The sequence below is a fragment of the Salibacterium halotolerans genome (assembly GCF_900115625.1).
GTDB classification, from domain to species: Bacteria; Bacillota; Bacilli; order Bacillales; family Marinococcaceae; genus Salibacterium; species Salibacterium halotolerans.
Genome location: NZ_FOXD01000028.1, coordinates 1 through 42,020, shown reverse-complemented (window position 1 = coordinate 42,020; position 42,020 = coordinate 1). Strand labels below are relative to the sequence as shown.

General features: G+C 44.4%; 42 protein-coding genes and 1 pseudogene. 17 read left to right on the top strand and 26 right to left on the bottom strand.

Annotated features, from left to right (window positions below):
* Positions 1-377: 377 nt before the first annotated feature.
* From BM124_RS16660 to BM124_RS16635, 6 genes are all read right to left on the bottom strand, one after another.
* A complete protein-coding gene (locus BM124_RS16660; RefSeq protein ID WP_093339208.1) occupies positions 378-740 on the bottom strand; it encodes a YxeA family protein in 363 nt (120 codons plus the stop codon).
* 98 nt (positions 741-838) lie between these two features.
* Positions 839-2,776: an FtsX-like permease family protein gene (locus BM124_RS16655; protein WP_093339207.1), complete on the bottom strand. Its 1,938-nt coding sequence runs from the start codon at positions 2,774-2,776 to the stop codon at positions 839-841.
* Positions 2,766-3,524, bottom strand: coding sequence for an ABC transporter ATP-binding protein (locus BM124_RS16650; RefSeq protein WP_093339205.1), 759 nt, complete (start codon positions 3,522-3,524; stop codon positions 2,766-2,768). Before BM124_RS16650 ends, BM124_RS16655 begins: the two co-directional genes overlap by 11 nt.
* Before the next feature lie 95 nt (positions 3,525-3,619).
* On the bottom strand, positions 3,620-4,618 hold the full coding sequence (locus BM124_RS16645) for a sensor histidine kinase (protein WP_093339204.1): 999 nt from the start codon (positions 4,616-4,618) through the stop codon (positions 3,620-3,622).
* Positions 4,611-5,306, bottom strand: coding sequence for a response regulator transcription factor (locus BM124_RS16640; RefSeq protein WP_010532237.1), 696 nt, complete (start codon positions 5,304-5,306; stop codon positions 4,611-4,613). The genes BM124_RS16645 and BM124_RS16640 overlap by 8 nt, the downstream gene beginning before the upstream one ends.
* Positions 5,307-5,646: 340 nt before the next feature.
* Positions 5,647-6,585, bottom strand: coding sequence for a helix-turn-helix transcriptional regulator (locus BM124_RS16635; protein ID WP_093339202.1), 939 nt, complete (start codon positions 6,583-6,585; stop codon positions 5,647-5,649).
* Positions 6,586-6,672: 87 nt separating this feature from the next.
* Between BM124_RS16635 and BM124_RS16630 the strand changes: the two genes are divergently transcribed.
* The 5 genes from BM124_RS16630 to BM124_RS16605 all read left to right on the top strand — a co-directional run bounded on the left by BM124_RS16630 (position 6,673) and on the right by BM124_RS16605 (position 11,936).
* The gene (locus BM124_RS16630) at positions 6,673-7,116 is read left to right on the top strand and encodes a VOC family protein (protein WP_093339201.1); all 444 of its coding nucleotides are present in this window, start codon (positions 6,673-6,675) and stop codon (positions 7,114-7,116) included.
* Between the two features lie 49 nt (positions 7,117-7,165).
* Positions 7,166-7,504: an MmcQ/YjbR family DNA-binding protein gene (locus tag BM124_RS16625; protein WP_093339199.1), complete on the top strand. Its 339-nt coding sequence runs from the start codon at positions 7,166-7,168 to the stop codon at positions 7,502-7,504.
* A gap of 316 nt (positions 7,505-7,820) precedes the next feature.
* On the top strand, positions 7,821-9,017 hold the full coding sequence (locus BM124_RS16620; RefSeq protein ID WP_093339198.1) for an epoxide hydrolase family protein: 1,197 nt from the start codon (positions 7,821-7,823) through the stop codon (positions 9,015-9,017).
* Between the two features lie 286 nt (positions 9,018-9,303).
* Entirely contained in the window at positions 9,304-10,164 is an 861-nt protein-coding gene (locus tag BM124_RS16615; RefSeq protein ID WP_342028646.1) for a helix-turn-helix transcriptional regulator, read from the top strand.
* A gap of 818 nt (positions 10,165-10,982) precedes the next feature.
* Positions 10,983-11,936, top strand: coding sequence for a Gfo/Idh/MocA family protein (locus tag BM124_RS16605; RefSeq protein ID WP_170841196.1), 954 nt, complete (start codon positions 10,983-10,985; stop codon positions 11,934-11,936).
* A gap of 521 nt (positions 11,937-12,457) precedes the next feature.
* Here the strand turns inward: BM124_RS16605 and BM124_RS16600 are convergent.
* The gene (locus tag BM124_RS16600; protein WP_093339192.1) at positions 12,458-12,670 is read right to left on the bottom strand and encodes a hypothetical protein; all 213 of its coding nucleotides are present in this window, start codon (positions 12,668-12,670) and stop codon (positions 12,458-12,460) included.
* A gap of 14 nt (positions 12,671-12,684) precedes the next feature.
* Positions 12,685-12,996: a DUF2642 domain-containing protein gene (locus BM124_RS16595; protein WP_093339190.1), complete on the bottom strand. Its 312-nt coding sequence runs from the start codon at positions 12,994-12,996 to the stop codon at positions 12,685-12,687.
* 290 nt (positions 12,997-13,286) lie between these two features.
* Between BM124_RS16595 and BM124_RS16590 the strand changes: the two genes are divergently transcribed.
* Positions 13,287-14,567: a glycosyltransferase family 2 protein gene (locus BM124_RS16590; RefSeq protein WP_093339188.1), complete on the top strand. Its 1,281-nt coding sequence runs from the start codon at positions 13,287-13,289 to the stop codon at positions 14,565-14,567.
* On the opposite strand, the gene BM124_RS16585 is transcribed toward BM124_RS16590, so the two are convergent.
* Together BM124_RS16585 and BM124_RS16580 are read right to left on the bottom strand one after the other, a co-directional pair.
* Complete coding sequence (locus tag BM124_RS16585; protein ID WP_244504384.1) at positions 14,564-15,685, bottom strand: DegT/DnrJ/EryC1/StrS family aminotransferase; 1,122 nt, start codon at positions 15,683-15,685, stop codon at positions 14,564-14,566. The two genes, BM124_RS16590 and BM124_RS16585, sit on opposite strands and share 4 nt — an antisense overlap.
* A gap of 25 nt (positions 15,686-15,710) precedes the next feature.
* Entirely contained in the window at positions 15,711-17,006 is a 1,296-nt protein-coding gene (locus tag BM124_RS16580; RefSeq protein ID WP_093339187.1) for a nucleotide sugar dehydrogenase, read from the bottom strand.
* 269 nt (positions 17,007-17,275) lie between these two features.
* On the opposite strand from BM124_RS16580, the gene BM124_RS16575 reads away from it, so the two are divergent.
* Complete coding sequence (locus BM124_RS16575) at positions 17,276-18,601, top strand: S8 family peptidase (protein ID WP_093339185.1); 1,326 nt, start codon at positions 17,276-17,278, stop codon at positions 18,599-18,601.
* A 156-nt stretch (positions 18,602-18,757) separates the two neighbouring features.
* Here BM124_RS16575 and BM124_RS16570 read toward each other — a convergent pair whose 3' ends face one another.
* Positions 18,758-20,098: an N-acetylmuramoyl-L-alanine amidase gene (locus BM124_RS16570; RefSeq protein ID WP_093339184.1), complete on the bottom strand. Its 1,341-nt coding sequence runs from the start codon at positions 20,096-20,098 to the stop codon at positions 18,758-18,760.
* A 107-nt stretch (positions 20,099-20,205) separates the two neighbouring features.
* Complete coding sequence (locus BM124_RS16565; protein ID WP_170841194.1) at positions 20,206-21,417, bottom strand: glycosyltransferase family 4 protein; 1,212 nt, start codon at positions 21,415-21,417, stop codon at positions 20,206-20,208.
* Between the two features lie 177 nt (positions 21,418-21,594).
* On the opposite strand from BM124_RS16565, the gene wecB reads away from it, so the two are divergent.
* Positions 21,595-22,674, top strand: coding sequence for a non-hydrolyzing UDP-N-acetylglucosamine 2-epimerase (gene wecB / locus BM124_RS16560; RefSeq protein ID WP_093339180.1), 1,080 nt, complete (start codon positions 21,595-21,597; stop codon positions 22,672-22,674).
* Between the two features lie 16 nt (positions 22,675-22,690).
* Here the strand turns inward: wecB and BM124_RS16555 are convergent, their stop codons facing one another.
* Positions 22,691-23,908 carry a glycosyltransferase gene (locus BM124_RS16555; RefSeq protein ID WP_280139761.1) on the bottom strand — a complete coding sequence of 406 codons (1,218 nt, stop codon included), beginning with the start codon at positions 23,906-23,908 and terminating at the stop codon, positions 22,691-22,693.
* Positions 23,909-23,948: 40 nt separating this feature from the next.
* Positions 23,949-25,235 carry a D-glucuronyl C5-epimerase family protein gene (locus tag BM124_RS16550; protein WP_093339177.1) on the bottom strand — a complete coding sequence of 429 codons (1,287 nt, stop codon included), beginning with the start codon at positions 25,233-25,235 and terminating at the stop codon, positions 23,949-23,951.
* A gap of 299 nt (positions 25,236-25,534) precedes the next feature.
* Between BM124_RS16550 and BM124_RS16545 the strand changes: the two genes are divergently transcribed.
* The 3 genes from BM124_RS16545 (at position 25,535) to BM124_RS16530 (ending at position 27,300) form a co-directional block, all read left to right on the top strand.
* A complete protein-coding gene (locus BM124_RS16545; RefSeq protein WP_093339176.1) occupies positions 25,535-25,738 on the top strand; it encodes a hypothetical protein in 204 nt (67 codons plus the stop codon).
* Positions 25,739-25,827: 89 nt separating this feature from the next.
* Positions 25,828-26,514 carry a spore coat protein gene (locus tag BM124_RS19200; protein WP_212634977.1) on the top strand — a complete coding sequence of 229 codons (687 nt, stop codon included), beginning with the start codon at positions 25,828-25,830 and terminating at the stop codon, positions 26,512-26,514.
* Positions 26,515-26,622: 108 nt separating this feature from the next.
* Positions 26,623-27,300, top strand: coding sequence for an acyltransferase (locus tag BM124_RS16530; RefSeq protein ID WP_093339175.1), 678 nt, complete (start codon positions 26,623-26,625; stop codon positions 27,298-27,300).
* A 33-nt stretch (positions 27,301-27,333) separates the two neighbouring features.
* On the opposite strand, the gene BM124_RS16525 is transcribed toward BM124_RS16530, so the two are convergent.
* The 3 genes from BM124_RS16525 to BM124_RS16515 form a co-directional block, all read right to left on the bottom strand.
* Positions 27,334-28,200 (bottom strand): glycosyltransferase, encoded by an 867-nt coding sequence (locus tag BM124_RS16525; protein ID WP_244504382.1) that lies wholly within the window; start codon positions 28,198-28,200, stop codon positions 27,334-27,336.
* Positions 28,201-28,465: 265 nt separating this feature from the next.
* A complete protein-coding gene (locus BM124_RS16520) occupies positions 28,466-28,699 on the bottom strand; it encodes a hypothetical protein (RefSeq protein WP_093339171.1) in 234 nt (77 codons plus the stop codon).
* A 93-nt stretch (positions 28,700-28,792) separates the two neighbouring features.
* Complete coding sequence (locus BM124_RS16515; RefSeq protein WP_093339169.1) at positions 28,793-29,350, bottom strand: nuclease-related domain-containing protein; 558 nt, start codon at positions 29,348-29,350, stop codon at positions 28,793-28,795.
* Between the two features lie 187 nt (positions 29,351-29,537).
* On the opposite strand from BM124_RS16515, the gene BM124_RS16510 reads away from it, so the two are divergent.
* The gene (locus tag BM124_RS16510) at positions 29,538-29,717 is read left to right on the top strand and encodes an H-type small acid-soluble spore protein (RefSeq protein WP_093339168.1); all 180 of its coding nucleotides are present in this window, start codon (positions 29,538-29,540) and stop codon (positions 29,715-29,717) included.
* Between the two features lie 76 nt (positions 29,718-29,793).
* Here BM124_RS16510 and BM124_RS16505 read toward each other — a convergent pair whose 3' ends face one another.
* The 3 genes from BM124_RS16505 to BM124_RS19060 all read right to left on the bottom strand — a co-directional run bounded on the left by BM124_RS16505 (position 29,794) and on the right by BM124_RS19060 (position 30,909).
* Positions 29,794-30,015 carry a YdbC family protein gene (locus tag BM124_RS16505; protein WP_093339166.1) on the bottom strand — a complete coding sequence of 74 codons (222 nt, stop codon included), beginning with the start codon at positions 30,013-30,015 and terminating at the stop codon, positions 29,794-29,796.
* Positions 30,016-30,140: 125 nt separating this feature from the next.
* Positions 30,141-30,650 carry a ferritin gene (locus BM124_RS16500; protein WP_093339165.1) on the bottom strand — a complete coding sequence of 170 codons (510 nt, stop codon included), beginning with the start codon at positions 30,648-30,650 and terminating at the stop codon, positions 30,141-30,143.
* 100 nt (positions 30,651-30,750) lie between these two features.
* The gene (locus tag BM124_RS19060) at positions 30,751-30,909 is read right to left on the bottom strand and encodes a hypothetical protein (protein ID WP_170841193.1); all 159 of its coding nucleotides are present in this window, start codon (positions 30,907-30,909) and stop codon (positions 30,751-30,753) included.
* A gap of 217 nt (positions 30,910-31,126) precedes the next feature.
* Here BM124_RS19060 and BM124_RS16495 point away from each other — a divergent pair, with 217 nt between their 5' ends.
* Entirely contained in the window at positions 31,127-32,053 is a 927-nt protein-coding gene (locus tag BM124_RS16495) for an L-lactate dehydrogenase (RefSeq protein WP_244504381.1), read from the top strand.
* 359 nt (positions 32,054-32,412) lie between these two features.
* Here the strand turns inward: BM124_RS16495 and BM124_RS16490 are convergent, their stop codons facing one another.
* The 5 genes from BM124_RS16490 to BM124_RS18620 all read right to left on the bottom strand — a co-directional run bounded on the left by BM124_RS16490 (position 32,413) and on the right by BM124_RS18620 (position 36,981).
* A complete protein-coding gene (locus BM124_RS16490) occupies positions 32,413-32,823 on the bottom strand; it encodes a DUF4164 family protein (RefSeq protein ID WP_170841192.1) in 411 nt (136 codons plus the stop codon).
* Positions 32,824-32,889: 66 nt separating this feature from the next.
* On the bottom strand, positions 32,890-34,611 hold the full coding sequence (locus BM124_RS16485; RefSeq protein ID WP_093339160.1) for a putative ABC transporter permease subunit: 1,722 nt from the start codon (positions 34,609-34,611) through the stop codon (positions 32,890-32,892).
* Positions 34,608-35,387, bottom strand: a complete 780-nt coding sequence (locus tag BM124_RS16480; RefSeq protein ID WP_093339158.1) for an ABC transporter ATP-binding protein — start codon at positions 35,385-35,387, stop codon at positions 34,608-34,610. The genes BM124_RS16485 and BM124_RS16480 overlap by 4 nt, the downstream gene beginning before the upstream one ends.
* Before the next feature lie 73 nt (positions 35,388-35,460).
* Positions 35,461-36,666 carry a CHAD domain-containing protein gene (locus BM124_RS16475; RefSeq protein WP_093339157.1) on the bottom strand — a complete coding sequence of 402 codons (1,206 nt, stop codon included), beginning with the start codon at positions 36,664-36,666 and terminating at the stop codon, positions 35,461-35,463.
* A gap of 102 nt (positions 36,667-36,768) precedes the next feature.
* On the bottom strand, positions 36,769-36,981 hold the full coding sequence (locus BM124_RS18620) for a hypothetical protein (RefSeq protein WP_212634976.1): 213 nt from the start codon (positions 36,979-36,981) through the stop codon (positions 36,769-36,771).
* 21 nt (positions 36,982-37,002) lie between these two features.
* Between BM124_RS18620 and BM124_RS16470 the strand changes: the two genes are divergently transcribed.
* The 4 genes from BM124_RS16470 (at position 37,003) to BM124_RS16450 (ending at position 41,435) form a co-directional block, all read left to right on the top strand.
* Entirely contained in the window at positions 37,003-38,019 is a 1,017-nt protein-coding gene (locus BM124_RS16470) for an LLM class flavin-dependent oxidoreductase (protein WP_093339155.1), read from the top strand.
* 166 nt (positions 38,020-38,185) lie between these two features.
* On the top strand, positions 38,186-38,527 hold the full coding sequence (locus BM124_RS16465; protein WP_244504380.1) for a transposase: 342 nt from the start codon (positions 38,186-38,188) through the stop codon (positions 38,525-38,527).
* Positions 38,528-38,568: 41 nt separating this feature from the next.
* Positions 38,569-39,504 carry an IS3 family transposase gene (locus tag BM124_RS16460; RefSeq protein WP_093339150.1) on the top strand — a complete coding sequence of 312 codons (936 nt, stop codon included), beginning with the start codon at positions 38,569-38,571 and terminating at the stop codon, positions 39,502-39,504.
* Between the two features lie 1,403 nt (positions 39,505-40,907).
* Positions 40,908-41,435, top strand: coding sequence for a hypothetical protein (locus BM124_RS16450; RefSeq protein ID WP_093339147.1), 528 nt, complete (start codon positions 40,908-40,910; stop codon positions 41,433-41,435).
* Between the two features lie 80 nt (positions 41,436-41,515).
* On the opposite strand, the pseudogene BM124_RS16445 reads toward BM124_RS16450, so the two are convergent.
* Positions 41,516-41,926 (bottom strand): annotated as a pseudogene (locus BM124_RS16445) (transposase); the annotation flags it as partial.
* Positions 41,927-42,020: the final 94 nt, after the last annotated feature.

Genomic DNA, 42,020 nt, shown 5'->3' with positions numbered 1-42,020 from the left:
AATCTGCGCTTTGAATGCTGGGGTATATCGTTTACGTTTCATACCCACACCTTAACACATCCTTTTTTCGTGTCTGAAATCTTGGGTCCAGTATATCAGGAATTAAACAAACGGGCCATTTAATTGAATAAAGGTATAGTATCAGTGAAACCGTCACTACGGTTAAAGTAGATGATTGTTATTCAAATGCCTTTTATATGATTGTTTTCCCAGATAAATGATAAATAAAAATAAAAGAATTTCTATAAATAGCGAACAACCGCAATTTCTCAGTGAGAAATTGCGGTTGTTTAAAATAGTAGTTTGTTATTATGACATTAAATAGATGTGATATTTAAGTGTGGTAAACTTTCCCCGCATCAAGAATATATATTGCATTACTCTTCAAATTCCTCTTTGGCTTTTGAGGGAAGTTTATGGGATTTTACCACTTCCCATGTTTTTACGTAGGATCCTTTTGCATCAACCTTTAGATATGAACCTTCCGGTAATATTGTCGAAGAAGTAAAGGTAACCTTTTTTTCATTACCATCTGATGTATAACCTATTAGGGAATACTCATAGCGATGCTGACCCTTTTTTGGTTGATGTTCATCGATTTGAACATATACATCTTCTTGGGAAATAAAAGGATTTCCCCGGTCTAACACTTCTGTCACTGTTTGTGGTAGAAATGTATACCCCACAATTAAAATTAATATTACTACAATTCCAATGCCAATGCCCTTGAGCTTTTTCATTATTCAACATCCTTTCAATACAAAAAAGTAGCTATCTTACAATGATAGAATCAGGCTCTCCGCCGCTATATGCATTTAGACGGCGGAGGACTGCCCGTTTACAATGCTTCTCGAATCACTCGCTTATAGTAACGAACCGATAAAACACCGAAGATCGAGTACAGAACGGTATAAATGGCCATGACGATTACCGTTGGCGTTAACATTTCCGTACCAAATATGAACCAGCCTGATTTGACGGCGAAATAACTGTGCAACAGTCCGAGTATTAATGGAATACCGAAGTTGAAAAGTTGTTTATACCAAATACCACGAACTAAATCGTCCTGGGTAAAGCCAAGTTTCCGTAAAATTGTGTATGTGGGCTTTTCCTCTTCACTCTCATCCATCTGTTTAAAGTACAGAATGCACCCGGATGTAATCAAGAAAGTTAACCCGAGAAATCCGACAATAAACATAGTCAGACCGAGTTGCTGTTTTTGCTGGTTGACGCTTTCCAAGTAACTGTAAGCCGGATTTTTCTCCTCGTTGTCCCAATCCTGAAAGATAGCATTTGCCTGACTCAGCTGATCATCATCGGCAATATCAATCCCGATGTATTCGTAACCGAAAGCTCCTTGGATGTCCGGGTCCAGACTTTTTTCCAGCTGCTGATAATCGCGATCATCCACAACGACAACTGGAAAATTGAGTGACTGAATCCTTGGCAAAAGTGATCTTTCCTTTGATTCTATATAATGTGCATCAATGGTACTGGTTTGACTGGACAGGGTTATGTTGCCCTCCTCTTGAAAGGAAAGGAATTGCGAACTGGAACCACCGACCCCGGTAAGGGCCGCTTCATCCGGCGAAACATTGATGTCCGCTGTTGCTTGGTCACTGACGACCACTATCCTGGTATTCTCCAGTTCACCATTAAAATTGCTCGGAGCCGATTCCAGAGCGTCTGTTATATCGGCACGGACAGTTATAAAATCAATCCGCGTTTCTTCATATTCGATTTGTTCCGCATTCAACTCTTCCTTAAAACTATTGGCATCATCTGCATCTGTAAGGGAAAAGTCATTAGGCGCTATCTGCTGGGCCGATTTTTCCATTGAATAATAGGAAATATACGTGAGCGATAATAAGCCGATTGCCAAAGCAGAAACGGTTGTTATGACCGTCAGCAGTACAGCATTCGACTTCATGCGGAACATGATCGACGACAAGGATAGCACATTGTTAATCGATAAGTAACCGGCTTTCGATTTGCGAATTAGCTGCAGGATAAAGCTGACCGATCCCTTGAAAAACAAGTAGGTGCCAATGATAACCGAACCTAAAATACTCAACATCGCAAAAAAGAGCTGGTTATCAATATCTCCACTGAATAGTTTCGTGGATAAATAATATCCGGTCATAATAAGTCCAATACCAATAATTCCGATCAGTATCTGCATAATCGACATTTTTTTCACGTTCTCTGATTTGGACCTTATCTGAAACAGGGACAGAACGCTCTGCCGGTTTATAAACAAATAGTTCATGACCATAATGAACAGGTAAATGATGAGAAAGACAAGCAGCGTCTGTCCCGTGGCTTTAGCTGAAAAATTTAATGCCGCAACCTGATCAATCCCCGTTATTTGGAAGAAAATAAGTTTGATCAGTTTCGAACCAGCAAAACCGAGAAAAATGCCAATGACTATCGATCCGGCATAAAGGACACTATTTTCGATACTCAAAATGCGAAAAATCTTACCTTTTGTCATGCCAATCAACTGAAATAAACCGATCTCTTTACTTCTACGTTTAATAAACAGGTTGTTGGCATATAACAGAAATACGGTAACAATGGCGATAAGTAATACTGATCCGGTGTAAATTCCCGCTGATCCTTTTGCGGTACCCGACATGGTGTCCAATGCCGGATCAAACTGCAGCGTGACAAATGCAAAATATAGCGCCGCACTAAAGATCAAGGCGAATACGTACAGGTAGTAGCTCCGGATATTCTTCTTCAGACTTTGCCAAATCAGACGGTTAATGCTCATTATAAACACCGCCCAGGACACCTTGTGTTGTCATGATATCTTTTAAAAAGGTCTTCCGTGTTTGATCACCTTTATTGAGCTGGGTATACATTTGGCCGTCTTTGATAAAAACAACCCGTCCTGAATAGCTGGCAGCGACCGGGTCGTGGGTTACCATAACAATCGTTGCGTCCCGTGTGTGATTTAAGTTGTTCAGTTTATCTAATAAATCGGATGCTGATTTCGAGTCAAGGGCCCCAGTCGGTTCATCTGCAAAAATAATGCTTGGTTCGTGGATGAACGCACGCGCTGCCGATGTGCGCTGCTTTTGTCCGCCGGAAAGCTCATTCGGATACTTATTCCGGATGTCATAGATACCGAGCTCGTCTGTTACCTCCTTAAACGTTTGGTTCGCCCCTTTTTTCGATACGTTATTAACGGACAGTGGCAGTAAAATATTTTCCTTGACGGTCAGCGTATCAAGCAAATTATACTCCTGAAAAATAAATCCTAAATGGTGTTTACGGAATGTTGCGAGCTGTTTATCTTTCATCGATGTTAATTCCTGCCCTTGAATGATGATCGTTCCTCGGTTTACCCGGTCAATGGAAGAAAGCACATTAAGCAGTGTTGTCTTTCCAGAACCAGATGCCCCCATAATACTGACGAATTCGCCTTTATCGACGTTAATATCAATCCCTTTTAAGACTTCTTGTTTATTAAATTTGTTTCCAAAGCTTTTATGAATTTTCATTGCTTGTAACATCATGTCCTCACTCCTTTAAACTATTTCCATCATAAACGTATGCCATCCATTTTTCCTACGATTCACCGAACAAATGATACTGGCATGTGACAATCTTGTCACATGCCAGTAATCGCAACAAATTCACTTTTGTTGGGGAATGTTAATGTAAATGTCGACCCTTCTCCGACATTGGATTGAACACTGATCTTGATGTGTAATGGTTTTAGCGCATTTTTTACCAAATAGAGTCCCATACCAGATGAAGCGGTGTCCTGATGGGCAGTAGTAGAGGTGAAACCGCGGTCAAAAATGCGCGGCAAGTCTTTGGCATCAATACCTCTGCCGTGGTCCTTGATGGCAAGCGTTGTGTGCTGTTGTTCACGGTAGCTGGTGATCGAAATATCGGCACTTTCCGTATATTTGATGGCGTTGGTTAACAGCTGCCGAATAATGAAGGCAAGCCATTTGGCATCCGTTAAAACCTCCTCTATTTCTAAAGAAACGTCAAAACCGATCCCCTTGCGCATACACCAGGATTGTAATGCTTTTATTTCCTGAAAAATCAGTGGTTCCAGGTTGGTTTGTTCGATATATAAGTCGTTTTCCATAAAAGGAATGCGCTTTTGATGCAGCTGCTGATCAAGAAGTAGGTACATTCGCAGCCATTCGTACTTTAATTGCTCTTTAACCTTTTTGTCTTCTACGCGTTCAATCATAAGCTGCATTGCGGTTAGTGGTGTTTTCACTTCATGGATCCACGATAAAAGCTCATCTTTTTCCTGTTCTAGTTTTATATTGTGCTGTGAAAGCTCATTTTTGTACTGTTTCGTTTGCCCATCAAGTCGTTCTTCAACAATTTTTTCGAACGGGCTCGTTCCCTTATTTATATCGGTTAAGTCGTAATCACTATCCCGTAGTTGTTTATAAAATGCTGTTTCCTTTTGATAGCGGACGATGACAAATACAACCAGGATAACAGTCGATAAAAAAACAATATATAACACGGGACGGACGGTGATACTCGGGTCGATCAGGGCAATAAAAATCGTAAGCAGTTGTAGCCCGATAAATAGGATTAGCCAGCTGCATCGCTCGATTAAGTACTTTTTAATCATTTGGTTGGGCCACCTCTTTTGCCTGATAGCCTTGCCCGACTTTTGTCTCGATAAAACGGCCTAATGCGAGTTCATCCAACCGCTTTCGCAGCCGGTTCACATTGACGGTCAAGGTATTGTCACTAATAAAACGTTCGTCATCCCAAAGCCTCTGGATGATTTCTTCGCGGCTGACAATTTCGTTTTTACGCTCGATTAAAACTTTCAGGATGTACATTTCATTTTTCGTTAACTCAATAGTACCTTTCTGATTGGTTACTGTATTTTTGGCATAATCAAGCGTCGCGCTATTCCACGTGCGCAGTTCTATTTGCTCCGTGTTGTAATCATAAACGCGTCGGAGGATCGCTTGTATTTTTGCAATCAATACATCAAAGTGGAACGGCTTCTGAACATAATCATCCGCGCCAAGCTGCATCGACATGACCATATCGGTAGGATGATCGCGGGAAGATAAAAAGATAATGGGAACATTGGAGTGCGTCCGAATCATCCGGCACCAATGGAAACCATCGTATTTCGGCAATTGAATATCAATAATAACCAAGTCTGGTTTTAGGCTTGTAAAATCTTGCATGATTTCATTAAAGCTACTTACACCGTATACTTCATAATCCCAACTGGAAAGGCGTTCCTCTATTTCTTGAAACAAGCTTGTATCATCTTCAATTAGCAAAATGTTGGACAATGGAATCACTCACTTTTTGAAACATTCTCTAGTTCTATTGTAGCGAAACTGTTTTATCGTGTATAATGCAGTGGTTATGAAAATATTCAGTTAAATGTTATAAGTGTAATTAGGTTTTGTGATAAGATTGAAGTAAAAGAACATGTTGGAACATGCGGAAACGTAGCAATATCAAAAGTAATGGTTACCTTTTGTTCTTCAATACCAGCTAAATATCGGAAAAGACTATTCAGCAATCGGGCGCGATTCCTTAAGAAGAATCGCGCTCATTTCGCATGTAAGAGCCATATTCTGAAGTAACACATTTACAGGACAGGTTTAAAAATAGGCACTACAAGCTCTAAATACCATTAAGTAAATCCTTATAGTATTTTCTTAATTTTTCTTTTAAAATAACAGGCTCAATTATTTTCATGGATTTTCCAAATCCGGCAAGGTATTTAATGATAAAATCAAGCTCCTTTGGCTCATATGTACCGACAATGTACATATTTTCTTTCTCATGAACTAACTTCATCGATGGGTAATGTTCCTGTAGAAAAAGCTCCGCTCCCTTCCGGTCAACTAAACATTTAAATTGAACGGCATTTTCAGATGGTTTCCAAAGAGAATGAGCACTTTTCATCGTCATTTCATTTAAACCCGCTAGTGGTTGGATCTCTGTTATTTCAGCCGATGTTATGCGGTCACAACGGAAAACACGGTAAGCTTTTTTACATATGTCATAAGCCTGACAATACCAATAGCCTTTCATCGAGTAAATCGAGATTGGTTGTATCGTCCGAGTACTTGTTTGTGATGTTTTTTGATAGTCTACTTTTAATACTTTATTTTTTACAGATGCCGTTAACAAAGGTTCTAAATGTGCACTATCGGCAATTTGTTCTGTATGTCGAAAGGCAACCCGGTTTTGCATTCTTTCTATTTCTTGTCTTTGATTATCCGATAATTCGTTGAGGAATTTTTCATGGATGGAACGAAAAGATACTTGAAAAGGTAAATTTGAGAAGCTTTGCAGTGCTTGCATGGCGAAATAAAGTGCAAAGACTTCTTGACTGTTGAAGGAAATCGGCGGAACCTGGATTTGATTAAGCAATCGATAGCCTCCGTAACGACCATATTCAGCATAAATTGGTGCACCGACTTCCTCTAACGCTGCGATGTCTCTTAACGCCGTTCTTTTTGATATTTGAAATTCATGCATTAAATCTTGAAGTGTAAAATGTTGTTTTTGATTGATGAAGCGCAGCATTTGATTGATACGTTCTGGTTTTTTCATAAAAACACCTCTTAATGGTGCCTTAATTCGTCACCTTTATTGACTATACTTGAAAGTGTAATCAATTATGATGAAGGAGGCAACAAAATGAACTTTGAAGTAATCCCGTTTTTATCTTTAAATGGAGAAGCTGCGGCGGCAATTGCATTTTATGAACAATATTTAGGTGCTACAGTTCTTTTTAAGAAAAATTATAAGGAAATGAGGGAAATGAATCCTCATTTTAGTTATGAAGAAGGCCAGGATGAATATATTACACATTCTGTCTTAGAAATAGGAGCTAATAAACTAATGGTTGCGGAGGAAGCAATGGATACTTCGCGCCCCTGGCAATTAGGTAACAGTTCGTCATTGTGTATTCAGTCGAAAGATAAGGATGTCATTACGAACCTTTATGATTCTCTCGTTCAACATGAAAAGGTAACCGTATTAGTACCACTGAAGAAAAATACGTTCAGCCCCGGGTATGCGATTGTACGAGATCCGTTTGGAATCGTTATACAGCTTTGTGTAACGGTACATGATTTTTAATATTAGAGAGGTGAATAAAAGAGTGAATTCACAAGGAAAGTGACATGGAATGCTCATAAAGGCGCGCAAAATCAGCCTTGCACTTCCCGAAGCCATTGACCATATCGATGGTTTCGGGCACACTTCCTTTCAAATCAATGGAAAATCTTTCGTGAAATTAACTGAAAGGGCCGGTTTGTCATTTAAATCAGATCGGGAAATGCAAGAGTTTTTGCTGCAGAACGAGAAGTTTTTCAAAACCACTCATACAGGGAATCACGGCTGGGTATCTATTAAAAATCCGCGTGAAGGAGACTGGGATGAACTTAACGAATTGATCCAAGAAGCTTATTTACGCGCCGCACTAAAGCATTTGGTTAAGGAATGGATTGAGCTGCATAAGAAGTGAATTTATAATAGCAGCTAGGAAGAAAGATGTGATTGGTTAACGAGGTTGCATTGATAAATTTATTCCATTATTGGGCGCCATTCTGTAATAAGAATTTGAGCTCAGCATTGACTTCTGAAGAAATGCTCTTTTCTTGTCAGACGTTTACTAACAAGTTTTCTTAAAGGTTTTTATTATTTTTCTAATAAGAGGAAAAAATGATCGTTTTATATACTTGATTAATTTATTATCTGAAATTTTTTAATCCTGACATACAAGATGTCAGGATTAATGTTTTATTATATGATTATTCAAATATAGAAAGGTGTTTTTTTATATGAGTAATTTTAATAACAAACAAGCAAAGTACACTTCAAAGCAAGCATCTGATTCCATTCAACCATTCCGAATCGAGGTTTCAAAAGTCGATCTTGATGATTTAAAAGAACGGTTAGGCCGCATCCGTTGGCCGGAAGAACTTGCGGGAACCGGATGGGAGCGTGGTATTCCAAAAAGTTATTTGAAGGAACTGGCCGATTATTGGAAAAACAGCTATAATTGGCGTAGGCATGAAGCAATACTTAACGAATTCCCTCAGTTTATAACGAAAATTAACGGGCAAAACATTCACTTTCTTCATATTAAGTCGCCCGAACCTGATGCAACTCCGTTGATGCTCATTCACGGTTGGCCAGGATCATTTGTTGAATTCCTAGATGTTATTGATCCCTTAACCAATCCCCGGTCCCATGGCGGACAAGCTGCGGATGCATTCCACCTTGTTATTCCATCAATACCGGGCTTTGGTTATTCCATACCATTGGGTGAGCCAGGTTGGACTCCTAGCCGTATGGCGAAAGCTTTTATTCGTTTAATGGATGGGCTTGGTTATCAAAAGTTCGGGGTGCAGGGCGGTGATACAGGTGCTTTTATTGCTCCTGAAATGGGGCATCTTATCCCGGAGCGAATCGTGGGGCTACACCTAAATGCTTTACTTACCTTTCCATCAGGTGAAGAAGGTGAGCTGGATAATTTGACGGAAGATGAACAAACACGAATGACAAGGTTGGAAACGTTTAATGATGGTTATTTGCAAATTCAGTCCAAAAGCCCACAAACCTTAGCTTATGGACTAAATGATTCTCCAATCGGTCAACTCGGCTGGATTGTCGAGATATTCAAAAAATGGACGGATCCGATGGATGGTTTGCCCGAGGAATCAATTGACCGCGACCGTATGCTGACGAATGTTAGCCTATTCTGGTTTACCGGAACTGCCGGTTCATCAGCCCAGGTTTATTATGAGTCCATGCATGACGAATCAGCTTGGATACCAAAAGGACGAGGTACAATTCCGACTGGTGTGTTGTTATCCCTCTCCCACGATACAGCCATAAAGCGCTTGGCAGAAAAAGATCATAACATTGTGCATTGGAATGAATATGAACATGGAGGACATTTTTTTGCATTAGAACAACCCGAACTTTTTGCTGAAGACGTACGAATGTTTTTCCGTCAGGTCCAATCACAATAGCCTGCCTTTGCTGGAAGCAATTTCTTTATAGCCAATGTTTTTACTGTATGTTTAATCTAAAAACTCCACTTTGATACTAAATAAAAGGTGCGTCCCTCCCTGCGGGAACCACACTTAAGAAACTGGGAGGGGCCATTATTCAATATTAAAGAATATAGTTGTTGATAGTGTCTCCAAGCAGAAAAAAATCTTTTATTAATGGTTTTATCTACGAACCAAGGTAGTTAGAAAAGTTTATTGCCGTGAGGTGTGAAAAATGAGGCTCGATCGTCTGCTAGGTATTACGATGACCTTGTTAACGAAAAAAAGAGTGACAGCGACTGAGCTAGCTTCCAGATACGAAGTCTCTGTTCGGACCATTTACCGTGATATTGACTTGATTAGCCAATCCGGTATCCCTGTTGCATCATTCTCCGGAACGGATGGCGGTTTTGAGCTTTTGAGTGGGTACTTTTTAACAAAACAGCACTTTACAATTGAGGATTTTTCGATGATCTATCATTTACTCAAAGGTGTTGAGGGAGCTGTCGGTGGGGCTAAATATACGGCGTTACTCAATAAGCTAAGCACATTACAGCCCGCTTTGTTAAATTCAGAGCGCCAGGATAAAATTACTTTTGATATCAGCGCTTCAGATGAACAGAAAGCTATTATTCTTCCTTTGCTGGAGGCAATTGATCAATTAAACAAAGTAGTGTTTACCTATACGGATGCTTCCGGTCAGGTGTCAGAAAGGAAAGTAGAACCTCTAAATCTTTTATGGGAACAAGGCAGTTGGTATATGAATGGTTATTGCTTATCAAGAAAAGATAAGCGCCTTTTTCGAGTTTCAAGGATCGATAATCTCAACGTGTTGGAAGAGCATTTTCATCGAAGATCTGAATATAAGCGGCCGAAACAGGAAAGAGGCATAGATGTACACCTCCGTTTTGATTTGACTGCATGTCCACGTGTGTTTGAACAGTTTCCGGGGAAGTTTACAAACCACGGAGCTTTTATTGATGTACAAACTATTTTTTATTCAAGGGAGTATGCGGTATCAGTCATTTTAAGCTATGGAGAAAAAGTTGAAATCATTTCTCCAGATTACCTGCAAGATGAATTGCTTCAACAGATCAATCATGTCCAAAACATCTACTTGGATTGAAGCGTTGAATTTATGGCGGCAGCATTTTTGTGCAGCGTATGTACGTTAGGAAGGGAAAGAAAAATTTCTCTTGCTATGGAATAAAGTTCTTTACTGAATTCAGCTGTTGAATCTTACACAAACGGGCGCGATTGTATAAAAATCACAAGCCTAATTCCTTGTTCAAAAGAAAGGGAATTAGGCTTTATAATTTATTATATAGTGCAAAATATGGCCCAAAAAATGTGCAAAATAGCGATAAAAGTGACAACTTAAGAGAATAAAAAACAAAGAAGAAACTATCACTATCATTCCAGACAACTTACCTAGTCAAGTGTAGATTTGCAAAAGTATTGGTCATCCAGTTCACCAATTGAGTTCCCCTTTACTTCGCAGTATTCCAAAATAGCACGGGGCAGCTTTTTGTATTTAACAGTTGACCTATTTTAATAATGCTGTCATGTCATATTTTTCTCCACCCATGCTTGTGTGTGTTCCAGCCTCTAAAGAAATGGATACTCCTCAGCCCAGTTCCCTAAAAAACAATCTGGTATCCGTCCCTTGCCGACTCACGACGTTCACCGACCCCTCCGGCACATAGCTGTTTCCGCTTTTTCTGCTTGACATTACCTTTTTTACAAAGGCTGTGTTGATCGTGATCTCCTGTCCTGTGCTTACGTTACCTCCATCCTTTTTCAATACTTTCATAGTCTGTAATCTATTATGACCTGGTAGGCCTGCGTTTGTTTCCTGATCCCGCCGTTTCTCCGGCTGAGCGTGGTCATACTATAACGTAGTTCGATTACATGTACTACTTGAAAAAGGAGGCCGGGTTCATCATGAAGGTCGGAGTTGTAGGAGCCGGAAACATGGGCGAGAATCACATTCGAACGTACAAGTCTTTATCTGATTCCTGCCGTCTGGCTGGAATTTATGATGCAAATGAAAAAAGAAACCAACAGATGGCCCAAAACTATAATGTCCCCCCCTTCTATTCACTGGAGGAGTTATTAGAGGAAGTAGATGCCGTTAGTATTACAGTGCCGACCCCGTTTCATTACGACGTCGGTCTGCGCTGTATTGAAAACAAGGTGCACATGTTGATGGAAAAACCAATCACTTCCACGATCCAGGAGGCCCAAACGTTAGTTAAAAAAGCCGGGGAACAAGATCTCATCCTGCAGGTGGGACATATCGAATTATTTAACCCGGTCATTCAGACATTAAAAAAAGAAATACAGGATCAGAACGTAATCGCTGTCGATACGCACCGTATGTCCCCGTATCATTCAAAATTCAAAGACATTGATGTGGTCCACGATTTAATGATTCATGATCTTTATATCATTAATGAACTAATGGAAGATGAATTAAAAGAATTTTATACAGTGGGACAGTTAATGGAAACGTCCCCAAAACATGCTATTGTAATTGCTGAGTTTAAACAGGGCGTGGTGGCGCAGGTCACAGCAAGCCTGCAATCCAACAAAATGATACGTACGGTTCAGGTTTTAACAGAAAAGGCTTACTTTACAGCTGATCTTCTGCGAAATGAAATTAACATTACACGTACCGATAAACCAAAAACAAAAGATTTCCCAAGTACCGTAACAAGGACGATACAAATCCCCCCCTTCTATCAGCCGTTGACCTTTCAACTGAAAGAATTTATCTCTTGTATCAAGAACAACACACAACCGTTGGTAAGTGGGACAGACGGCATTAAATCGCTCACGATTTCCAGTGAAATCAGCGAGGCGATTAAAAAACAAAAAGGGAATCGTAACTCCTGAGGAGCTGTATCAAAAGGTGCAGCTCCTTTTCTGTAATATAGAATATTCGCCCAAGGCAGAAGCGGAAGGCGGCGACGCCATTTTAGCAGTTCGCCGGCTAAAAACGGTCACGTCCTGTGACCAACGCCGGCACTAGAACATCCTGTTCGTCGAAGCAGCAGCCGAAGATCCCATCAAACGGCGGCTTTACCGTTTGATGTAGCTGAGGCGCTGCCCGCGGCAAAGAAGACACGGTGAGCCCCCGGCGAGCCGATGTCGCCCTTGTGCTCTGGAGTGCAAGCGTCCGCCTGCAGCGGATGCTTTAAAGTTTAATGGCTTTTGATACAGCCCCTTTTTTAAGTAATATAAGCACAGAACGCCTGCAGCTGGATGTTGAATACACGGATTTTTATACGTTCGGATACTATAAAAAAAGACCTTAAAACCTGCTTCTTTAAGCAGGTTTTAAGGTCCCATCCTTTATATTAAGAGTGTCTCCATGGGAGCTTTTCTGTGTCCACGATGAGATTAACAGGCATTAACTATGCTGCTGTGGCTGGAAAACGAACGTAGTTGATGCTGTCAATAGAGATATACAACCTGTTTCCTGATCCATATCCGTTGGTCGTGTCAATGGTGATTAAATTACTGTTAACGCTGATCAGTAAGCCTTCGACCAGATTCTCGCTTGTCGCTACTTCAATTCTTGAACCAAGCCGCGTCGCTAATTCTGCAGCAAACGTGTTCTCAAACAATGTGAAACCCTCCTTTACAGTTCGTTTACTGTCTCGATATTTTCATAACGGACAAGGACTTGAGCCCCTGTGTCATCCACCAGCACAATATAGTCGCTTTGGACGGATAAGAGCGTACCGTCCACTACACCAAACGGGGTGGTCACCTCAATCTGTTCCCCTACCAAGGAACATAAAACTTCCCGCAGTGTATCAGGGGTATTAGGGGAGCATGTGGTGGTGTCATTGTTAGATGACGTTCCCCCTCCGATATTCGCACTTACATTCGACAACTGGTTAACCAGCTGTTCTATATTTGCGGATGCCGAGGCGTTCACTCTAGCCATATTAATCCTCCTTTCTTCTTTTCAATATATTAGATGCAGGGATAAGGGGTATTGTATAGGGAGACTACTAACTCTTCTGCCTATTTCAAAAAGTTTCCACAGTTGTCCTCTATTAAAAAAAGCTCCAGCGCCCCGGGCAGCCGGACGCTGGAGCTGGATCCAGGAAACGCTGACATTATGCACTTTCTGATACTATAAGAAACACAACAATATATTCATGAACCCTCCGGCTCTTTCTATCATAGGTATAAATATTCCCCGCCCCACAGAAAAAACAGGAGGGTTACGAAGTGAACGATATAACCGCTTTACTGTTCGGATATTCGAATAGAAAGACATTACAACAGGCGCTCTGCTCCCTTGAAAAGATACACCATCGTATAAATATGGTTATGGTCCTGGATCCGGCCAAACAAATTGGAAACGAAGCAAAACGTCGCAGTTTCGATGTTTCCTTTATTCCGGAGCACGACCCGGGAAGCGCTTTGAACCGGATTTTGTCCTCTATTAAGACGTCCTATATTTTGTTCTTACATGACGATGACTATATCTCTTCCTCCTTTCAGCCGTCCTATGTAAACCTTGATCCTTATAAATCAGTAATGACCGTTCCACAGCGCATAGGAAGAGCAGTGATTGAGAAGCCGTTCCTGATAAGAACGAGTATTGGGAATCAAAACCCTTTTCCGTCCATCCGCCAGCTCCCTTTTCGAGAAGCGCTGCTGCCTGCCTGGCTCAGCGCGTTAGAAAATCACCACCTAACAGCGGGGCAGCTGGATGGGTTGAAAAAAATAAATAAAAACACTTCCAAAAGTGAAAGGGAAAAGATTCATTTTTTAACGAAATATGAAACTACTTCCATGAAATCAAAGACCCCTTCTCTTTCGATTTTTATAGCCAATTATAATATGGGCTCCTATGTGGAAACAGCATTGCTGTCCTGCATTTTACAGAACGTCCAGCCGGAATCCGTTTTTATTATTGATGACGGCTCCACAGACGATTCCCGCAGCCGGCTTTCTGAATGGAAAAATCACCCCCGGGTAACATTCATTGCAAAAGAAAACGGCGGAAAAGCCAAGGCTCTAAATGACGTCCTCCCCCGCGTTTCCACCGAATTTGTGATGGAACTGGATGCAGATGACTGGCTCGATCCGGATGCGGTATCCATGGTGAAACATTATCTTCAGGACCTGCCGGAGCCAGCATGTGTTTTATATGGAAACCTCCGGCGGTGGAAGCAGACAGCTGACGGTGGTGTTTTATATAAAGGCCTCTCTAAAGGAAGGCCTGTGCGTGCGAAAAATGATCTATTATCCTACCGCTTTCCACTTGGCCCCCGGATCTACCGGACATCTACGCTGAAACAAATCGGAGGGTTTCCGGTGGTCCCCTTTGAACATGGAAGGCTGTACGAGGACGTCAGTGTTTTAATGAACCTTTTCAGAGAAGCTCCTTTGTTTTTTCAAGATTTCACCGTATACAACGTTCGTGAGCACAAAGAAAGTATTACAAAAAAAAATCATTCCAAATGGAATGACTTTTATAAATCGTGGTTAGGCACTGATTAATCTTTCTGCTGGTCAAAAAATCGGATCACATTTGAAATGATATAGTTTTGTTTCTTAATAGAAAGCTCTGGATAAATAGGGAGAGCCAGAATCCGTTCTGCCGTTTTTTCGGAGACAGGAAAACTTCCTTTTTGGTGCCCCAAATAATGGAAAGCCTCCTGCAGATGAAGAGGGACCGGATAATAGACAGCAGATGCGATGCCGCTCTTCTTCAAATGGGCAGCTAATTCATCCCGCTGCGCTGTTTCTATACAATACTGATGGTACGTCCGTCCCTCCTGCTCCCTCGTTTCCGGAGTCTTGACGTATCGGTTTAACTGTTCGGTATACCGCTTGGCAATTTCCTTTCTTTTATGCAGAAACAGATCCAGGTATTTAAGCTTCACCAGTAATCCTGCTGCCTGCATTTCATCCAGTCTGCTGTTTACACCTATGGAAGAATGCTGATACCTCATTTGACTGCCGTGATTTCGGAGTTCACGAACGTTGTCACAAATATTCTGTTCATTGGTAACAATCATTCCCCCATCTCCAAAGGCACCAAGGTTTTTAGACGGGAAAAAAGAGAAGCATCCGATATTCCCAATGCCCCCCGCTTTTTTATCTTTTATCTTCGTTCCTACCGCCTGGCATGCATCTTCAATCACTTTCATGTTGTATTTTTCCGCCAGCTCCAGAATGTCTTCCATGTCCGCTGCCTTTCCGAATAGATGCACGACGATCACTGCTTTGGTTTTTGTGGTCACCGCTTCTTTTATTTTCTCTGGGTCGATGGTATACGTTTGTTCCTTAATATCTGCAAAAACCGGTACAGCACCGGTTAGGGCAATCGCTTCTGCAGTTGCAAAAAAAGTGAACGGGGTCGTGATGACCTCATCACCGGGTCCGATATTCAACGCTTTTAATGATAAATACAACGCATCGGTTCCGTTTGCCACCCCAACAGCATGAGCTGTGCCGGTATAGGCAGCGATTTGGTTTTCTAGTTCCTTTCCTTTCGCTCCCAGCACATATTCTCCGCTTTTCAGGACGGTTTTCATTTCTTTTAACAGCGGGGCTTTCAACAAATCAATTTCTTTCTGAAGATCCACCATGGGGATAAACTCTGTGCGGTTCACTATCTTTCACCTCCCTGTCCCCTTGTCACAAACCTATTCTTTCGTAGTGAATCCCTAAAGCCATAATTTCTTCCTTATTTAAATCATTTCGTCCATCAAAAATCAGTTTGCAATTCGTAAAGTCATCAAAAGAAAGAAAGTGATATTCATGATGAAAAGCTTGAAGGATGATTGTATCGATTTGGGAAATTCTTTCATCTTCCAGTGATAACGGGATCATATCATACGTGGAAATTTCCTGATCCGTAAACAATGGATCGTTTACGTAGACCCGCGCCTTTCTCTGTTTTAGTGCTTCTGTCAGAAGCAATGTCGTGGTTTTTGTCGGTTCTTTTACATTTCCTCGATAAGACAGCCCCAAAATCAGAACATTTTTATGCTCCAGGATTCCCAGGTAATCTTCGATTTTAGCAACAGCATAGGCTGCCATGCTGTCATTTATTTTTCTCGCCATGGGAGTCAACCCGTCCTGCAGCCCTCTTTTTATAAAGAAGTAGGGATAAATGGGAATACAATGTCCTCCTACTCCAATTCCAGGAGTGTGAATGTGCGAAAACGGCTGACTGTTGCTTGCTTTAATCGCCTCCGAAATGTCTACTCCTTTTTTCTCGGCATAGACCGCTAATTCATTGGCAAGTGCGATATTGACATCCCGGTAGACGCACTCCGCTGTTTTGGAAAATTCCGCTGTTTCTGCGGAATCTACTTCTATCACTTCACAATGAAGGGATTGTTTATAAAAAGCCGAGGCAGCCTGCAGTCCTTTCCCATTTGTGCCTCCTACTATTTTCGGATAGTGCTGCAGGTCGTGGATCATTCGATTGGAGTATACTCTTTCCGGGCTGTACGCTAAATAAAAGTCAGCGCCGGCTTTTAATCCGGAGATATCTTCAAGCTTCCTGCCAAACCTATTCCGTGTATCTCCTGCAGGCAGCGTCGTTTCAAAAATCACAGTCGTTCCTTTAGTTAGTCCTGTTCCTATATCTTCCACCGCAGCATCCATAAACGAATAATCCACCTCATTATCTTCACTAACTACAACGGGAACGATGACGACCACCACATCCGCTTCAACCACCGCCTCCGGTGTATGCTGTACAGCCCGCAGTCTGCCATTCTGAACGACCTCCTGCACCAGCTGATCCAATCCAGGTTCATTCTTTACGTGGGAAAATCCTTTATTTACAAGTGTCACGACTTCCTTCTTACGATCAGCTCCAATAACATCAAACCCACTATCAGCAAAAACCGCTGCCAGCGTCAGCCCAATTTTCCCTAATCCTACAACAGCGACAGTTTGCGCTCTTTTGTTGTGATTCATGTCTCTCCTCCTCTTTTCCACTGCTCTGTTCCGCTTCTCATTTCATACTTTATGTGGAAATTTAGTTGATGATTGGACTATCAGGAGGGTTGGAATAGTTTTGGTTATCTCATTCAAAAAGATAGAGAAGATACCTATCTGCTTCGTCTTTCCCTTCACGGCCGCGCTGGTTAGATCCTGCTTCACAAATCTATTTAGACATTCTGCCGTTCCTATCATTCTTTCGCTCTCATAGTGTGCGAGCACACGAAAAAGAAAGGATGATAGCAATGTTCCATTATAAAATGGTTACGTTAATGCGTTCCCAGGGCAGAAAAATGGACCGTCCGCTGCGGGAAGAAATGCTCTATTCCTACGACTTTTTAAAATCTGTTCCTTGTTTTCTCCACAACCTCATAGACCGGATGATTACCAGTCGAAAAAAACTACCGGTTATCATAGGATTTCATTATGATCAGTGCAGCGAAGGTCTGCAGGAAATCGAGGGCCTGTTACACAGCCACCAGCGTTGTAAAGTGAAAAATTATTTTAACAAAGCTGCCTGCTGCAGTGCTGAAGTTACACCCAGGGCCCTGGAAGATATCCTCTCCCGCAGTTCGAGGATTCGAAAAGTATTCTTGAACCGGGAAGTTAACGCGCTTCTGGACACTGCTGTTGCGTCCGCCGGTGCCAACAACGCGGAAAGCAGCGGCAGCTCTTTGACAGGGCAGGGGATTACAACAGCAGTCATCGATACCGGGGTGTATCCTCATCAGGACCTTTCCGATAGAATTGTTGATTTTGTAGATTTTATAAATAACAGAGACGAACCGTATGATGACAATGGGCATGGAACTCACTGTGCGGGGGATGCCGCTGGAAGCGGCGCCGCGTCCGGCGGTCAATACAGCGGCCCCGCCCCGGAATCCAACATTATTGGAGTTAAAGTACTGGATAATAGAGGTTCCGGCACATTGGAGTCCATCATGCTTGGCATCGATTGGTGTATGGAATATAATCAGCAGGATATGGATTACTCCATTGATATTATGAGTATGTCTTTAGGAAGTCCTGCCCAAAGGTATGAGGAAGAAGAGGATGATCCGATGGTACAAATGGTGAATGCCGCCTGGGATCAGGGTATTCTGGTTTGTGTGGCTGCCGGAAATGAAGGACCCGAATCACAAACCATTGCCAGTCCCGGAGTCAGTGAAAAGATCCTTACCGTTGGAGCACTTGATGATAATAATACGAATACCAGAGATGATGATAAAGCGGCCGGCTTTTCCAGCCGCGGTCCTACCATCTACGGAAAAACAAAGCCCGATCTTCTGGCGCCCGGGGTTGACATTGTCTCGCTTCGCTCCCCCAATTCCTATGTCGATCGGACCCGGAAAAGCAGCAGATTGGGCAGCTATTACTTCACGATGTCCGGCACGTCTATGGCCACTCCCATTTGCGCCGGCATTGCCGCTTTGCTTCTTCAAAATAATCCGGATGCTTCCCCTCAGCAAATAAAAGAACAACTGTTGGCCGGAGCAGATCTATGGAGAGACAGGGATCCAAATATTTATGGAAGTGGATATATCAACGCAGAAAACTCTACAGACGAATAGCAAACACTTCGTCCGAAGAAAGTCTCTGGGACAAAACTCCAAAGTGAATGAAAAATTCCGAACGATTCCTTCAAGGAATCGTTCGGAATTTTTGTGTTGCATTAAACACCGCTTCATCAAAACACTTCGCTTTCCGTTGGAGAGGCTTCTTTGTTTTTACGTTTTTATATTTTCCAGTACATCCTCCATTGTGTTCCGGCTGAATTTAATAAGTCGTTCATACACGTTTAAGATGAGCTGCCCGTAGTCGCTGCCGGGAACAGCCCATTTTCCATTTAATCCGGTCCAGGAAGGGGCTGATCCTCTTTTTATCAACTCAAACCTGGAATCCAGCAGCGGATAAGCTGATGGAAGATCTGACGTGGAGGCATAAGCATACAAATGCTGCAGGTGGGCAATCACGCCGTCTTCCGGTTTGTCAAAGCTATCTCCGGGATTGTCAGGCCCTGTTGCGCCCAGGCCTCCGTAATTGTTTTGTTCAGGCTGAACGACACCGGTGAAACGAAAATAGTCGGTTTCATGCAAAGCCTGCGCGAAAGCGATATCTCCTCTGATCCCGTAATACGCTCCATATTCCAGGTAATAGACTCCAATTTCAGGAGCCTGGTCATTAATGGATTTCACGTATTGATCTAACAAATGGGGAGATAAGACCATCTCGCCTAAAATGGAAACCCCATTGTCTTCTTCCATCTGCAAAGTATCTTCATCTACAAGAATAAAAGCATCTTCTATTCCTAAGCTCCGGATTGCTTCCATTCGTCTTTCTGCATTCTCTCTGTATTTAAACGCTCCTGTCTGCACCCGGTATCTCGTTTGATTGGAAACCACAGCCTCCACTACGACAGCCTCTATCCCGTTCGATTGAAAAAACGACTGTCGATTATCAGCATTATCCCGGACCTCAAAGGATCCTGCTATCACTTTATAGACAGAGCCTGCACTTTGCTGGTGCTGCAGATTAAATGCTTCTTCCAGTCCATTTACATGGCCGCGGGCCACAGACTGCCTCCATTCACTGCTCGCCATGAAGGAAGCATCACCGGGGTTATCGATAAATCCATTCTCCGTTAATAAAGCGGACATTGCTGATTCCCGCAGCACGTGGAAATCAGCCTTTTTTCTGCCTCTGTCGGGCAGGGAATGAACAGCGGTAACGTGGTTGTGCATGATATTTCTGTACGCCGCTGTCTTTGATGAGTCAGGTAACCCTTGATAGATATAGTCTTCATACCCAGAAGCCTGACCATTGAAAGCATTGCAGTGTATCGATAGGAAATAGTCTGCATTCCATTCATTGGCCTGACTGGTCCGTTGTTCCAGACTGACAGTGGTGTCCGAGCTGCGGCTCATTCTAATCTCTACATTCTGGTACTCATTTAATAAAATGTTCCTTAGTCTTATAGCAATGTCCAAGTTTATATTTTTTTCAAGCAGGCCGTTTCCGGCTGCGCCGGAATCGTTTCCTCCATGACCGGGGTCCAAAAATAGTTTCACAAGAGCACCTCCTTCTCTGTCACAGTATGGCAGGAAGAAAATACACGTGTAGATAGACATACCACTCACGCGAAACTTGATGGAATAGACTACTGTTTACCTTCTTCTCATAATCTTTCATACAAACGAAGCAGTTTCTCTTCCATGATCCCCCAATGATAATGCTCCTCCATACTTCGCCGGGCTTTTTGGCTCATCTTCTGAAGTTGTTCCTGATGGTTATAAAGATAGAACAACGCATCCGCATAATCAGCAGCCGAAGCCTGCTCCTTGTCTACAATAAATCCGCACTGATGACGGTGGATCATATCACTCATATCCTTACAACGATTCACCAATACAGGAACGCCATTGTTTAAGTAGCTGAAAAATTTATTAGGAACCGCGTAATGATTGTTCAATGAATGCTTCGCATCAAGATCCACCAGTCCGATGTCCACCTCTTCCATTGCCTGTGGAATGTCTTCATAAGGAAGCCATCCGTGCAGATGGACGTAAGGCTTCAAATGAACAGGAACAGAAAGTTCTTCTTTTTTATCAGCAGCTAAACCGCCTATGATACTTAGATGCAGATCAAAGCGGGATTTACTGATCTCCAGCAGTTGAAACAGTGTTTCTGCTTTTCCCCTGCTTCGATTGACGATTCCTTCGTAACCGAGGACCAATCTGTTTTTATTATATGATTTGGGTTCGTATGCCGGCGTTAATGGAGGCGAGTTAAAAATAACTTCTACAGGCACACCGGGTTGAACAGCGTGATACCAGGATTTAATCGATTCGGATACGGTAATAACATAATCGGTTTCTTGCAGCATGGCCGTCAGCATTTTCTTCATCGTTCGTTTCCTGCCCTCTCCGATAGGGCTTTTCGGGTCCGGCACCAGCTCATGGCTGTCATAAATCAATGAAACGGATTTTTTGCTGGAACCAAGGGCCCGTTTCACACCAACTCCTGCATACAGGGAAAAAAACTCGTGAGCATGATAAATATCTGCCTGCTCGGCAATACCGAGTCTGGTCAACGTATTCGTAAAACGGTCTGCTTTCCCCGATTGTACATGATGATGCAGTAATTTATACTTTTTTTCAAAATGTATTTGTTCATACGTGACGATCTTAATGCCTTCATGGATGAACGTATCTTGTTGAAATGTATCCCGAAACAAAGTCCCGTCGATATGAAACAACAGGCCCTGTTTCTTAGGCACAATCATTGTTACATCATATCCGTGGTGGAACAGGGTTTTGGCTTCTTTTTTAAATATTCTTGCATCTAAAAACGGATGATCCGCTACTAAAAAACAGACTTTCTTTTTCATCCCTTCCCCCCTCCTCATCCAGGATGCTTTCCTTTCATTTTATGTTACGTTATGTACAAAAACATAAAAATTATTTAGGTTCTATCCTTGTGTTATCTGATGGGGCAGGGCGTGCTCTCTTTTCATAGCTTACTGTAGCTGCTTCATAAACAAAAAAAGCATGGGAGGAAAAACGAGATGAAAATGGTAACCGTACTAGGAGCCAGACCCCAGTTTATTAAAGCCTGTATGTTATCCAGACTTCTTCAAGACGACGACAATATCAATGAAATCATCGTCCATACTGGACAGCATTATGATAAAAATATGTCGGATGTATTTTTCACGCAGCTGCAGCTTCCGGCCCCTGATTACAATTTGGGCGCAGGCTCAGGGTCTCATGGAAAACAGACCGCAGCCATGATGGTTCACCTGGAAGAGGTGATAAACACAGAAAAACCCGACCTGGTGCTTGTTTACGGAGATACAAATTCCACCCTTGCCGGCAGCCTGGCAGCGTCCAAGCTGCATGTCCCCGTTGCCCACGTAGAAGCAGGACTTCGCAGCTTCAACAAACGGATGCCCGAAGAAATAAACCGGGTCGTGACAGATCACCTGTCAACCATCCTGTTTGCCCCTTCTCAGGCAGCTGTGGATCATTTAGCCCGGGAAGGAATCAGCGACGGTGTGTATCAAACGGGAGACATTATGTATGACGCCGTTCTTCATTATAAAGAAAAAGCCTTTCACCAATCAGACATTCTCGAGCGGTTGCAGCTGGAAGCAAAAGATTATTATCTTGCCACGGTTCACCGGGCAGAAAATACAGATGAGCCCAACCGGTTAAAGAATATTGTTAAAGCCTTTCAACAATTAGATAAAAAAGTCGTTTTTCCCCTGCATCCAAGGACAAAACGCGCGTTGGAGAAGGGGAACGAGGGCACAAATTCCAATATTCTGTTCATTGAACCATTGAACTACCTGGATATGTTAGTCATGGAAAGCCAGGCCAAAACGATTTTCACGGATTCCGGCGGCATTCAAAAAGAAGCCTATATGCTTCGCACTCCGTGTATTACACTACGGAAGGAAACAGAATGGGCGGAAACCGTCCGGGAAAAATGGAATACGCTGCTGGATCCTGCGGACCTTTCAGAATGGAGAAAAGCTGTTGCCGATGTAAATATCCCCCACTCCTATCCCCCCCTTTTTGGCGATGGGAATGCAGCGGGCCAAATATACCGTATTGTAAACAATCTCCCCTTTGCCATGTCCTAAAGGGGAGATTGTTTGTTTAAAAGTAAAAGGAGTTAAAACGATTGGAAGTCAGGGACTGATAAACCAACAATAGGTCCTTCTCCATTTTCTCCCAGCTATAGATCCTTTCCATGACCTTTCTTGCATTGATACTCATCTGCTTTAATTTATCCCTGTTTTCATGTAAGAATAGAAAGGCTTCTGCATAGTCTTCAGAGGTGGCCCTTGTCTTATTGATGACCATTCCGCATTTATGCGTTCTTATAAAGTGTTCCATTTCATGACATTTATTTACCACCACCGGGACTCCGTTGTTTAAATAACTGAAAAGTTTATTAGGCAGCGCATAAGATCGATTCAGAGAAGACTTGAGGTCATCAAAATCAATCCATCCTACATCTATCTCTTTCATCTGCTCGGATATTTGCTGATAGTCTATCCACCCGGTTACTTTCACCTTCTCCTGAAGATGGTCAGGAATGGAAAGCGTGTGTCCATGCAGCACTCCTCCAATAACTTTAAAACGAAAATCGATAGTCGCGGAACATAAATCAGTTATTTTAAATATCTTATCGCTGCTTCCCTTCTTATGATCAGCAATGTGTCCTTCATACCCAACGGTCAGTGATTTCGTTTCATATTCTTTTGGTTGAAACTCTTCATTCAAAGGCGGCGAATTATAAATAACCTCTATCGGAAGTAAAGGGTTTTTCGCAATATACCAGGACTTAATGGAAGGAGAAACTGTAATTAACTGGTCCACTTCTTTTAACATCGTATCCAAAAGGTTTCCCGTTACCGCATTTTTCGTTTGGGACTCCTCAAATGGATCAGGAATGAGGTCATGGCTGTCAAAAATAAGTTTGGCTTCTTTTCCTTTGTTTTTCATTGCTCTTTTAACCCCGATCCCCGCGTACAACGAAGCCGTTTCATGAGCATGATAAATGTCAGCCTGCTGGTTCAGTCCAATATTTGTTAAAACATTATTGAAATTGGCCGAGACCGACTTTAATTTTTTCTGCATCATAGGCGCCGTTGGTTTAAAACTCTCCACATTGTACGTAACAATATTTATTCCCTCATGCCTGAACGATTTTTGCAGAAATTTATTTTGAAAGGGTTCTTTATCTATATTAAACAGTTTACCCTTCATTCTGGGAACGATCATTGTCACCTCATAGCCATTTTTCTGTAAAGTTTTCGCTTCCTTGTGAAAAATTCTAGAATCCAAAAAAGAATGGGTATGAACCAACATGCATACTTTTTTCATCTTTCCCTCCCCGTTTCACCTTTTATTATCTACCTTTATATGGCGTCTTTTCCAATCCGTTATACAATGGAATCTTATTCCATGACTCTACACATCTCTTCCATTTTGTTATATAGTCCAGCAGCTTCTCATTTTTTGTTATCTCATAAAACTCTTCTAATCTGTGAAGGTGTATAAAATGATAAACATTATGCCATTTGGACCCAAACTGTTTAAATCTCGTCGGTTCGCCAAGATCCTGTAACATATCCCATGGTACGTTGATGGTAATCTCGTTTTTTCCTTTCTGTATGGGCACCTTTTTGATTTGCTGATAACGGGACTGCTGTTCTTTGATAATATTTTTGGGAAAATACGTTGGAGGTACCATCAAAAATTGAACGGTGCTCTCCCCGGGACTGTAAAGCGTAAATGTCAGTTCATTCTCCTTGGGGTAGGAATACCTGCTTAACAATACTTTGAGTAAAGCACTCTTATTTTTCAAATATACGTTTTGACGATGTTGAAGGACAGAGGATTTGACAATAAAATGCTCATATTTTTTATTTTCCGCAACAAAGACATTGTACTCTCCTTCACCCGGCACCCTGATACGCACGTCCTGGAGTTCAAGGTTGGAAGAGGACAACACCTTCATAGTGACCATTCCATTTAGTGTGTACCGGGAATTAGCAAGATGAGGAGCGTCAAACAATGGCAGTAATTCAATCATTGTCTGCAAATTGTCACGCCAAAACACGCCGGCCTCTTCGTCTCCCGTTAATTCAGCATAATGCTTTATCGACGAGAGGGCAGAAAGCCAGCCGTTTAACACATAACCGTTCGGCGACATGGGATACTCCTGAATACTGGGTCCGTGGGAAGACTGATGAAAGACTCCCCCTTTCTCCACCGGGATTTTCAAGCTCTGATATACGTTTTCTGCCGCTTCTTTATATCTCTCACGGCCGGTAGTAACATACATTTGAGCTAACATCTCGGCATAGTAGGCCTGAGTGAGGCCGGAATAATAATCCTTGTTTGTTGAATTAAAAACTGTGCCTTCTCTATACCAATAGACGAGAGAATGATGAAAGCTGCTCATCCGCCCGATAGCAGCGTCAGCTACTGTGATGGCTGCTTCTTGATAGGCGGGATTCTTTGTTTTTTTGTATTGATACAGATAATCTCTTATGACATATATTCCATAGATTGGATGCGGAGCGACATTATCCCCTGTATCCTTTCCCGGGTATCCGTCCTCCAGAAATTTGATTTTATACCTGTCTTTACTGACAGCTGCCAAACGCGGCGTGAAATCAGGCATATTCATTTTTGTCCTCCTCTTGATGTCTTATCATCCAAACCTTCTGCACCGCTGACTTTTCTTTTTTCGACCCCGTATTTCCTGTATATGTATCGGTTTATAACAAGGTTCCCCTATACATATAAGATATGTTTGAAAAATAAATGTATGCAAAAGAGCGGCAGACTCTATGGCAGCGGCGAATAGTTTTGATTAGTTGTTAGTGTATTTCCCGTAAAATAGGCGGAAGAGTTAGTAGTCTCCCTATACAATAACGCAGGCTTTGCATTTGATGTATATAGAAAAAGAATAAAGGAGGGAAAAACATGCAGCAAAACCCACGACTGACAGAGATGTTAGTTAAAAAACTGATGAGAAAATACAATGTAGATCCAGGCACTTTACAGGTTTCAGACGAAGATAGAGAGTTATTGCAGAGTATAATCCAGGAAATTCAAGGTGAAGTTAATCAATTTCTTGAAGACCAGCAGGCCGCCGATGAGGGCAATACGACTTCCAACAATAACTAAATGATAGAAAAACAAACGAATATATTAGGTAGTTTGTCCAAACCAGTATATTTCTTCGTCATATTGTGTAGTAGAAAGGAGGTAAAAGAATGAGTAAATGTAAAGACAGAGACCGAAACAGATACAGAAAGTGGGACAGAGATAAAGACCGGGATAAGTACCAGGATAAGTACCGGGATAAGTACCGGGATAAGTACAAAGACCGAGACCAGTATGAGGACCGGGACCAGTGTTGCGAGGATCAAGACTACTACGAGGACCGGGATCACTACGGAGACCGGGATCACTACGAAGACCGGGACGGGTACAGAGAAAGAAAGCGGGATAGAAGGTACCACAGAAAATGGAATGCGCTGGATCCATCCTGTTCCCACGGCGGCACGCCTTCCTGCGGGAGTGGCGGGGAAACACAGTCAGCAGAACAATCAAACAAAACCGTGCAGGCGTCTGATGAGTATATCGAAGTCATTGACTCTTGTGACGTAAAAGTGTCAACCGCCGATACGAAAGGTGCCTTAAACTTGCAGGCAGGGCTGCAGGCAGCACTTTTGATCACCATTTCCATTACCGTCTTCGATGGCGATACCACAAAAGCAGACAATTTCACACAGGAATTGATACAGTCTTCGAAAATCAAGCAGGTGACGAACCAGCAAACGTATATTGAGAACAGCAGAGATGTCACTATTGAGACAGACGATACGCAGCTGGCCCTCAACATTCAACTGCTATTACAGCTTCTATTAGCCATAGCAGTAATCGTGGATATCTTCTAAGATGATCTGCACCAATTACGCGAAACCGGTATATTCTCCGGTTTCGCGTATCTTCCTGTACTTACAGCACTTTGAGGCATAGAAAACATGTAGAGGGGAGATACGCATATGTCTGATCATTCCAACAAGGCGCAAACCGGAAAAAATGTAGTGATCGAAAAAGACGTCGAGATCGGGAACAATGTGGTTATCGGCCATAACACAGTGATCTTAAACGGCACCTCCATAGGAGATAACGTAAAAATCGGTGCTAATTGTGTCATAGGAATCCATCCAGAAGGAAATGAGACCATGAGGAATAATGTTCAAAACATTCATCCCTTAACGATTAAAAACGGCACAAAAATCGGCCACTTAGTGTCAATATACGCCGGTACGCTTGTCGGGGAAAATGTGTTTATCGGCGATCTTGCCAGTATTAGAGAACATGTACTGGTAGGAGATGAAACGGTAATTGGAAGATCAGCTGTGGTTGAACGAAATAGCAGCATCGGAAAAAACTGCACCATTCAAACGCAGGCTTACGTAACCGGGGACACCATTTTAGAAAACAACGTATTTCTCGGTCCGAATGTCTCCATGTCCAATGATAAGTATATGGGAAACCAAGCCTATACGTTACGCGGGCCCAGCATTAAGCAGGGTGCCAAAATAGGAAACAATGCATCGCTTCTTCCCGCCGTCCAAATTGGAGAGAACGCAGTAGTCGGAGCCGGAGCCGTCGTAACAAAAGATGTAGAAAGCGGGCTTGTCGTTACAGGAGTGCCTGCTAAAGTTAAAGCGTAGCACCTCCTGCACGGTTAGGTCCCATATAATTCGTCACATGTGCTGCTGAATAATGTTCTCCATGCTGGTCACTAACTGTTTCATTCTTTGATGCTTTGAATGAAACTGATGGACAAATTCATATCCCTGCGTGCTGATTATTTCTCTCTCGCTTTGCTCCCGCAGATAGTAATCCGCTTTTTCCTTAAAATTCGTTTCATCCACCGCCACAAAATGATAACCGGGGATAAATCCAAGATCTTCTAATTCAGGGAATGTCGGTGCCAGCAGAAGCGTACGGCAGGCAAGGGCTTCAAAATATTTTTTAACAGGATAATGATAGATCGAGGGGCACGTAAAAAACAGCTTTGCTTTATTCAACTCCATCGCATACTTTCTGTCTATCAGATAGTCTTTCTCCTCCTTTGTGGACAGGGTATGGTAGCCCGGGTGGGAGTGGTATACAAACCGATGGTCATGGTTGTACGTAGCGCGTATTTTCTGCCGGAGCGGATAATGATCATCGACAGCCCCCATCATTAACAATTCAATGTTTTTTTCCTGCTGATAATCGTCAAAACGATCCGAATCAATAAAGTGGGGAAACCACACCAACTTATGCTTATGAGCAGGATAAACTGATCGAAACGTGTCCCGGACAGCTGAAAAAATATAGGGAATGTTGTTCTTTCTTATATAATTATCTCTTATTTTAGACAAGCGGTGGACGTCATTCACGAACAGGCCCGTGGGAATATTAGTAGTAGAAAGTCCTTTCACCCGGGGGTACAGCCTCTGTCCAATGTCATTCAGCAGTAATATAAAATCCGGCGGTTCAGGAAGCTGCTTCAGGATATAATGAATATGCCCGGGCTTTCTCCAAATATACAAGTCATGTTCGGCTGCCAGTTCTTTTTCCAACAGAGAAAAATTATCATCAACAAAACGGGACGTGTCATATGCAATCCACAATATTCTAATGAGAACGTCCCCCCTGTTTCATCATACTTCCTCTTTATATTGTATGATGGGACTTAGGTTTCGTGATTTCTTGAAAAAGAAAAACAGACCAAGCTGGAGAAAGAAGCTTCTACGAAAAGATCGCACGTCCTGCAGAAGTATTTTCTATACCTTTACAAGCGGGTTACCTGTCTTTATCAGCGGATTGCCTGCTTTTATCGGCGTCTTATGTAAAAGCAACTTTCCCCAAGGCATCTTTTTTCACTCCAAGTCCTTCAACAAAATGGAGATGTTCTGTTGTTTCATCATATAGATATAAAATGACAGTATCACTGTTTATCATCAGCTTGAAAGCAGCTTCTGTGATGGTGGATAACACATCCTGAATATCATGTATGCTCGTCATCGTCCTCGTGATGTTCAGCAGGTATTCCCAGTTCGCTTCCATTGATTCCGACATACAGGGAACCTCCTCTTTTTTTGATGGTTTATTGTACCATGAAAACACGACATTAAAAAAAGCCTCCGCTTCCTGCTTGGAAACGGAGATTTTTTAACGCTGTCCGGCCGGAGAAGATGTTAAGATATCGTGCAATGCTGTGAGGTTTTTTTCATCCAGTAATGGTCTTTTCTGCTGAAAACGGCTGATAAACATATGTCGCTGCATGTATTCGGCCATCTCTTTATGATGGATTACAATCCGACTGGAACTGCTTTTCCGCCAAACCGGGTCCGTGTCAAAGGTGGACGGGGAAGAAAAAGCAGCAATACAAATAAGGTAGTCATGATAATGTGCAGGTAAGCCGGACGCCACCGCTTGCTTCCACTCCTTCAATTTGAAGAACGGGTTGCATATCCTGCTCGTTTCATTAATATACCATGTTTCTTCTTCCATATCCGCCTGGACATGACCAGAATCTGTAAGCTGGTTTATGATATATATACCGCACGGAGAGAGGATCACCTTATCAATCAATGCCGCGCCGTGCACGGAAATATTGTCCACACACTGTATCGAATACGGGAGCTTCTGCAGGTCGTCTTCGATTTCTTTCATCATGCTCCGGCGCGGATCTTTCTTTTTTTTCTGAAATATATTCTGAAACTTCATCGTTATCCTTCCCCTTATCCACTTCTTACTCTTATCATCGGCTGTTTTGGTCAACTTTTTAAAATAAAATCATAATCGCGGCTTTATTGTTGCGGGATGTTACATCAAGCCGGCTGTGGAAGGTTGGAAACGTATAAGACCGTCCACGGATCGTTATACTATCTGCGTAAAAGGAGGTGATGACACCGTGGATGTGTTACGCGCCCGTGATATCGCCGATTCCCCGGTTATGGCGGATGTCACCTATGACGGTACGCCTGTCTACATCCAGCATGTCGCAGAAGACGGACGGACCGCACGTATTTATTCCCTCGAATACCCGGATGAAGAATTAACAGTTCCGCTGGAGCAATTATTGGAGCATTAAAAAGAGAAGTAAGAAGGAGTAATCCTGATCCAACGTAAAAAACTCCGCTTCCTTGTTGGAAACGGAGTTGCTTGGTTTAGGACGACATATGCTGCAGCACTTCTTTGAGCTGTGCGATCTCTTCGGTACTGAGCGTAACGCCTTTGCCCATTTTCTCCCGGCCGGGCGCCCAGTCCCGCAGGTCATATTTCGGTTCGCGGTCGTTCCAGCTCACCCGGTTCAACTCTTTCGTCCATCCTTTCGGCGATTCAGACAGAACGCCGATATGTTCCACAACTTCATAGTTTATGTCAGCCATGGCGGTGTCTCCTTTTTTCTTTAGTGTATCATCAGGAAACATCGGAGAACAGCGGGACCGCCGGACATAAGGGACGTAATGTGATTGATGCCGGGTGCTGTCCGACGCGATGATCCACCCGCGCCTTACTCCTCTTCGGATGCGTTGAATTTACGCTTGCCGAGTTCTTCTTCGAGCATGAAAAACGCGTTGCTGTCACTGTTGATGCGTTTCAGTTTCTGAATCAAGTCGTCAAACAGCGATTCTTCTTCGATCTGTTCTTCAATGAACCAGTTCAAAAAGTTCATCGTCGCGTGCTCGCGCTCATCCAGCGCCATGTCCGCCAGTTTATAGATACGCTGGGTGACGTCCTGCTCCTGCTGCATTCCTTTTTCAAATGTATCGAGAACGGAGGAAAAATCATTATTCGGCTCGCTGAATCCGTGGAAAGACGCACGGGCACCCATGTCATTCAGAAAATGATAGAATTTCATGCCGTGGAAACGTTCCTCTTCGGCCTGCACGAGAAAGAAATTTGCGAACCCGTCCAGGCTTTCCGCGGAGCAGTAAGCCGCTGCCGCCATATATGCATGGGCTGAATAAAACTCGTAATTCATCTGCTCAATTAAACCTTCTTTTAATTTTTCACTGAACATGTCATATCCCGCCTTTCTATGTTTCTACTATTATCTCCAACTAAAATATTAGCATGTTTAAACCGTTGTGTATATTCATCCGTTCCGGGCGCGGCAACAGTCAGTCCCGGCTCCTATCTGCCTGCACTTCCTTTTTGGCTTCTTCATGAATTTCTTTCTCCTCTTCTTCCCTGTACTCCCAGAGGGTATTGTACACTTCCACCAAACTTTCTTCCGGCAGACTGTCAATCAAGGCGTGGATGTCGTCTCTCAGTGACATGGTGATGCTCCTTTCGATGCGGCTTTATGAAATGCCTTGATCCCCTTCACCAGCTGCGAGGTGTCTTCCCCTATGCTTACCATACTTTTACCTGTGAGACTGTTTTTTAAACGGGAAGTTTTTGTGTCACAAAACATTCATTCTTTCGGTTGTGAAATAATTCACGTATTATGTTATCATTGTATGTGAAATAATTCACATGTTAGGAGATAAAAATATGATACCCACTACCAACCGGATCGTCATCATCGGAGCAGGTGCTGTTGGATGCAGTTATGCCTATGCGCTGTTGCAGCAGGGGCTGACCGGTGAGATTGTACTCATTGATGTGAATAAGGAAAAAGCGGAAGGCGAAGCGCGCGATCTCCGCGATGCCGTGCCGTTTGCCCCGTCGCCCGTGACAATCCGAAGCGGCGGCTATGAGGATTGCAGCGAAGCAGAACTTGTTGTGATTACTGCCGGACTGGCACAGAAACCCGGTGAAATGCGGCTGGATCTGCTTACGAAAAACGCGGACATCTTTGAACGTATCATAACCGAAGTCATGGCAGTTGGTTTTGACGGCCTAATTATTGTGGCGGCCAACCCAGTCGATATTTTAACCGACATCACCCAGCAGGTATCAGGTCTTCCGGCAGAAAGAGTGATCGGCTCCGGCACTGTTCTTGATTCCGCCCGGCTGCAATCGGCTTTAAGTGAAGCCTTTCAGATTGATGCGCAGGATATACAGGCCTGGGTCATCGGCGAGCACGGCGATACATCTCTCCCAGTCTGGAGCATGGCGTCCGCCGGCATGAAAGACATCCGGTCGATAGCGCCTGCGCAGGAACTGGATACGATTTTTCAACGCGTGCAGTCGGCCGCCTACGACATCATTCAGCAGAAAGGGTCGACGCATTTTGGCATCGGTATGTCACTCGCCCGGATTTCTAGAGCTGTTGTTCGCGACGAAAACGCGGTGCTTCCTGTGTCTGCCCGTCTGAACGGTGAATACCGGGAAAGCGGCATCTACATCGGTGTCCCCGCCGTTGTCGGCCGGACCGGCATCCGCAGCGTGATGGACCTCCCTCTCGATGAAACAGAAACGCGGCAGTTTGCCCATTCCGTGCGAACCATGCGGGAAACAAAGCACGCCCTTCCATAGACGGACTACCTGTAAATCAGGAAAAGTGTCCGGTGTCCCCATTGGCACAATGATTGCAATCTGAGAAAATTTTGAGCAGTTGTCTACGTTTATCTGTCCCTATTTATGAAAAAGGGAGGTATGAACTGCTCATGGTTGCGTTTAGCTGCTTTCGAGATGGCCTAAACGTAACTATGAATGTCCCATGATGACGTTTGGGCGTCCGATGTTACCGGTTTTGGCTGCATGACACCTCCTACATGACGTTTGCAGCCATTTCCAACAGCTAAACGTAACTAGACCCTCCTTTCTTCATCCTCCCGAGCACAAAAAAAACCGGATGAGCGCGCGGGCGTCCTCATCCGGATATGTGCGTTTCTTTATCTGCCGCTCGTCCGGCTGTGTTCCAGTTTCTTTTTCATATCATATACTTCCTGCTCATGGTGCCAGCCTTTCATCGCCAGCAGATCGACACCACTTTCCACTTTAGAGAGGCGCTCTTTGATTTCGTCCTGGCCCTTATCCAGCTTGTCTACTTTGACTTCCAATCTGTCAAAACGGCCTTCCAACTTGTCAAAACGACCTTCCAGGTTGTCGAAACGGCCCTCCAGCTTGTCAAAGCGACCCTCCAACTTGTCAAAGCGGCCCTCCAGGTTATCGAACCGGAGCTCCAGCTTGTCAAAACGGCCTTCCAATCTTGTCATGCGGTCATCCAGCGATTTAACACTGGCAGTGATTTCTTTCTGACCTTCCAGGAGAGCATGCAGCAGCTGCGTTGTTTCTTCCGGCATAGCCATCGTTCCTTTCTTCGTGGTACAGCCATTATATCACACAGCCGGTTTCAACCCTACTTTTTTTCACTCTTTGCTGTCCGGCATACTTACCTGGATGCCCTGTTCGATGCGGCGTCCGGCCAGGTACAGAAATGCCACACATGTGCCTATGGTGAGAAAAAGAAACACGAGAATGCTGCCCGCCGTAACGAGCGCGCTGTTTGTCAGTTTCAGCTGCAGAAGCGACGCGGCTGCGGACGCACTGCCTCCTATGATACCGCCCCCTGCAACTTTTTCAAACAACCCGGCGCTTTCCGCGGGGACAACGACAAGCAGCACGGGAATCAGCGTCAGCAGCACATACACATAGGACAGTACCAGCATCAGGAGCGACGGTGCGAACTGCAGCCGGTTCTGCGGGTTGGAAGGATTGTATTTTCCGCCGATGGCGCCGGTCCAGATGCCAAGCGCACTCAGCGCGGGGCTGATGAGCGCGCTGAGCACCAAGCCGAGGAGAAAGAAAGACACCGGCCATCCGAGCAGAATACCAGCCGTCATCTGAAGTACAGATACGGGAAGAAAGGGAATGAGCCAGCTCATCCACAGCTTTCCGCACGCAATCTGCACACCTGTCAGCGGAAGGACGTGCAGCATCCAGGTCGATCCTGCTTCGCGGGCGACGAATGATGCGGACAGACTGCCGTTGAAAAACGCGTAGATAAAAAGCGCCGCCGCCTGCACCGCGGTCCAGGACAGAACCGGGTCCAGCTCTCTGAATGCCGCAACCGATGAGCTGCCGGCCGTATAACCGAATCCCATAAAGATAAACAAAAATACAAACGGCATGAAAATGAGCCATTCCCTGATGTCGCGCTTCATGTAGCGCCATTCTTTCCATCCGATTTCGGCGACCGGCGATCCGACCTTGAACCGGCGTCCTTTTTCTCCGGCTTTTTTCTTTTTATTTTTTCCTTCATTTAATTGAATCCAGCCGCTTCGAAAGCCTTTCTCGACGAGAGCGGAGGCGGCAAACGACAGCCCGGCGGCGGCAACGGCGAGCCCGACCGTCGGAAGTAGAAACGATACGTCTCCTGCCATCGCGCTCGTTAACGCAGACGCCCCCCAGCTCATCGGAAGCCAGGCCGGCATCTCAGGCAGCAGACCGGTTGGAAGCGCCGTCTCGGAACCTGGCCCTGGCTCCGTCAACAGGTTCGGAAGCTGGAACATGCCGTACACGAGCACGCCGGACACCGCGCTCATCACGGTCATCAATTCATTGGCGCGCTTAGCTGGAATGATATGCACGAGCCCCATGTTGATAAAGTAGGCAGCCGCCACGCCGAGCGCCGGAATGGCCAGCGTCACGACGAGCAGGGCGGGGTAAAAGAACCCGTGCACCCCGGCGTGAAGCCCGTAAGCAAGCCCCGGCAGAAACGTCACGATAAACAGCGCCGCCGGTATGTTGAGAAAACTTTGTATGTATTTCACCCAGAAAATGTGGCTCACCTTGATCGGCAGGGTGAACAAAAACGTCAAGTCCCGTGAGGCATACAGGTGCTTGAACACCTGCGGCACCCCCATCAAAAGGATAAGCCCAAGCACCATCATGAAAACGTACGAAAAGAGCAGTTCCACCAGCTCGGTATCGTACGCCGTCGGAAGCGACGTGACGATGTTCAAGGCGAACAGAAGAAATAGTATAACGACAAATCCAATGATGGCATGCGAGACATTCGTACCGGTCTTGTTGGTTTCCATCGTATGTTTCAACATCCTGGCCTGCACACCAAGCAGTGTACGGATCATGGCGCATCCGACCTCCCACCGGCAAGCTCCCGGATCAGTTCCTGCTGCTCCTCATCCCCGGTCAGCTCAAGGAAAATATCCTCGAGACTTGCGCTGCTTTCTCCGCGCAGTTCTTCCATCGTTCCAAGCGCTGCAATCTTCCCGTCCCGGATGATGCCGATCCGGTCACACATCTCTTGGGCGATTTCGAGAATATGCGTCGAGACGAACACGGTCGTACCATCGTCGCATAGCTGCCGCAGCAGGTCTTTCAGCGTCTTCGCGCTCTTTGGATCAAGCCCGACCGTCGGCTCATCGAGAAAAATAACATCCGGATCGTGCAGCAGCGCACCGGTCAGCGCCATTTTCTGCTTCATCCCGTGGGAATACCCCTCTATCAGCTCATCAGCCCGGCTCCCAAGCGAAAATAAATCAAACAGGCGGACCGCTTTTTCCTCCGCCTGCCGGGCGGGAATGCCGAAGACGGAAGCGATGAAGCGGACATATTCCCAGCCGGTGAGCTTTTCATAGAGCGTCGGATGATCCGGCACGTAGGCAATCTTTTTTTTCGCCTGAAGCGGGTGTTTCCACATGTCGACGCCGCCGATCTCAATCGTGCCGTCCGTCGGCTCAAGCAGCCCCGTCATCATTTTAATCGTCGTCGTCTTCCCCGCCCCGTTCGGACCGAGAAAACCGAAGAGTTCCCCCTTCGGTACCGTAATCGATATGTTATCCGCTGCTAAAAAGGATCCGTACTGCTTTGAGATCCCATCCAGCATGACAGCTGGTTCTGCCATCACTACCACCTCTTTCTGCCTGAACATACGCAGCTTTCAAACGATTCGTTTCAGCAATTTCGAAAAATCCGGTTTACAGTTCCACCGCCTCGGCGTGTTTCTCGAGACCATTCTTCAGCTGCTCTCTCACCGCGTCAATCTGCTCCCCGGGCACATTCATTTTCTTCCTCGAATCTTCCAGCTTCTTCAGCACATCGCGCTTGTCATTGATGTCACCGAAACGGCGCTGGTATTTCTTGTATGATTTGCTGTAAGCGGCGTAATCGGTGCTGTAAATGACCGCCGCGTAGCCGTACACGTAGCGGAGCCGCTTCGCTTCGATACGCACGTCATGCAGCGCCTTGAGCGCCGCTTTTGAAGCTTTGCCTTTCTCGTCTGCCGCCTCAAGGTACATCTCTTTTTTCTCCTCAAACACATTTTCAAAATCCTGCAGCCGCTTCGGCAGATCAAGCGTGCGGACCAGAGACGGAAGGTCGTTCACACAAAACCGGTCCCAGTGCTGCTGGAACTTCGCATTAATGATTTTCGGCAGACTGCCGGCAAGCTTCTCCTGTTCTTTTCCGCGCTTACGCTCCACAACCGCTGCCGCTTCATGAAAGACAGCAGCCTCTTCCGCATCATCCGCCTGCGCAGCCCGCTCCTTAACGTCCGCGAGAAACACATCGCGCTCCCGGACCCGGCCGAGCTGTTTATGCGCGTCATCCAGCCTTTCAAACAACTTATGACCATCCGGCGCTCCCAAGAACTCCAGCAGCGTCCGGAGACGGCGTCCTTTCACCCGCGCCTGGTGGATATCCTCCGGATCAGCAGTCGACACACACTTTTCGCAGTAACCGATGTAATCGCCAACCACCTCCTGCAGCACATCCTGCCAGCGCTCCGTCCAGGCCGCGCCCGCATCCTCCATGCAGACCCGGCACAAAAACCGGCCCCTGATCTTCACGAGCGACGCCCGGTTCTCACAAACCGCACAGCGCGCGCCCTCTCCCTGCAGAAGAACACCTTCCTTCTCCTGCTGCATTTCAATCTTATCGCCCTGATTCCAATCAAACTGGCGCCGCACCTCCGCCGGAATAAGCAGACGCCCCTGTTCATCCAGAATCTTGTGGTCTTCCTCGTCCTCATCCTCCGGAGCTTTGAACACAAGCACCGCCTGACGATTCGCCTCAAACTGCAGCGAAAGCGGGTGCTCCGTCAATGTCAGCGCATCCCGGATATCTTTCGGAATAACAACCCGGCCCATCGCATCAACCTGTCTCGTCTGCAACGTCTCTGCCATTTTACATCCCCCACTTTTCACCCTTTTTCCTCCTCATTCCCTTCCACACCAAATCCAAACCCCCGACACGTGTAGAAAAACAACACACATAACGTCTCCATTTCACCATATGTCTACCATAGCATGAATACCCTGCCAATCCCACACCCCGAGAAAAAACACGCACCAGCCGCGCCGCAAGCGATAACAACCGGCGCAAATAAAGAGCCAAAGAAGCAGAAGCTGAGCATCCATGCCCTGCCCCGCCCCGCCGGAAAACAGATTGCTTGGGCTCATGCCGCGCGATTGGTAAAATAGCACCGGTACATCAAGCAAAAAGAAAGAAGGGAACCATAAATGAGTCACGTATTCGAAAACACCCGTTACTCCGTGCTCGACCTTTCTCCCATTGTAGAAGGAGGCACCGCGGCTGATTCCTATCAGAACACGGTCGACCTCGCAAGGCGCGCAGAAGAGCGCGGCTACGAACGCTTCTGGCTCGCCGAACACCACAACATGCCGTTTATCGGCAGTTCCGCGACATCGGTACTTATAGGCCACGTCGCCGGCGCCACGTCCTCGATCCGGGTCGGCTCCGGCGGCATCATGCTCCCGAACCACGCGCCGCTCATGATCGCCGAGCAGTTCGGGACTCTTGAGACGCTGTATCCAAACCGCATCGACCTCGGACTCGGCCGCGCACCCGGCACAGACCAGCCGACGATGCAGGCGCTGCGACGCAGCAGCAAAAGCGACGGCCACGATTTCCCGCAGATGCTCGCAGAACTGCGCCAGTACCTCGATTCCCAGCTCACGCCGGAAAACCCGCGTATCCGCGCGTTCCCCGGCCAGGGACTCGACATTCCGATCTGGCTCCTCGGTTCCAGCGGTTTCAGCGCCCAGCTCGCCGGACAGCTCGGACTGCCGTTTGCGTTTGCGAGCCATTTCTCCCCGGACAACACGATTCCGGCGATGAACCTGTACCGCGAATCGTTCCAGCCGTCGCACGTGCTGGCGGAACCATACGGCATGGTGTGCGCCAACGTCATCGCCGCCGACACCGACGACGAAGCGGACTACTTGAGCACCACGATGATGCAGCAGTTCCTCAACATGGTCCGCGGCACCGAAATGAAGCTCCAGCCGCCGGTCGAGAACATGGACCGCATCTGGAATGAAAACGAGAAATTCTCGATCCAGCGTCAGCTCGGCTCGTCCATCGTCGGCGGCCCCGAGAAGGTGAAAAACGGGCTCCACCGCTTCCTGCAGGACACCCAGGCCGATGAAATCATGATCAACGCCCAGATTTATGACGCGGAGGCGCGCCTGCGCTCCTACGACATCGCCGCTGATATTATGAACGGGCGGATATAATAAACGCTGTTTCAAACGAAAGCTGCCGGTGATCGGCAGCTTTCGTTTTTCTATAAAGCGTGCGGTTAGTCGGCGGGGAAATTTGAGACGGAAAATGACAAATAAAGCGATTAAAAGACTGTGTTTCGATCACTTTTTAGAGTTAGTCTAAAAAGTAGACACGTTCTTGAGAGAATTGTTTTTAATGAAGATACTATTTCAAAAAGACGTGGAAGCAATGAGTAAGCCCTATAATCAAGAGTATAAGGATTATGTAGCGAAGTTAGTGGTCGATGAGGAAAGACAAGGGAAAGAGCTGGCCTATGAACTGGAAATCCCGTATTCGACCATGCGAAAATGGGTGACCCATTACAGGGAAGTCAAGGATCGAAAGCCGGGGGAAAACTATTTAACCCCAAGTGAGCTGGAGAAAGAGAGAAGAAAACACGAAAAAGAAGTACAGCAGTTAAGAGAGGAAAATGAGATACTAAAAAAGGCTATGCACATCTTCACCAAAAACCCGGAATAATCTACAGCTTCATCGATGCTCATCGAGATGAATATGCTGTTGTGACGATGTGCCGTGTATTGAACGTATCGAAGAGCGGCTATTATAAATGGTTAACGGCGAAACAGACCCCCAATCTGGAAAAAGAAAGGTACAGGAAAGGGTTGATCCAAAAGATCAAGAAATCGTTTTATAACAGCGGGAAAACGTATGGCAGCCCCAGGGTTCATAATGATGTCCTGGAAGAGATATATGTCATCTCTCAGAAGACCGTTGCCCGTATGATGCAGGAACCGGGGTTACGTGCGACCCTTCAGGAAAAGTTTCGGACGACCACCGACTCGAATCATTCCCTGTATGTATACCCGAACCTTTTAAATCAGGATTTCACCGTGTCCCAGCCGGATCGTGTATGGGTGACCGATATTACGTACATCTGGACGCTGGAAGGATGGATCTATCTGGCCACTATCATGGATCTTTTTTCCCGGAAAATTATCGGTTGGAATATGGCTTCCCACATGACCAAAGAGTTGGTTCTGCCGGCGTTAGACCGAGCTTTCATCAGCCGATCTCCTGGTCCCCATCTTCTTCATCATTCCGATCGGGGATCGCAATATTGTTCGAAAGACTATATCCATCAACTCAAGGCGTATGATATTCAAATCAGCATGAGCCGGACAGGCAACCCCTATGACAACGCCTGCATCGAATCGTTCCATGCCACCATAAAAAAAGACCTTATCTATCGACTTCGATTCCAGACCCGTTCTGAAGCGATGCAGGCCATTAATTATTATATTAGTCATCGTTATAATGAACATCGCAAACATTCGACCCTGGCTTATGATACCCCTAATCAATTGGAACGGAAGTACCACAGCCCGAATCCGGAACCAGTATCTTCAAAGAACCATGAGGACCCCTGGAAGGATACGTCAAGGGTTTCGACGTATCCTTCCAGGGGGCGCACCAAGCGGAGCGCGGTAGGATCTTGACACAAAAAATGACCAAGAGAAAATGTCTACTTTCTTGACATAAGTCCACTTTTCCTTTAAAAGTTCGCTGATACAATCAACGTGGCAGAACAAAAGTGATCGAGGTTGCATAAAGCTGATTAAATACGGCGTTCGGCGTCGTTCCAAACAACGTTAGAATATACCAATATTGTTTAATCCACCGCAAGAAAGACTCAATCTGCCAGCATTCCCGTTAGTTATCGGCATCTATCGTCTTCTGCCGTTCATGACGAGGCCTCCCAAAGCTCTTTGGCGGTATCCTGTCCATGCATGAGCCGATGCGTTCGTTAAGTAGTGAAGTAGAGTGAAGACGTCTAGTTTACTACCAGTAACAATATAACCAACGTTCTCTAAAAGCTCCTGCAACTAATCATCTAGATTTCGTTTTTGGAGTAAGTTCGGTAATGTGATACGATGATTCGAGAGAGACATCCTTTCTTGAGTGTCGTGCATGACTCCATTTTAGAGAAAGGTGTCTCTTTTTGCACACATTTTAATGGATATTAATGGAAAATAAAAGGTATGATTTAACATGCAAATTTACATAAAACACTGGAAGGAGTTCACTATGAAAAACAAAACAAGAATCACCTTAGGGGTGGCTTTATATTTTTCACTTTGTATGTTTGATTACATTCTCAATAACACATTTAATTGGATAACCAACTTTTTTATAAGCTTAGTTGGAATGGTAATTGCATGGTTTGTTATAGAATTTTTTTCAAATAAAAAATAATATTGAGTTTAATGTAAAAGATTTCAACAGCTGGCGGAAGACACATTAACTTTCCTGTATATCAGTGAGCAGCAGTTACGCTAGTTGTTAAATGAACTGCCTATCTGTCACCTAATAGTAGACCCTTCAATACAAGCTCAAAAAATCCTTTGTTTTTTTCTAGATCGAGAAAGGGATATAAGCGACATTTATTGAAAAAATAATTATGACGAAACCAACGAAATGCGACCTAGCAACAACAAAAGAAAAATGGGAGACGATAGCTGTTCACTTGAACCCAAAACGCGAAACTGGAATTGAAAATAGCCTAGTATGAAGAATAATTCCGACTCAGCCGGGAGCAGCAACTGAATCATCTACTAGTGGGACCGGTGAATTATCGTACGGTTAACCGTCCTTATATTATAGGGTCCCCTGATATTACAGTTTATTTAGGATTAAAAAAGAATAATAGGTATTGAGGTTGAGAAGTGGACTTATGAATATTAATTGCAGGTAGTTTATCATGAGTCTGTAATAATATGATTGTATATACATTTTATTCCATCCATTATTCAACTTTTTTATGGTTGAATAATGGATGGAAAAATGAGATACTCATAATAGGGAATTAAACCCAAAAATGTTATTTAAAGGAGTTTTTTCAATGAAAAGAATTTGGATTAGCTGTTTAGCTCTGATGACTGTTCTTGCAGTACTATTACCTTCCACTGCTCCAACTGTACAAGCGAAGACACAAGAAGACAAGAAGGTTGATGAACTTGCTGAAACACTAGAATTCGTTTATGAAAAAGCAACAGTTAAAGACTCAAATGGTGAAATAGAAAATGTTGACATTGAGATGATAGAAAAAAAATACGGTGAATCTTTAGATGCTTTGAAACAAAAAAATGACTCAAAACCATGCATAAATGAGCCTTCTAACAAGACAGAAGAATTAAATAAGGTTTCACCTTCATTAGTCATACCCCCAACAGATGTAGAATGTATGCAGGATGAATTGAATTCTTTTTTTGAAGGCTTTGTACCTACTACTGTAATTTCTACTATCTACGGACATTTATATGATGGTGAGTACTTAAGTGCGGCTAAGAAATTGGCTAAAGCAGGTTTTAAAGGAAGTATAGTTGGAATAGCTACCCAACTTACAATTTCATATGCTAGATGTAAATAAACCATGTTTTTAAAGTAAACATTAATAATCCCCACCTTGCTAATTGAACTGACCCAGTGAAACGAGACAAGAAAAAACACCTAGGCTGCCATGGTCCTGTATTCAACAGGGCTGTGGCAATTTAATTTTGAAAAAGGTCGTATATAATTGTAATAATACATGTGATTTGCTACATTTTCTATTACAATAGTAGTTGTTAGGGTCGCTCTTAACGGAGCGGCGAATTCTTCCGACTTTATTGAGGAATGGAAGGATTCGATGACGGCATGATCAAAGCAATTGCCTTTGCGGGACATGCTTGTGGTAATGCCGTTTTCTTTTGCCGAGGCCTGAAAGGCATAAGATGTATATTGAGCCCCTTGATCGCTGTGTAAAATCACCTCATGTGTTTCTCTTACATTACACGCTTTACGCAACGTTTCTAACACAAAATCAACGTACTGCGTATCGCTAATTTGATAAGCAATCACTTCGTTATTATACAAGTCCATAAAGTGGACCCCTTTGTCAAGACACATTTTTAAAATAAATAAGGTGTGACTCCTTTTGAGATAGAGAGGCTACCTTGGAGGAAAAAAGGAAATC

Bases quoted from the DNA above. Each gene is read 5' to 3' on its own strand.
- BM124_RS16635 (WP_093339202.1), bottom strand. From the start codon at position 6,585: ATGAAAAAACCAGAACGTATCAATCAAATGCTGCGCTTCATCAATCAA.
- BM124_RS16475 (WP_093339157.1), bottom strand. From the start codon at position 36,666: ATGGCAGAGACGTTGCAGACGAGACAGGTTGATGCGATGGGCCGGGTT.
- BM124_RS16630 (WP_093339201.1), top strand. From the start codon at position 6,673: ATGAACTTTGAAGTAATCCCGTTTTTATCTTTAAATGGAGAAGCTGCG.
- BM124_RS16650 (WP_093339205.1), bottom strand. From the start codon at position 3,524: ATGATGTTACAAGCAATGAAAATTCATAAAAGCTTTGGAAACAAATTT.
- BM124_RS16605 (WP_170841196.1), top strand. From the start codon at position 10,983: ATGAAGGTCGGAGTTGTAGGAGCCGGAAACATGGGCGAGAATCACATT.
- BM124_RS16520 (WP_093339171.1), bottom strand. From the start codon at position 28,699: ATGTCGGAATCAATGGAAGCGAACTGGGAATACCTGCTGAACATCACG.
- BM124_RS16495 (WP_244504381.1), top strand. From the start codon at position 31,127: ATGATACCCACTACCAACCGGATCGTCATCATCGGAGCAGGTGCTGTT.
- BM124_RS16500 (WP_093339165.1), bottom strand. From the start codon at position 30,650: ATGTTCAGTGAAAAATTAAAAGAAGGTTTAATTGAGCAGATGAATTAC.
- BM124_RS16550 (WP_093339177.1), bottom strand. From the start codon at position 25,235: ATGAATATGCCTGATTTCACGCCGCGTTTGGCAGCTGTCAGTAAAGAC.
- BM124_RS16545 (WP_093339176.1), top strand. From the start codon at position 25,535: ATGCAGCAAAACCCACGACTGACAGAGATGTTAGTTAAAAAACTGATG.
- BM124_RS16595 (WP_093339190.1), bottom strand. From the start codon at position 12,996: ATGGCTAGAGTGAACGCCTCGGCATCCGCAAATATAGAACAGCTGGTT.
- BM124_RS16625 (WP_093339199.1), top strand. From the start codon at position 7,166: ATGCTCATAAAGGCGCGCAAAATCAGCCTTGCACTTCCCGAAGCCATT.
- BM124_RS16660 (WP_093339208.1), bottom strand. From the start codon at position 740: ATGAAAAAGCTCAAGGGCATTGGCATTGGAATTGTAGTAATATTAATT.
- BM124_RS16615 (WP_342028646.1), top strand. From the start codon at position 9,304: ATGACCTTGTTAACGAAAAAAAGAGTGACAGCGACTGAGCTAGCTTCC.
- BM124_RS16565 (WP_170841194.1), bottom strand. From the start codon at position 21,417: ATGAAAAAGAAAGTCTGTTTTTTAGTAGCGGATCATCCGTTTTTAGAT.
- BM124_RS16490 (WP_170841192.1), bottom strand. From the start codon at position 32,823: ATGCCGGAAGAAACAACGCAGCTGCTGCATGCTCTCCTGGAAGGTCAG.
- wecB (WP_093339180.1), top strand. From the start codon at position 21,595: ATGAAAATGGTAACCGTACTAGGAGCCAGACCCCAGTTTATTAAAGCC.
- BM124_RS16620 (WP_093339198.1), top strand. From the start codon at position 7,821: ATGAGTAATTTTAATAACAAACAAGCAAAGTACACTTCAAAGCAAGCA.
- BM124_RS16580 (WP_093339187.1), bottom strand. From the start codon at position 17,006: ATGAATCACAACAAAAGAGCGCAAACTGTCGCTGTTGTAGGATTAGGG.
- BM124_RS16450 (WP_093339147.1), top strand. From the start codon at position 40,908: ATGAAAAGAATTTGGATTAGCTGTTTAGCTCTGATGACTGTTCTTGCA.
- BM124_RS16515 (WP_093339169.1), bottom strand. From the start codon at position 29,350: ATGAAGTTTCAGAATATATTTCAGAAAAAAAAGAAAGATCCGCGCCGG.
- BM124_RS16480 (WP_093339158.1), bottom strand. From the start codon at position 35,387: ATGGCAGAACCAGCTGTCATGCTGGATGGGATCTCAAAGCAGTACGGA.
- BM124_RS16505 (WP_093339166.1), bottom strand. From the start codon at position 30,015: ATGGCTGACATAAACTATGAAGTTGTGGAACATATCGGCGTTCTGTCT.
- BM124_RS19200 (WP_212634977.1), top strand. From the start codon at position 25,828: ATGAGTAAATGTAAAGACAGAGACCGAAACAGATACAGAAAGTGGGAC.
- BM124_RS16485 (WP_093339160.1), bottom strand. From the start codon at position 34,611: ATGATCCGTACACTGCTTGGTGTGCAGGCCAGGATGTTGAAACATACG.
- BM124_RS16470 (WP_093339155.1), top strand. From the start codon at position 37,003: ATGAGTCACGTATTCGAAAACACCCGTTACTCCGTGCTCGACCTTTCT.
- BM124_RS16575 (WP_093339185.1), top strand. From the start codon at position 17,276: ATGTTCCATTATAAAATGGTTACGTTAATGCGTTCCCAGGGCAGAAAA.
- BM124_RS19060 (WP_170841193.1), bottom strand. From the start codon at position 30,909: ATGTCACTGAGAGACGACATCCACGCCTTGATTGACAGTCTGCCGGAA.
- BM124_RS16645 (WP_093339204.1), bottom strand. From the start codon at position 4,618: ATGATTAAAAAGTACTTAATCGAGCGATGCAGCTGGCTAATCCTATTT.
- BM124_RS16555 (WP_280139761.1), bottom strand. From the start codon at position 23,908: ATGTTGGTTCATACCCATTCTTTTTTGGATTCTAGAATTTTTCACAAG.
- BM124_RS16530 (WP_093339175.1), top strand. From the start codon at position 26,623: ATGTCTGATCATTCCAACAAGGCGCAAACCGGAAAAAATGTAGTGATC.
- BM124_RS16655 (WP_093339207.1), bottom strand. From the start codon at position 2,776: ATGAGCATTAACCGTCTGATTTGGCAAAGTCTGAAGAAGAATATCCGG.